Origin of the sequence: Acinetobacter towneri, from assembly GCF_001758345.1 — a bacterium.
Taxonomy (GTDB): Bacteria; Pseudomonadota; Gammaproteobacteria; order Pseudomonadales; family Moraxellaceae; genus Acinetobacter; species Acinetobacter towneri_A.
Genome location: NZ_MKQS01000009.1, coordinates 57672 through 115016 on the forward strand (window position 1 = coordinate 57672; position 57345 = coordinate 115016).

At 41.4% G+C, this 57345-nt stretch carries 59 protein-coding genes (2 of these 59 running past the window's edge); 27 read left to right on the forward strand and 32 right to left on the reverse strand.

Annotated features, from left to right (window positions below; all coding sequences use genetic code 11):
• The 3 genes from BJN41_RS06495 to BJN41_RS06505 form a co-directional block, all read right to left on the reverse strand.
• Positions 1-17 carry the beginning of a Tim44 domain-containing protein gene (locus BJN41_RS06495; protein ID WP_070154079.1) on the reverse strand. 961 nt of this gene lie to the left of the window's left edge, so the window shows 17 of its 978 coding nt (coding positions 1-17); the start codon lies at positions 15-17; its stop codon lies beyond the left edge, outside the window.
• Positions 18-151: 134 nt separating this feature from the next.
• The gene (gene radA, locus BJN41_RS06500; RefSeq protein ID WP_070154081.1) at positions 152-1540 is read right to left on the reverse strand and encodes a DNA repair protein RadA; all 1389 of its coding nucleotides are present in this window, start codon (positions 1538-1540) and stop codon (positions 152-154) included.
• 152 nt (positions 1541-1692) lie between these two features.
• A complete protein-coding gene (locus tag BJN41_RS06505) occupies positions 1693-3048 on the reverse strand; it encodes an alanine/glycine:cation symporter family protein (protein WP_070154083.1) in 1356 nt (451 codons plus the stop codon).
• Between the two features lie 359 nt (positions 3049-3407).
• Between BJN41_RS06505 and lptM the strand changes: the two genes are divergently transcribed.
• From lptM to serC, 11 genes are all read left to right on the forward strand, one after another.
• On the forward strand, positions 3408-3647 hold the full coding sequence (lptM, locus tag BJN41_RS06515) for an LPS translocon maturation chaperone LptM (protein ID WP_004971884.1): 240 nt from the start codon (positions 3408-3410) through the stop codon (positions 3645-3647).
• A gap of 25 nt (positions 3648-3672) precedes the next feature.
• Complete coding sequence (gene lysA, locus BJN41_RS06520) at positions 3673-4917, forward strand: diaminopimelate decarboxylase (protein ID WP_070154086.1); 1245 nt, start codon at positions 3673-3675, stop codon at positions 4915-4917.
• 12 nt (positions 4918-4929) lie between these two features.
• Positions 4930-5775: a diaminopimelate epimerase gene (dapF, locus tag BJN41_RS06525; RefSeq protein WP_070154088.1), complete on the forward strand. Its 846-nt coding sequence runs from the start codon at positions 4930-4932 to the stop codon at positions 5773-5775.
• 133 nt (positions 5776-5908) lie between these two features.
• On the forward strand, positions 5909-6547 hold the full coding sequence (locus BJN41_RS06530) for an alpha/beta fold hydrolase (protein WP_019837956.1): 639 nt from the start codon (positions 5909-5911) through the stop codon (positions 6545-6547).
• Positions 6547-7461 carry a site-specific tyrosine recombinase/integron integrase gene (xerA, locus tag BJN41_RS06535; RefSeq protein ID WP_019837955.1) on the forward strand — a complete coding sequence of 305 codons (915 nt, stop codon included), beginning with the start codon at positions 6547-6549 and terminating at the stop codon, positions 7459-7461. The genes BJN41_RS06530 and xerA overlap by 1 nt, the downstream gene beginning before the upstream one ends.
• Before the next feature lie 266 nt (positions 7462-7727).
• Positions 7728-8099, forward strand: a complete 372-nt coding sequence (locus BJN41_RS06540; protein ID WP_026438221.1) for a hypothetical protein — start codon at positions 7728-7730, stop codon at positions 8097-8099.
• A gap of 545 nt (positions 8100-8644) precedes the next feature.
• Entirely contained in the window at positions 8645-9394 is a 750-nt protein-coding gene (locus tag BJN41_RS06545; RefSeq protein ID WP_026438220.1) for an electron transfer flavoprotein subunit beta/FixA family protein, read from the forward strand.
• Positions 9395-9412: 18 nt separating this feature from the next.
• The gene (locus BJN41_RS06550) at positions 9413-10345 is read left to right on the forward strand and encodes an electron transfer flavoprotein subunit alpha/FixB family protein (RefSeq protein WP_004971866.1); all 933 of its coding nucleotides are present in this window, start codon (positions 9413-9415) and stop codon (positions 10343-10345) included.
• A gap of 433 nt (positions 10346-10778) precedes the next feature.
• Positions 10779-13781 carry a DNA gyrase subunit A gene (gene gyrA / locus BJN41_RS06555; RefSeq protein ID WP_070154090.1) on the forward strand — a complete coding sequence of 1001 codons (3003 nt, stop codon included), beginning with the start codon at positions 10779-10781 and terminating at the stop codon, positions 13779-13781.
• An 83-nt stretch (positions 13782-13864) separates the two neighbouring features.
• Complete coding sequence (locus BJN41_RS06560; protein WP_227515221.1) at positions 13865-14308, forward strand: DUF3887 domain-containing protein; 444 nt, start codon at positions 13865-13867, stop codon at positions 14306-14308.
• Positions 14309-14479: 171 nt separating this feature from the next.
• Positions 14480-15559 carry a 3-phosphoserine/phosphohydroxythreonine transaminase gene (serC, locus tag BJN41_RS06565; protein WP_070154092.1) on the forward strand — a complete coding sequence of 360 codons (1080 nt, stop codon included), beginning with the start codon at positions 14480-14482 and terminating at the stop codon, positions 15557-15559.
• A 91-nt stretch (positions 15560-15650) separates the two neighbouring features.
• Here the strand turns inward: serC and BJN41_RS15615 are convergent, their stop codons facing one another.
• Together BJN41_RS15615 and BJN41_RS06570 are read right to left on the reverse strand one after the other, a co-directional pair.
• Complete coding sequence (locus BJN41_RS15615; RefSeq protein ID WP_167562399.1) at positions 15651-15791, reverse strand: hypothetical protein; 141 nt, start codon at positions 15789-15791, stop codon at positions 15651-15653.
• Positions 15792-16276: 485 nt separating this feature from the next.
• Entirely contained in the window at positions 16277-17209 is a 933-nt protein-coding gene (locus BJN41_RS06570) for a hypothetical protein (protein ID WP_070154094.1), read from the reverse strand.
• Positions 17210-17446: 237 nt separating this feature from the next.
• Here BJN41_RS06570 and BJN41_RS06575 point away from each other — a divergent pair, with 237 nt between their 5' ends.
• Positions 17447-17914, forward strand: coding sequence for a YaiI/YqxD family protein (locus BJN41_RS06575; protein WP_070154095.1), 468 nt, complete (start codon positions 17447-17449; stop codon positions 17912-17914).
• A gap of 12 nt (positions 17915-17926) precedes the next feature.
• Positions 17927-18838: a DMT family transporter gene (locus BJN41_RS06580; protein WP_070154096.1), complete on the forward strand. Its 912-nt coding sequence runs from the start codon at positions 17927-17929 to the stop codon at positions 18836-18838.
• A gap of 64 nt (positions 18839-18902) precedes the next feature.
• On the opposite strand, the gene BJN41_RS06585 is transcribed toward BJN41_RS06580, so the two are convergent.
• Positions 18903-19475, reverse strand: a complete 573-nt coding sequence (locus BJN41_RS06585) for a PilZ domain-containing protein (RefSeq protein ID WP_070154098.1) — start codon at positions 19473-19475, stop codon at positions 18903-18905.
• Positions 19476-19501: 26 nt separating this feature from the next.
• Here BJN41_RS06585 and BJN41_RS06590 point away from each other — a divergent pair, with 26 nt between their 5' ends.
• The 3 genes from BJN41_RS06590 (at position 19502) to BJN41_RS06600 (ending at position 23982) form a co-directional block, all read left to right on the forward strand.
• Positions 19502-20737: a lipoprotein-releasing ABC transporter permease subunit gene (locus BJN41_RS06590; RefSeq protein ID WP_070154100.1), complete on the forward strand. Its 1236-nt coding sequence runs from the start codon at positions 19502-19504 to the stop codon at positions 20735-20737.
• The gene (gene lolD / locus BJN41_RS06595) at positions 20730-21413 is read left to right on the forward strand and encodes a lipoprotein-releasing ABC transporter ATP-binding protein LolD (protein WP_019837944.1); all 684 of its coding nucleotides are present in this window, start codon (positions 20730-20732) and stop codon (positions 21411-21413) included. The genes BJN41_RS06590 and lolD overlap by 8 nt, the downstream gene beginning before the upstream one ends.
• 133 nt (positions 21414-21546) lie before the next feature.
• Entirely contained in the window at positions 21547-23982 is a 2436-nt protein-coding gene (locus tag BJN41_RS06600; RefSeq protein ID WP_070154102.1) for a DNA internalization-related competence protein ComEC/Rec2, read from the forward strand.
• Here BJN41_RS06600 and BJN41_RS06605 read toward each other — a convergent pair.
• Complete coding sequence (locus BJN41_RS06605) at positions 23939-24928, reverse strand: lysophospholipid acyltransferase family protein (RefSeq protein ID WP_004971822.1); 990 nt, start codon at positions 24926-24928, stop codon at positions 23939-23941. The two genes, BJN41_RS06600 and BJN41_RS06605, sit on opposite strands and share 44 nt — an antisense overlap.
• Before the next feature lie 127 nt (positions 24929-25055).
• Here BJN41_RS06605 and sppA point away from each other — a divergent pair, with 127 nt between their 5' ends.
• Together sppA and BJN41_RS06615 are read left to right on the forward strand one after the other, a co-directional pair.
• Positions 25056-26078 carry a signal peptide peptidase SppA gene (gene sppA, locus BJN41_RS06610; protein ID WP_004971820.1) on the forward strand — a complete coding sequence of 341 codons (1023 nt, stop codon included), beginning with the start codon at positions 25056-25058 and terminating at the stop codon, positions 26076-26078.
• Positions 26075-26893 carry an alpha/beta fold hydrolase gene (locus BJN41_RS06615; protein ID WP_070154104.1) on the forward strand — a complete coding sequence of 273 codons (819 nt, stop codon included), beginning with the start codon at positions 26075-26077 and terminating at the stop codon, positions 26891-26893. The genes sppA and BJN41_RS06615 overlap by 4 nt, the downstream gene beginning before the upstream one ends.
• A gap of 88 nt (positions 26894-26981) precedes the next feature.
• Here the strand turns inward: BJN41_RS06615 and purN are convergent, their stop codons facing one another.
• Positions 26982-27611: a phosphoribosylglycinamide formyltransferase gene (gene purN, locus BJN41_RS06620; protein ID WP_019837938.1), complete on the reverse strand. Its 630-nt coding sequence runs from the start codon at positions 27609-27611 to the stop codon at positions 26982-26984.
• A 10-nt stretch (positions 27612-27621) separates the two neighbouring features.
• Entirely contained in the window at positions 27622-28692 is a 1071-nt protein-coding gene (gene purM / locus BJN41_RS06625; RefSeq protein WP_070154105.1) for a phosphoribosylformylglycinamidine cyclo-ligase, read from the reverse strand.
• Positions 28693-28826: 134 nt separating this feature from the next.
• Between purM and cxpE the strand changes: the two genes are divergently transcribed.
• The 4 genes from cxpE (at position 28827) to BJN41_RS06645 (ending at position 35178) form a co-directional block, all read left to right on the forward strand.
• Positions 28827-30047, forward strand: coding sequence for a chloramphenicol efflux transporter CxpE (gene cxpE, locus BJN41_RS06630; protein ID WP_070154108.1), 1221 nt, complete (start codon positions 28827-28829; stop codon positions 30045-30047).
• Positions 30048-30061: 14 nt separating this feature from the next.
• Entirely contained in the window at positions 30062-30766 is a 705-nt protein-coding gene (gene hda / locus BJN41_RS06635) for a DnaA regulatory inactivator Hda (protein ID WP_019837935.1), read from the forward strand.
• 122 nt (positions 30767-30888) lie between these two features.
• The gene (rbtA, locus tag BJN41_RS06640; protein ID WP_070154109.1) at positions 30889-32706 is read left to right on the forward strand and encodes a rhombotarget A; all 1818 of its coding nucleotides are present in this window, start codon (positions 30889-30891) and stop codon (positions 32704-32706) included.
• Positions 32707-32763: 57 nt separating this feature from the next.
• Entirely contained in the window at positions 32764-35178 is a 2415-nt protein-coding gene (locus BJN41_RS06645) for a CSLREA domain-containing protein (protein WP_227515222.1), read from the forward strand.
• A 108-nt stretch (positions 35179-35286) separates the two neighbouring features.
• Here the strand turns inward: BJN41_RS06645 and BJN41_RS06650 are convergent, their stop codons facing one another.
• From BJN41_RS06650 to BJN41_RS06670, 5 genes are all read right to left on the reverse strand, one after another.
• On the reverse strand, positions 35287-35688 hold the full coding sequence (locus tag BJN41_RS06650) for a DUF3106 domain-containing protein (RefSeq protein WP_070154113.1): 402 nt from the start codon (positions 35686-35688) through the stop codon (positions 35287-35289).
• Positions 35678-35998 carry a hypothetical protein gene (locus BJN41_RS06655; protein ID WP_070154115.1) on the reverse strand — a complete coding sequence of 107 codons (321 nt, stop codon included), beginning with the start codon at positions 35996-35998 and terminating at the stop codon, positions 35678-35680. Before BJN41_RS06655 ends, BJN41_RS06650 begins: the two co-directional genes overlap by 11 nt.
• Positions 35995-36606, reverse strand: coding sequence for an RNA polymerase sigma factor (locus BJN41_RS06660; RefSeq protein WP_070154117.1), 612 nt, complete (start codon positions 36604-36606; stop codon positions 35995-35997). The genes BJN41_RS06655 and BJN41_RS06660 overlap by 4 nt, the downstream gene beginning before the upstream one ends.
• A gap of 156 nt (positions 36607-36762) precedes the next feature.
• Positions 36763-37539 carry a TrmH family RNA methyltransferase gene (locus BJN41_RS06665; protein ID WP_070154119.1) on the reverse strand — a complete coding sequence of 259 codons (777 nt, stop codon included), beginning with the start codon at positions 37537-37539 and terminating at the stop codon, positions 36763-36765.
• Between the two features lie 54 nt (positions 37540-37593).
• Positions 37594-38565, reverse strand: a complete 972-nt coding sequence (locus BJN41_RS06670; RefSeq protein WP_070154121.1) for a class 1 fructose-bisphosphatase — start codon at positions 38563-38565, stop codon at positions 37594-37596.
• Positions 38566-38742: 177 nt separating this feature from the next.
• Between BJN41_RS06670 and BJN41_RS06675 the strand changes: the two genes are divergently transcribed.
• The gene (locus BJN41_RS06675; protein WP_070154122.1) at positions 38743-38928 is read left to right on the forward strand and encodes an NF038105 family protein; all 186 of its coding nucleotides are present in this window, start codon (positions 38743-38745) and stop codon (positions 38926-38928) included.
• Between the two features lie 203 nt (positions 38929-39131).
• On the opposite strand, the gene pal is transcribed toward BJN41_RS06675, so the two are convergent.
• The 6 genes from pal to ybgC all read right to left on the reverse strand — a co-directional run bounded on the left by pal (position 39132) and on the right by ybgC (position 44065).
• Positions 39132-39701 carry a peptidoglycan-associated lipoprotein Pal gene (pal, locus tag BJN41_RS06680; protein ID WP_070154124.1) on the reverse strand — a complete coding sequence of 190 codons (570 nt, stop codon included), beginning with the start codon at positions 39699-39701 and terminating at the stop codon, positions 39132-39134.
• A 71-nt stretch (positions 39702-39772) separates the two neighbouring features.
• Positions 39773-41056: a Tol-Pal system beta propeller repeat protein TolB gene (tolB, locus tag BJN41_RS06685; RefSeq protein ID WP_141730383.1), complete on the reverse strand. Its 1284-nt coding sequence runs from the start codon at positions 41054-41056 to the stop codon at positions 39773-39775.
• Positions 41057-41249: 193 nt separating this feature from the next.
• Positions 41250-42479, reverse strand: coding sequence for a cell envelope integrity protein TolA (gene tolA, locus BJN41_RS06690; protein WP_070154128.1), 1230 nt, complete (start codon positions 42477-42479; stop codon positions 41250-41252).
• Positions 42480-42482: 3 nt separating this feature from the next.
• Positions 42483-42932: a protein TolR gene (gene tolR, locus BJN41_RS06695; RefSeq protein ID WP_070154130.1), complete on the reverse strand. Its 450-nt coding sequence runs from the start codon at positions 42930-42932 to the stop codon at positions 42483-42485.
• Entirely contained in the window at positions 42932-43630 is a 699-nt protein-coding gene (gene tolQ / locus BJN41_RS06700) for a protein TolQ (RefSeq protein ID WP_019837723.1), read from the reverse strand. Before tolQ ends, tolR begins: the two co-directional genes overlap by 1 nt.
• A 27-nt stretch (positions 43631-43657) precedes the next feature.
• Positions 43658-44065, reverse strand: a complete 408-nt coding sequence (ybgC, locus tag BJN41_RS06705; protein ID WP_004971791.1) for a tol-pal system-associated acyl-CoA thioesterase — start codon at positions 44063-44065, stop codon at positions 43658-43660.
• A 228-nt stretch (positions 44066-44293) separates the two neighbouring features.
• Here ybgC and BJN41_RS06710 point away from each other — a divergent pair, with 228 nt between their 5' ends.
• Positions 44294-44872, forward strand: coding sequence for a hypothetical protein (locus BJN41_RS06710; RefSeq protein WP_070154133.1), 579 nt, complete (start codon positions 44294-44296; stop codon positions 44870-44872).
• Positions 44873-44956: 84 nt separating this feature from the next.
• Here the strand turns inward: BJN41_RS06710 and ruvB are convergent, their stop codons facing one another.
• The 3 genes from ruvB to BJN41_RS06725 form a co-directional block, all read right to left on the reverse strand.
• Positions 44957-45958 (reverse strand): Holliday junction branch migration DNA helicase RuvB, encoded by a 1002-nt coding sequence (gene ruvB / locus BJN41_RS06715; RefSeq protein ID WP_070154134.1) that lies wholly within the window; start codon positions 45956-45958, stop codon positions 44957-44959.
• A 147-nt stretch (positions 45959-46105) separates the two neighbouring features.
• Positions 46106-46708, reverse strand: a complete 603-nt coding sequence (gene ruvA, locus BJN41_RS06720) for a Holliday junction branch migration protein RuvA (protein WP_070154135.1) — start codon at positions 46706-46708, stop codon at positions 46106-46108.
• Positions 46709-46837: 129 nt separating this feature from the next.
• The gene (locus tag BJN41_RS06725; RefSeq protein WP_019837718.1) at positions 46838-48178 is read right to left on the reverse strand and encodes a deoxyguanosinetriphosphate triphosphohydrolase; all 1341 of its coding nucleotides are present in this window, start codon (positions 48176-48178) and stop codon (positions 46838-46840) included.
• A gap of 264 nt (positions 48179-48442) precedes the next feature.
• Between BJN41_RS06725 and BJN41_RS06730 the strand changes: the two genes are divergently transcribed.
• Positions 48443-48760 carry an NGG1p interacting factor NIF3 gene (locus tag BJN41_RS06730; protein ID WP_070154137.1) on the forward strand — a complete coding sequence of 106 codons (318 nt, stop codon included), beginning with the start codon at positions 48443-48445 and terminating at the stop codon, positions 48758-48760.
• Here BJN41_RS06730 and BJN41_RS06735 read toward each other — a convergent pair.
• Complete coding sequence (locus BJN41_RS06735) at positions 48757-49533, reverse strand: nitroreductase family protein (RefSeq protein WP_070154139.1); 777 nt, start codon at positions 49531-49533, stop codon at positions 48757-48759. The two genes, BJN41_RS06730 and BJN41_RS06735, sit on opposite strands and share 4 nt — an antisense overlap.
• A 150-nt stretch (positions 49534-49683) precedes the next feature.
• On the reverse strand, positions 49684-50484 hold the full coding sequence (locus BJN41_RS06740) for an enoyl-CoA hydratase-related protein (RefSeq protein WP_070154140.1): 801 nt from the start codon (positions 50482-50484) through the stop codon (positions 49684-49686).
• A 100-nt stretch (positions 50485-50584) separates the two neighbouring features.
• On the opposite strand from BJN41_RS06740, the gene BJN41_RS06745 reads away from it, so the two are divergent.
• Positions 50585-51172 (forward strand): nicotinate-nicotinamide nucleotide adenylyltransferase, encoded by a 588-nt coding sequence (locus BJN41_RS06745; RefSeq protein ID WP_070154142.1) that lies wholly within the window; start codon positions 50585-50587, stop codon positions 51170-51172.
• A gap of 66 nt (positions 51173-51238) precedes the next feature.
• Here the strand turns inward: BJN41_RS06745 and BJN41_RS06750 are convergent, their stop codons facing one another.
• From BJN41_RS06750 to dapD, 5 genes are all read right to left on the reverse strand, one after another.
• Positions 51239-51697: a peroxiredoxin gene (locus BJN41_RS06750; protein WP_070154143.1), complete on the reverse strand. Its 459-nt coding sequence runs from the start codon at positions 51695-51697 to the stop codon at positions 51239-51241.
• A 70-nt stretch (positions 51698-51767) separates the two neighbouring features.
• Positions 51768-52172, reverse strand: a complete 405-nt coding sequence (locus BJN41_RS06755; RefSeq protein WP_019837710.1) for a hypothetical protein — start codon at positions 52170-52172, stop codon at positions 51768-51770.
• Between the two features lie 13 nt (positions 52173-52185).
• Positions 52186-52857: a 7-cyano-7-deazaguanine synthase QueC gene (queC, locus tag BJN41_RS06760; protein WP_070154144.1), complete on the reverse strand. Its 672-nt coding sequence runs from the start codon at positions 52855-52857 to the stop codon at positions 52186-52188.
• Positions 52858-52946: 89 nt separating this feature from the next.
• Positions 52947-53657, reverse strand: a complete 711-nt coding sequence (gene queE / locus BJN41_RS06765; RefSeq protein WP_070154146.1) for a 7-carboxy-7-deazaguanine synthase QueE — start codon at positions 53655-53657, stop codon at positions 52947-52949.
• Positions 53658-53735: 78 nt separating this feature from the next.
• The gene (dapD, locus tag BJN41_RS06770) at positions 53736-54557 is read right to left on the reverse strand and encodes a 2,3,4,5-tetrahydropyridine-2,6-dicarboxylate N-succinyltransferase (RefSeq protein ID WP_070154148.1); all 822 of its coding nucleotides are present in this window, start codon (positions 54555-54557) and stop codon (positions 53736-53738) included.
• A 301-nt stretch (positions 54558-54858) separates the two neighbouring features.
• Here dapD and carO point away from each other — a divergent pair, with 301 nt between their 5' ends.
• Complete coding sequence (gene carO, locus BJN41_RS06775) at positions 54859-55605, forward strand: ornithine uptake porin CarO (RefSeq protein WP_070154150.1); 747 nt, start codon at positions 54859-54861, stop codon at positions 55603-55605.
• Positions 55606-55662: 57 nt separating this feature from the next.
• Here the strand turns inward: carO and BJN41_RS06780 are convergent, their stop codons facing one another.
• Positions 55663-56838, reverse strand: a complete 1176-nt coding sequence (locus tag BJN41_RS06780) for an outer membrane protein transport protein (RefSeq protein WP_070154152.1) — start codon at positions 56836-56838, stop codon at positions 55663-55665.
• Positions 56839-57025: 187 nt separating this feature from the next.
• Positions 57026-57345, reverse strand: partial view of a CysB family HTH-type transcriptional regulator gene (locus BJN41_RS06785; RefSeq protein WP_070154155.1) — the end only. 604 nt of this gene lie beyond the right edge of the window; only the last 320 of its 924 coding nucleotides appear in the window; its start codon lies off the right edge, out of view; the stop codon is at positions 57026-57028.

A 57345-nucleotide genomic window follows, 5' to 3' on the forward strand; every position in this document is an offset into this window, starting at 1 on the left:
CGCTGTCGAACTTCCATCAAATTTTCCTATATTAAAATAAAGTTAATCTGTGTATTTATGCAGGCATTTGCTACGAATTTCAATATAAAATCGGTATTTTTTCTACAAATGTTGAGAAATACATAGTGAAGTGAATACGGCTAAAAAGTCTTTAGAGATTTTCACTTAAACTCATGGCTTCACTTAAAGCTTCATGCAAACGAGCTACCGCAATAATTTGCACACCTGCAATGGCTTTTTGTGGTGCATTGCCACGAGGCACAATAATGTATTTAAAGCCATGCTTAATGGCTTCTTTTAAGCGTTCTTGACCATTAGGCACAGGGCGGATTTCGCCCGACAAACCGACCTCACCAAAAACAGCCAATTGTTGTGGTAGGGCTTTGCCTCGTAAGCTCGAAGCACAGGCCAGTAATACTGCAAGGTCAGAGCCTGTTTCGGTAATTTTTAAACCACCAACCACATTTACATACACGTCTTGCCCTGAGGTTTGCACACCACCATGTCGATGCATGACCGCCAACAACATATTCAGACGGTTTTGCTCCAAACCTAAAGCTACACGTCTAGGTTGACCATGTGCATCATCCACCAAGGCTTGTACTTCAACCAAAAGGGGACGTGTACCTTCGCGGCTAATCATGACAATCGAACCTGGGATTGCTTCATCATAACGACTTAAAAATATCGCTGATGGATTGGCGACTTCACGTAAGCCTTTATCGGTCATGCCAAAAACACCCAGCTCATTCACTGCGCCAAAACGGTTTTTGACGGCCCGAATCATACGGTAACGAGAGTCTGACTGACCTTCAAAATATAGGACACAATCGACCATGTGTTCCAAGACGCGTGGCCCTGCCAAAGCGCCTTCTTTGGTCACGTGACCCACAATAAAGAGTGCTGTGCCACTGTTTTTTGCAAAGCGAGTTAGAAGTGCCGCCGATTCACGAATTTGTGAAACGCCACCTGGTGCAGATTGCAACGTTTCGGTATATAAAGTTTGAATTGAGTCTAAAACAGCCACAGCAGGGCGTTCATGCGCAAGCACTTCGCAAATACGTTCAACACAGGTCTCTGCCATGACTTTGAGCTGATCTGTGGGTAAGTCTAAGCGTTGAGCACGTAATGCCACTTGTGAAAGCGATTCTTCACCCGTGATATATAAGGCGGTGTTGTTGGCCGCAGCCATGTGAGTTGCAGTTTGCAGCAAAATGGTCGATTTACCGATACCTGGGTCACCACCAATGAGCACCACCGAACCTGTAACCAAACCACCACCCAATACACGGTCAAACTCACCAATGCCTGTGGTTAGTCTGGTTTCATGCGAAACAGATACTTTGTTTAATGTAGTAATTGCTGCAGCTTGTCCTGCATAGCCACCGCCCATTTTGGGTTGGGCACGATGCGTGACTGCAGGTGCAATACTCACTTCATTCAGCGAGTTCCACTCGCCACATTCCGAGCATTGTCCTGCCCATTTAGGATGATCTGCGCCACATTGTTCACAGCGATAGACACTTTTTACTTTTGCCATAAGTCCAGTCGTTGTATTTATTTGAAAACTGGCTACAGCATACAGAGTAAAGGCGGGGAATTGAATGTTATCTTGATCTTTCAAGGAAAATCATACAACCACAATGGTGATTGTATGATGGGTAAGGATGAAATTACATTTGTAGCTAAGGCTTAATACAACTCGCCAGATTTGCGTTTGGCAATAAAGTCCTTAGATTCTTTGGCAATCACACCAGACAGTAATAATAAGGCAATCAGGTTCGGAACAGCCATTAAACCGTTAAAGGTATCGGCAAATAACCAAACGAGATCGAGTGTCGCGATGGTACCAATGAACACCGAAGCAATATAAATCAGGCGGTAAATCAATACGTATTTTTCGCCGAATAAATATGTACAGCATTTTTCGCCATAATAGCTCCAACCGAGAATGGTGGAATAGGCGAAGAAAATAATCCCGAATGTAACGACCCAACCACCAAAGCCTGGCAATAACTGGTCAAAAACCTGTGTGGTGAGTACAGCGCCTGTTGCACCACCAAAGCTATTGCCTGCCATAATGAAGCCCATCACCAAAACAATCCCCGTGATGCTACAAACAATAATGGTATCAATGAAGGTACCTGTCATAGACACTAAACCTTGACGCGCAGGGTGGTCGGTTTTTGCAGCCGCAGCAGCAATTGGGGCAGAACCCATCCCTGCTTCGTTGGAGAATACGCCACGTGCAACCCCGTAACGAATTACTGCACCAATTGCACCGCCCGCAACCGCTTCACCAGTAAAAGCATCACGGAAAATTAGCTCGAGTGCAGGCACCACAAGGTGTAAATTATTCAGGATGATAATTAAACCGCCTGTAACATACAGAATGGCCATAATTGGAACAATCACCGAAGAAGCTTTGGAAATTGAGCTAATTCCGCCCAAAATCACCAAGGCAGAAAATACGGTAATCACCACACCTGTAATCCAAGTTTCTACACCTAAGCTATTTTCAACTGCTAAAGCTACGGTGTTGGATTGTACTGAACTACCAATTCCAAACGAGGCGACTGTGCCAAAAAAGGCAAAGATAATCGCCAGCCATTTCCATTTTAGTCCACGCTCAATGTAGTACATTGGGCCGCCTGACATTTGCCCTTTTTCGTTTTTAATACGGTATTTAACCGCCAAAACACCTTCACCATATTTGGTCGCCATACCAAACAGGGCAGTCATCCACATCCAAAACACTGCACCCGGGCCACCGAGGACGCAAGCCGTTGCAACACCTGCAATATTTCCCGTACCAATGGTGGCAGAGAGTGCAGTCATCAGTKATGCGAAATGTGAAATATCGCCCGGTTCTTTTTGCGCTTTGTCGTGTTTGCAAAAGACTTGTTTAAAAGCCAGTGGCAGCATGCGGAATTGCCAGAACAATAAGCGGAAGGTGAGGAAGACACCCGTTCCCACAATGAGAACCAGCATGTATGGACCCCAGACCCAACCGCTTAGGGTTTCCATCATCGATTGTAAATTTTGCATAAATTTCTTCTTATAAACGCAGTGTATAAATGCTTAGTTTGTGACAGTAATTGAACAATTGTAAAAATTAAGCAAGTGATATGCCAGTTTTTAAACTTCATGTTAAAAGAACTTGGTGTTAAGCACGATATATTTTTTGCATAGTTTTTAGATTTTGACAATTGATGCCTTGAAATAAAATTAACTTTATCTGTGTCAGAAGTCGCAATTTTTCAGACCTGATAAGGTCAATCTGTGCCAGCAGAATAGTAAGTAAGCTAGAATTTTTACTAAGCTCAATATAATCTCTCTGCATTACCACTTTGGTCGCGGCAGTGATCGCGTTATACTTCATCGAAAATATTTTTATAGGTGGTCAGATGCGTACCGTCATTTGCTGCATGAGTGTTTTGCTTACAACAGTGGTTTTGGTCGGTTGTGGTCAGTCAGGTACATTACAGTTACCCAATGACCCAAATTACGACAAACGCGCAAAATATTTGTTATATCCAGATGCTGCGCCTAAACGTGCAACGCAATCGGCAACATCTTCAGACACAGCCGTACCTGTGCAACAGCAGTTTGCTGCACCTGCTGCATCTACATCGACTACACCTTAACGCTTTCTAGATAAAGGATACATTCATGAGTTTTACCCGCATTCAAGGGGTATTGCATGCAGAGCAATGTTCATTACAACAACTTGCGCAGCAATACGGCACACCGCTATATGTTTATTCAAAAGCGACTTTTGAAAAGCATTATTTAGATATGGATCGTGCGTTTCACTTTATCGATCATCAAATTTGTTTTGCGGTAAAGTCTAACTCAAATATTGCGGTGTTAAACGTGCTTGCAAAGCAGGGCGCTGGCTTTGATATTGTAACTGGGGGCGAATTAGCGCGTGTTCTCAAAGCAGGTGGTGATGCCTCAAAAATCGTCTTTTCAGGTTTAGGTAAAACTGAAGCCGATATTCAAAAAGCGTTGGACGTTGGGATTGCCTGCTTTAACGTAGAATCACATGCAGAATTAGACCGTATTCAAAAAGTTGCGGCAAGCATGAATGTCAAAGCGCCAATTTCATTAAGGGTTAACCCAGATGTGGATGCCAAAACCCATCCTTATATTTCGACAGGTTTAAAAGAAAATAAATTTGGTATTCCGTCAGATTCGGTGTATAGCACGTATGAATATGCTGCGTCTTTACCGAACTTGGATATCGTCGGCATCGACTGTCACATCGGTTCACAATTGACCGAGACACAACCATTTGTAGATGCTTTAGATCGCGTGATTGTGATGATTGATACCTTAAAAGAAATGGGTATTCAGCTCAAACACATTGATATTGGCGGTGGTTTAGGGGTGACTTATAAAGATGAAACTCCACCAACGGTTGAAGAATATGCCAATGCTTTGCGTCCCGCTTTAGAAAAGTTAGGTCTTAAAGTGTATATGGAACCAGGGCGAAGTATCTCTGCAAATGCGGGCGTGTTGCTAACGAAAGTTGATTTACTTAAACCGACCAATCATCGTAACTTCGCGATTATTGATGCTGCGATGAATGACTTAATCCGTCCTGCGTTATATGAAGCATGGATGGATATTCAGCCAGTCACCCCACGTAATGATGTTGAAACGCTAGAGTGGGATGTAGTCGGTGCAATTTGTGAAACAGGTGATTTCTTAGGTAAAGAACGTCAGCTTGCGATCAAAGAAAATGATGTTTTGGCAGTGATGGGTGCGGGCGCATACGGTTTTGTGATGAGCTCTAACTACAACAGCCGTGGTCGTGCAGCAGAAGTCATGGTCGATGCAGATCAAGCACATTTAATTCGTGAACGTGAAAGCATTGAATCGCTGTGGGAAAGAGAACGTTTATTGCCATAAGGGGAATTCGAGATGTTATTAGAATTTACCAAAATGCATGGTTTGGGCAATGATTTCATGGTGGTTGATCTCATCAGCCAGCGTGCTTATTTGGATGCGCTCACTATTCAGCGCCTTGCGGACCGTCACTTCGGGATTGGATTTGACCAACTGCTGATTGTGGAACCACCCGATTTGCCGAATGTCGATTTTAAATATCGCATTTTCAATGCCGATGGTTCTGAAGTGGAGCAGTGCGGCAATGGTGTGCGTTGTTTTGCGCGTTTTGTGCATGAGCGTCAGCTTACGACTAAAACCAAAATCAAGGTGCAAACTAAGGCAGGCATTGTAGAGCCTGAGCTGGGGCAAAACGGTTGGGTGCGAGTGAATATGGGGTATCCAAAATTCTTGCCGCATGAGATTCCATTCATTGCCGATCAGCCTGATAATTTATATGACATCGTGTTGAAAGATGGTGCTACATTAACCATTGATATCGTGAACATGGGTAATCCACATGCCGTGACCATTGTGCCCGATGTACTGACTGCCGATGTTGCAGGAATTGGCCCACAAGTAGAATCACATGAGCGTTTCCCACAGCGTGTCAATGCAGGTTTTATGCAAATCATTGACGAAAAACATGCGCGTTTGCGTGTATTTGAACGTGGCGTAGGTGAAACCTTGGCCTGTGGTACAGGTGCATGTGCTGCAGCCGTTTCGGGTATGCGCCGTGGCTTATTGTCTAATTCAGTTGAAATTGAACTGGCAGGCGGTAAGTTGCAAATCGAATGGCGTGAAGGTGATGTGGTGTGGATGACAGGGCCAACCGCTAACGTCTATCACGGCCGTTTGGATTTAAACTATTTTCAGGGTTGATGCTTCGTTCTAACATGAACGGATGATTAATCTTACTTAAAAGCACGATTCAAAACGAATGGTGCTTTTTTGTATCTTGCGGCACGGATCAGGTATGCTGTACCGAACGTCATTCTAAAAACTTCTACTCATTATGCCGCAACTGATTTTTTTACCTGGCGCTTCAGGCAATACCGCATTTTTTCATCCTCTAATCGAAAAGATTGAAAAATTGCCGTGGCAGAATGTTGTAAAAATTGTGGCTTATCCTGAGTTTAATCATCAACCTGCACATTCACAGGTACATGATTTTGCAAGTTTGCAGGCTTATGTGTTGGCGAATATCCCAGATGATTGCATTATCATTGCACAGTCGATGGGCGGTATTTTTGCAGTTGCTGCCGCGTTGCAATATCCAGAAAAAGTGAAAGGATTGGTATTGGCTGCAACATCTGGTGGCATGGATTTAAGCAGTTTTCAGGCGCAAGATTGGCGACAAGACTATAAAGTAAGTGATTTAAATTATCCTGACTGGTTTGTTGAGGCAAAAGTCGATTACACAGCAGACTTCGCTAAAATCCACATGCCTATTTTGTTGTTATGGGGCGATCAAGACCCGATAAGTCCACTGGCTGTAGGTGAGTTTTTACAACAACAATTTCCACACACCGTATTAAAAATTGTACATGGTGGTGATCATTTGTTTTTAGAAACACATGCAGATCAGGCGGCTGAACACATAGCTGACTATTTATCACAGTTTGCGACAGTTCAGCAATCGGAGCGTGACTAATGTACGATCCGCAGCAACTATTAAATATGTGGCTGAAAGAGCGTGAAATACAACAACAGTCACCACATACAATAAAAGCCTACGCGCGCGATTTAAATGATTTTTTTAGCTTTTGTGAGCAACAACAACTTGCCTTATATGATGTAGAAGCTGCAGATTTGCGCCATTATTTAGCGCAAAAAGTAGAACAGCAACAATTAAATAGCAGCAGTTTGCAGCGCATGTTGTCAGCGATTCGTCAGTTTATGAAATGGGCAGAGCATGGACAATATTTACAATTTAATCCAATTGATAATTTTCAGCTAAAACGTCAGCCAAGACCTTTGCCAGGTTTGATTGATATTGAAACAATTCATCAAATTTTGGATCAGCCAGAACCTGAAACTGAAGTACAACAACAAATGTGGCGGCGCGATAAAGCGATTTTAGAATTGCTCTATTCGAGTGGTTTACGTTTAGCAGAAGTACAAAGTTTACGTATCCGCGATTTAGATTTTAACCGTCAATTGCTGCGCATAACAGGTAAAGGCAATAAAACCCGCATTGTGCCTTTTGGTCGTAAAGCCAAAGATGCAGTGATGCAATGGTTACAGATTTATCCTCTGTGGCAGGGCGATTTTGTACCCGATGCAGCATTGTTTATTACCCAAAAAGGCGAACCTTTAAAAGCACGCCAAATAGAAAATCGGGTGAAGTTTCAGGCACGGCGTGCAGGTGTCAATGTCGATTTACATCCGCACTTATTACGACATTGTTTTGCCAGTCACATGCTGTCTAATAGTGGTGATATACGCGCCGTTCAAGAAATGCTAGGGCATAGTAATTTAAGTACCACACAAATTTATACCCATGTCGATTTTGACCATTTGGCACAAGTGTATGATCAGGCGCATCCACGTGCCCATAAAAAGTAAATTTTGCGACAATTTAGGTGAATAGGCACTATTTTTGCTTGTGGTAGGTAGGGCTTTACAATTTGCAAATGCGTTTATTTAGGATGTAAGTCGCAATGCAAGAGCGCTTTCACTAAGATGTCATTGCAACTATTGTAGAATAATAAAAACTTGCGTTATGCAGTATAAAGAAGCAGAAAGAGTGGGTCACACGAATAATAGACATGGATGACATTATTTTTTGTTCCACTGCATAACACTTTGGATATCAAATGATAGGCAAAACCATGATTTCAAATCTTCAAGTAAAATATGACCAGCTCAGTCCGAGTCAAAAAGAAATTTTTGCTGGCTATGGATTACGTCAGGTAAAACACTTTGTAGAGATTAGCTTGCCTATGATTGAGCAAGAATTGCCAGCGCATTGCCAAGTTCAGGGCATTAATGCAGAAGGTAAAATGCAAGCGATCAACCCACAGACTCAACAAAGCTATTTATGGATTTCAGATCAACAGTGGCAAGAACGTCCAAACAGTGCCAGTAAAATTGACCTGAAAGAAGACTTTTTGGCGGTTTGGGAAATTTTTAATTTACAGGCCTATGAGCTGATTGATTTAAGCCATATTCACCGTGATTTCCTAGAAACTCAGCAAGTTTAAGCTGAGTTTTTTTATGCCTTAAATCATGAAGGTAATGGGGTTGTAGTGCATTGATACTCATTAAAATACAAAAGATTGCTTCTTTCTTATCCAATAAAAGCTTCAATGTTGTGAAGTGAACTAACAGTCACATTTAAAAAGGGTGTTTTTATCAGGAAAAAATAAGCAAATAAGGGCAGTTTCTATCTTTAATGACAGTTTAGTTAACGGTTTTTATGTAAGGAATTTGCATGTTTTGTAGACATCTCTGTATTTAAACTATTTTTCAATCAATCTTGCTGATGTTATAAATCAATAACAAAAATAATATAAATCAAAGTTTAAAATTAAATATATAATCGTCTTTTGGTTTGTTTATTTTTAGAAATAAAAAAGTATGAACGCATCGTTCAGTTAATTTTGGTCATTTTTAGAGTTGTTTAGACAATTCAGACTTGACCGAAATGCCAATCACATAGCAAGATAGGACACCTAAAAAATTTAAAGCGAAGAGTTATTATTAACTTTTCTCAATATTTACTTTTGCTAAAACAGCCGAGGATTACATGAAGGCTCTTGTTGCTGTAAAACGTGTGGTAGATGCCAACGTTAAAGTTCGCGTTAAGCCGGATAATAGTGGAGTTGACCTGACTAACGTTAAGATGTCAATTAACCCATTCTGTGAAATCGCAGTGGAAGAGGCGGTTCGTTTAAAAGAAAAAGGAACTGTTTCAGAAATCGTAGTGGTATCCATTGGTCCTAAAGAAGCGCAGGAACAAATCCGTTCTGCAATGGCACTTGGTGCAGACCGTGGTATTTTGGTTGAAACAGCCGATGAGATTGGTGCACTTGAAGTGGCTAAAATCTTAAAAGGTGTTGTTGAACAAGAACAGCCACAACTTATTCTCTTGGGCAAACAAGCCATTGATGACGACTCTAACCAAGTTGGTCAAATGCTCGGCGCTTTACTGGGTGCAGGTCAGGGTACTTTTGCTTCAGAAGTTAAGGTAGAGGGCGATAAAGTTCAGGTTACACGTGAAATTGACGGTGGTTTACAAACTGTTGAGCTTACACTTCCTGCAATCATCACCACTGACTTACGTTTGAATGAGCCACGTTATGCGGCACTTCCAAACATCATGAAAGCACGTAAAAAACCACTAGACACTAAATCTCCTGGAGATTATGGCGTTGCAACAGGTTCTAAGCTGAAAACTGTAAAAGTTGAAGCACCTGCTGAGCGTAAAGCGGGTGTACAAGTGAAATCTGTGGACGAACTTGTAGATAAATTGAAAAACGAAGCGAAAGTGATCTAATACAGAAGGATAAAAATCATGAGTATTTTAGTTATCGCTGAGCACGACAATAAAGCACTAAATGGTGCAACATTAAACGTTGTTGCTGCAGCTCAAAAAATCGGTGGCGATATCACTGTATTGGTTGCGGGTTCTGGTGCACAAGCAGTTGCAGACCAAGCAGCTAAAGTTGCAGGCGTAAGCAAAGTATTACTTGCTGACGATGCGGCTTATGCAAACCAATTGGCTGAAAACGTAGCAAAACTTGTTGCAGAATTAGGCAAAGGTTATAGCCATATCCTTGCTGCTTCTACAACAACAGGTAAAAACATTTTACCGCGTGCAGCTGCGCTTCTTGATGTTAGTATGATCACAGACATCGTCGCTGTAGATTCTGCAAAGACATTCAAGCGTCCAATTTATGCAGGTAACGCGATTGCAACTGTAGAATCTTCAGAGGCGATTGTGGTGGGTACTGTACGTGGTACAGCATTTGACCCAGTGGCTGCAGAAGGTGGTTCGGCTGCGGTTGAAGCTGCTACTGTGACAGGTGATGCTGGTATTTCTAAGTTCGTCTCTGAAGAAATTGTGAAATCAGAGCGTCCAGAATTAACTGCAGCACGTATTGTAGTTTCTGGTGGTCGTGGTGTAGGTTCTGGTGAGAACTATCACAAAGTACTTGATCCATTAGCAGACAAACTTGGTGCAGCACAAGGTGCTTCACGTGCAGCAGTAGATGCAGGCTTCGTACCAAACGACATGCAAGTAGGTCAAACAGGTAAAATCGTTGCACCTGATTTGTACATCGCTGTAGGTATCTCTGGTGCGATTCAGCACTTGGCAGGTATGAAAGATTCTAAAGTGATCGTTGCGATCAACAAAGACGAAGAAGCGCCAATCAACGCAGTAGCTGACTACTGGTTAGTGGGTGACTTGAACACTGTTGTTCCAGAATTGGTTTCTAAAATCTAATTACTGAACACAGTCTATAACGCCTCTATGTGAATAACATAGAGGCGTTTTTTATTGTCTTTTTTTTAATATTCTCGATTCATTTCGTTGTATTTTTAATTTAGACGCAGTGATTAGCTATAAGTGCATCATGTGAACTAATCGTATATGTGGGTACATATTGAGCACGCGGATGCTGAAGATATTTTGACGTTACGCTTAAAAATATGACGCACTTTTGTTTCTTGGGTGTGAATATGATTTACCTAAAAAACCACCATTAAATTTAAGTAAATTAACAAGATTAAGATCATCTCTAAAGCACAAAAACACAGGCGTTTATGCTATAATTTTTCGCTAGTTTTTATTTTAGCCTGCATTTCAGGCTAATCATTTGCAAGTTTTACGACATATAAAATGCAAGCAAAATTTGTTTGCAGAATAAGGAGTATGCATGAGCGTATCGGAAATTAGACCGATTGCCATTGAGGATGAACTCAAGCACTCGTATTTAGACTATGCGATGAGTGTGATTGTGTCACGTGCGCTGCCAGATGTACGAGATGGTCTAAAACCTGTGCATCGCCGTGTGCTATTCGCAATGCACGAATTGGGCAATGACTACAACAAAGCTTACAAAAAGTCTGCCCGTGTAGTCGGTGACGTCATCGGTAAATATCACCCACATGGTGATTTTGCAGTTTACGAAACGATTGTTCGCATGGCGCAAGATTTCAGTTTGCGTTATCAATTGGTCGATGGTCAGGGTAACTTCGGTTCGATTGATGGCGATAGTGCTGCAGCTATGCGTTATACCGAAGTCCGTATGCGCAAACTTACCCACGAATTGCTGGCCGATTTAGAAAAGGACACCGTCGATTGGGAAGATAACTACGACGGCTCTGAGCGTATTCCTCAAGTAATGCCAACTCGTATTCCAAACCTATTGGTCAATGGTGCTGCAGGTATTGCGGTGGGTATGGCGACCAATATGGCACCGCATAACCTTACCGAAGTGATTAATGCCTGCCTGGCCTATGCCGATAATCCGAATATCAGCATTGAAGGCCTGATGGAACACATCAGTGGTCCAGACTTCCCAACAGGCGGCATCATTTACGGTAAATCGGGCATTGTCGATGCTTACCGTACCGGTAAAGGCCGTTTGCATATCCGTGGTAAATATCATTTTGAAGAAGACCAGAAATCTGGTCGTACCACCATTGTCTTTACTGAAATTCCTTATCAGGTCAATAAAGCCAAAACCATTGAGCGTATTGCTGAACTGGTTAAAGAGAAAAAACTGGAAGGAATCTCGGAGTTACGTGACGAGTCCGATAAAGACGGTATGCGCATTGCGATTGACTTGAAACGTGGTGAGAACGCCGAAGTCATCGTCAATAACCTGTTCCTGAACACGCAGCTGGAAAACTCGTTCAGTATCAACATGGTCTGCCTCGACAACGGCCAGCCAAAACTGATGAACCTGAAAGACATCATTGCTGCGTTTATCCGTCACCGCCAGGAAGTGGTGACTCGCCGTACCATGTATGAACTGCGCAAAGCACGTGAACGCGGTCATATCTTGGAAGGTCTGACCGTTGCTTTGGCGAATATTGATGCCATCATCGAAACCATTAAAACTTCTGCCAACCCGGCCGAAGCGCGTGAGCGTTTACAGGCTGGCGAATGGGCCGCTGGTGGTGTGGTGGCATTGCTGGAAAAAGCTGGTTCCGTGTCTATTCGCCCAGATGAAATTGAAGGTGAAGATTTAAGCCGTCCATTTGGTTTAGGTGGAGATGTTTACCGTCTTTCTCCAGCGCAGGTCGGTGCGATTCTGGAACTGCGTTTACACCGCTTAACCGGTCTGGAACAAGACAAGTTACATGCAGAATATTCTGAAATTCTGGCGCAAATCGCTGAATACACCGCTATTTTAAATGACTTTAATTTATTGATGGCGGTGATTCGTGAAGAGCTGGCGCAAGTTTTACAACAATATGGCGATGCACGTCGCACTGAAATTGTTGAATCCCGCATCGACTTCTCGCGTGAAGATTTAATTCCTGAAGAGCAGGTGGTGTTAACCGTTTCACAATCCGGTTATGCCAAGACTCAGCCATTGTCCGATTATCAGGCTCAGCGCCGTGGTGGTCGTGGTAAGTCTGCCACAAGCATGAAAGAAGATGATTATATCCAGCATCTGATTGTCACCTCGAACCACGCGACCGTACTGTGCTTTACCGATGTCGGTAAGGTCTATCGCCTGAAAGTATTTGAAGTGCCACAAGCTTCACGTGGTTCGAAAGGCCGTCCAATGGTCAACCTGTTGCCATTAGATGCCAATGAAACCATTACCGCGATTCTGCCAGTAATTGATGCACCGAAGAAATTCAAAGAGCGTCTGGCCGATTTCCGTAGTTTTGTGAAAGCCAATGCGGCACATCTACAAACCAACGCAATCATTGCTGCACATTATGCAGAATTAGAAGCAGCATTTGCTGAATTAGCAGATGGAGATGATTTATCTGACGCATTACGTGTGCAATTGAAACAATTGGGTGTAGAGCTTTCTGCAACCGATTTAGATGATGAAATCATTGCAGAATTTGCATCACAAGCAGAAGCCTTGCGTAAAAACTTCTATGTCTTTATGGCAACGGCATCGGGTACAGTGAAACGTGTTGAATTGGAACAATTCAGTAACGTGCGTTCGAATGGTTTACGTGCCATTGAATTAAATGAAGACGATACCTTAATTGGTGTTGCAATTACCGATGGCGAACAGCAAATTATGTTGTTCTCTAATGAGGGTAAAGCCATTCGTTTTGCTGAAACCGATGTACGTTCAATGGGCCGTGCGGCAAAAGGTGTACGTGGTATGCGTGTTAGCTTTGGTTCAGCGCAAGTTGAAGATGTCGAAGATGCAGAAGTAGATAGCGATGATGAAGATAATTCAGATTCAGCACTCATCAGTCGTATTGTATCGCTAGTTGTAGTACCAGAAACAGGCGAAGTTTTGTGTGCTTCGGCGAATGGTTATGGTAAGCGTACACCTGTAGATGACTTCCCAACCAAAAAACGTGGCGGTAAAGGCGTGATTGCCATTAAGACCTCTGAACGTAATGGTGAATTGGTGGGTGCAGTTGCGATTGATGAAAGCAAAGAGCTGATGCTGATTTCTGATGGCGGTACATTAGTGCGTACTCGCGCTTCTGAAGTGGCACAAACAGGTCGTAATGCACAAGGTGTGCGTTTAATCCGCTTAGGTGAAAACGAAACATTGGTGGGCGTAGAGGCGATTGAAGCTGTGGAAGAAGAGGATGATTTACTGGACGAGGCGCTCAATGCAGAATCATCAGAAACTCCTGCAGCTGCTGATGTGCAAGCGGAAGATGCTCCAGTAGAAAACAATCTAACTGAAGCTGCTTTAGATGATCAAAACTCAACTGACTAAAGTGTGAGCGCAAGATGCTCGCATTGCATGAATTAAGGACGCTTCGGCGTCCTTCTTCTTATGCCGCATAAATGGAAATAAACATGACGATGAAAATACGATGTGTAATATGCGCTACAATTTTAAGTTTAGCAGGCTGTGGTCAGGTACAAGACAATGTGCCTGAACCGACAGAAGCACAACAACAGGTTGCATTCTCAGCATATACCGACCTACAAAAGGGGCAATACGAGCAATTTTTGTCACATTTAGAACCTGAGTTACAACAGTATTTTCAGGAGAATCAACGGGTCATGAAAAAATTCACTAGTGCCATTCCTAAAGATACAGAGCGTTCCCGCACCTTAATGATCAAGAAAATTGAGCAGCAAGCCAATCACAGTCAGCAATACAAAGTCAGCTATGAAATTGCCTATCCTAAAAACTTGGTGCAATACGATGTCAGTTTTGATGAGGGAATAAATGCGCTAACCGCAAAGAATCAACCTAAAATTCGGAATTTAAATATTCAGGTCTTTGGTGAGTAAATAAATTTATTGTGCATAGCTGATGTCAAAATGTACATTGTGCGAAAATTGATTAAGATTGATTTTATGACTGCATCTGCCACTTGGCATTGAAATAATTTTATGCAAGTCAGGGCAAGATGTGGTTAAATGCCATCATTTTATTGTGTTTCACATAGATAAGGAAAAATCATGCGCGCGTACAATTTCTGTGCTGGTCCTGCTGCATTACCTACAGCCGTTTTAGAAAAAGCCCAAGCTGAAATGCTAGATTGGCATGGCAAGGGACTTTCCATTATGGAAATGAGCCATCGTAGCAAAGACTATGTGGCAGTTGCAGAAAAGGCAGAAGCAGATTTACGCACTTTAATGAATATTCCTGAGAACTACAAAGTATTGTTCTTGCAAGGTGGTGCATCGCTACAATTTTCTGCAATTCCATTGAATTTGTTGGGTAAAAATAATAAGGCAGATTATATCCATACGGGTATTTGGTCTGAAAAAGCTTTAAAAGAAGCGCAGCGCTATGGCGATATTCATGTCGTTGAAGCAGGCATTCAGATTGAAGGTAAGCATGCCATTAGCGAACAAAGCCAATGGAACTTATCGAGCGATGCTGCCTATGTGCATTATGCAGATAATGAAACCATTGGTGGTTTACAGTTTGCCAATATTCCTGAAACGGACAAGCCGTTAGTATGTGATTTCTCATCAAGCATTTTATCTGCACCTTTAGATATCTCTAAATTTGGTCTAATTTATGCAGGTGCGCAAAAAAATATTGGCCCAGCAGGCTTAACCATCGTGATTGTACGCGAAGATTTACTTGATCAAGCCAAGCCTGAAACTCCGAGCATTTTGGAATATTCAGCACAGGCGAAAAACGGATCAATGGTGAATACACCTGCAACTTATGCATGGTATTTATCTGGTTTAGTATTTGAGTGGCTATTGCAAAACGGTGGAGTAGATGCGATTCATCAAGCTAACCTAGAAAAAGCGAAACTGTTATACGGTTATATCGATTCAAGCGATTTCTACGCGAATCCAATTTATAGCGCAAACCGTTCAATTATGAACGTTCCGTTTACTTTGGCTGATGCCGCACTAGAAAAACAATTCTTGCAAGAAGCTGAAGACAACCGTTTGTTGAACCTGGCAGGTCACCGTTCTGTAGGTGGTATGCGCGCAAGTATTTATAATGCAGTGCCATTAGAAGGCGTACAAGCTTTGGTTAACTTTATGGATGACTTTGCAAAACGTCATGGTTAATAGAAAGTGGTGAAAGCAAAAACCCAGCTGTATTAGCTGGGTTTTTTTAGAAATAGGTAAGATATTATAGTGGCTTGTGAGTGAGTAAAGGTTAGAACACAAAAAAGTGTAAGCCGTAGGCGGAGAGCAGCATGCCTAATGCAAAAAATAGACAAGACATCGGGTCGAGCTGAAAGCGTTGCTCAAGTTGATGTTCAACATGCTGTAAGTTTTCTTCTTGCACGATTTTCATAGATATTATTTTCCGATCTATTTATCGTTAAATATTTAAATACGGCTATATTTTTAGCATAAAAAATTGATTAAATAAAGTACTAATTTTATTTTAAATATAATATCTACCAATAATAAATTACATCTATGCTGATTTTCAAAATCTGCACCATTCAAAGCTTTCAGATTATCTACGGTGTTTGGCTGATATGTTTTGGTTTTTAAAAAACTTACCCACATATTCGATTTAAAATATGGCTGATTTTGAATTTATAATAAATTTAAAACTGTGGATAACTGTATTTTTTTGAATTTAAAATGCTTAAATAAGCATCAATATATTCACACTATCAATAGCACTTTTTCATAAATCAAAAAATAATCATAAGCCATCAGTGAAATAAGTATTGACAGTTCCTTCTCCCGAGGGAGAAGGCTAGGATGAGAGGAAGTAAATATAAGGTTATTCTTTAGAAAGCATTTTTAAGATTTATTTTTAATAACCTACTGTTTTATATTATGAATGTTGGCTTGAACCCAAATATTGCCACGAATGTATTGTCCAATTTCGAAGTTTTGATGCGCAGGATTTTTAGTTGCAAGACGAATTAAAATTGCAGGCTGATTTTCATCATGAATTAGAGTGACATCATAAACAGTATAGGTTTGATTCATGAATTCAAAACTGCTTTTACCAACAACATTGCCTTGAAACCATGCTTCATCTTCTTGACCGATATTTTCGCCATATAAATATGCGACCATTTTAGAAAAATCCACCGTTACAGGTGCTTTATCATCTTCAGACTTAGGTTGCCATGCATCAATTTGTTCTTGCAGATTGGCAGGAGCGATCCCATCATTTGCCGCTAAAATATCATTCAGCGCACGGTGATGTTTAATCGAAGCAGGATCATCAACTACTAATTGTTCACCTTCAGCAACAGCCTCTAGTTCATATGCCCAGGCGTTTAAGTGCACCCAATAGCTTTGATCTTTTAGGTATTGTTGATGGTTAACACTGTATAAACTATCAAAAGCATAGACAATGCTATTGTTACCTAAATTGAGTCGAAGTACCGCTTGAGTATTAGATTTGCAACTAATGATACGTTCAATTTTAGCTTCAACTTTGTAAGGGCTTTCAAAGCAAGGGAAGGCAGTTTTTACAGCTTGTGGTTTGTTATTTTCAACCGCAATGACTTGCATCAATTGAATCGATTGTTGGCTTGGGCCTTGAATTAGCCACGTGCTTTGATCCATTTCTGCTTCATGACGGCATAAACCCATTGGCATAATTGGTGCATCTAGAGCCAGCCCTAACCATTTTGGAACTTCGGTGCAGGGTTCATCCGTGAGTAAATTCCAATGTTCAACATGGCTGCCGAAGTTCTGATCTTCAATGCGGATGATTTCTGGTCTATTTTGATTGTTCATAAGCACTTTGAGATGTTAGGTTCTTTTGTTTACTCTTAGATCGAGGGTTATTTCGATTTTTCAAGTCTTTGGCTAAAATTTCATGTTTTGCAACTGCATTTGCAAAGGTTGTGCATAGCTATACAGCACAACAAAATCCATTTATCTACACTTTAACATGCAATTCTGAGCATTTTAAACATACTGCAATTAAATGAGTTTGATACACTAGTCGCAGATTATTATCAGGGTTGTACAGTGCTGCCATTTAAACTTTGGGTTGATGCAGATGCATTGCCTAAAATTCTAAGAGAAGTCATTTTACGTGCTTCAGATCGTTACCAGCTTGAAGTTACTTTTGTTGCTAATCAATCGGTGGGGATTACGCCTTCGGTACGGATTAACTCTATTCAAGTGATGCATGGTGCTGATGCTGCCGATCAGGAAATTATAGATCGCATGAAGGAACACGACATTGTGATCACGCAGGATATTCCATTGGCAGCACAAGTGATTGAAAAAGGTGGAATTGCGATTCATCCACGGGGTGAAATTTATACCGTTGCCAATGTGAAAGCGCGTCTGCATTTACGTGATTTTATGGATACGTTGCGTGGTGCAGGCGTACAAACAGGCGGGCCAGCACCTATTTCAGAACGTGATAAACGCGAATTTTCAAGTAGTTTAGACCAAACCATTCAAAAGCAAAAACGTAAAACTGCTTAATACGAGTCCTGTATGCCTTCTAAAACCAATATTATGATGACTTATGCCTTATTGGTTTTCATTTGGGCAACGACGCCTTTAGCAATTGTTTGGAGCGTGTCAGATTTACACATGCTTTGGGCTTTGGTGCTGCGTTTTTTCATTGCTTTGCCTTTAGCGGTTATTTTACTGCTGCTGTTAAAAGTGAAATTTCCACATCATCTACAAGCGTGGCATAGTTATCTGGCAGGCTCATTTAGTCTGATCGGTTCTCAAATTTTTACCTACCTTGCCACCGCTTATTTAAGTTCAGGTATTATTGCTCTGATGTTTGGTCTAACACCTATTATGGCGGGGTTGATTGGTCGGTTTGTGTTTCAGTTGCATTTGGCACGTATTCAATGGATTGGGATGACAGTGTCCATTTTAGGGCTTGGTATTATCTGCTTTGGTGGCGAAACACAGCATGTGCACCCTCTGGGTATTGTTTTAATGTTGTTTAGTGTACTGACCTACACTGTATCAATTTTTTGGGTGAAAAAAATTAATGCGCAGGTTGAACCTGTAGCACAGGCAACAGGTTCCATCTTGGTATCGACCATTGCGGCTTTATGTATTGTGCCCTTTATTTGGCCATTTATACCGACTAGCTTGCCAAGTCTTAAATCTATTGTAGCTTTGCTTTATACCGTGATCATGGCTTCTTTGATTGCGATGTTTTGTTATTTTAAATTGGTACAGAATATTCAGGCGACCACTTTATCTTTAACCACCGTTATGACGCCAATGATTGCCTTGTTAATTGGTGCGCTACTCAATCAAGAAGCTTTGTCGGTTATGGTTTTTTTGGGCGCTTTGATTTTATTGTCAGGCTTGGTGCTGTATTTTTATCGTGATCTTAAAGCGAGTCGGGCATTAGCACGGAAAATTAAAACACCATCTTAAAGATTGGCAAAGATGGTGTCATCCACCTAATTTTGTATACGCGAAGATGCAGAAATGATGAATTTTATTTAGATTGCGTTTGTTGTAAAGCAACAACTTCAGCAAGCTTGACGCGGTCCTGAGGGTATAAAGTAATAAAATACGCCCCGGTACGATACTGACCATTTTCTTCTTCACGGCTGTAAACCACTTGCGCCGTTGCGGCTATGTGGAAAAAGTTTTCAGGATGGCTGAGCGTGACATGAATATAACTTCCAGTGTTTAATTCACGTTCACTATAAAAACTTAAACCGCTTTCTGAAAAATTGATCTGTTCAGGTACAGGTAACATGCTTTGTACAATTGTATCGTATAAAGACCCTGTAATAAGGTTTAATTTTTGGTTGAATAAGGATAAGATTCGTGCAATTTGTTGATCTTTTTCAGTTAATTGTTCTAATTCGTAGTTTAATGCATGATCAAATTGATCTAATTCTGCGAGTAGTAGAAAATAACGCGGTAAAACAAAATTAGCATCGTAAGGGTCATTTAACGCAACATCTTCAGAAATGATCTGGTAATTGATTCTCAGGGCAGCATCAATTCGTGACAGGACTCGACGATCAGACGCGACGCTTTGATGCTGTAAATTTTCCATAATGTATTACCTCGGACTTTGATGGTATGTTTAAACCAATCTCGCTATATATAGGGTTGAGATATACGCGCGCTCGGCGCAGTAACCACTTTATTTCTTTTATTGCCTTAGTTTCGATGATCGGTCTAACTTTAGGTGTTGCCGTCCTCATTACCGTACTTTCGGTGATGAATGGTTTTGATCGTGAGTTAAAAAATCGTGTCTTAGGTATGATACCTCAAGCCACTGTTTCATCAACGCAAATTTTAACAAATTGGCCAGAACTTGCAACGAAAGTTGAGCAGCATAAGCATGTTGTTGGTGCTGCGCCATTCACGCAATTGCAAGGCATGTTGACCGCACAAGGGCAAGTGTCGGGCATTATGGTCACGGGAATTGAACCCGAATACGAAAAGAAAGTATCCATCATTCAAAACCATATGGTTGCAGGCAGTATCGATAACCTGAAAAAGGGTGAATTTGGTATTGTTTTGGGTAAACAAATGACCGATGCCCTAGGCTTGGGCTTAAATGACAGCATCACCTTGGTTTTACCTGAAGCGACGCCGTCACCTGCAGGAGTTGTACCACGTTTTAAACGCTTTAAAGTAGTTGGTATTTTTAGTATTGGTGCAGAAGTTGATTCAATGATGGGTTATATCGCCCTGAATGATGCTTCGACTTTGCTGCGTTTACCCGATGGTGCGCAAGGTGTACGTCTAAAACTGGATGATATTTTTGCTGCACCACAAGTATCTCGAGATATTGTGCAAGAGTTACCTGCTAACTTTTATGCTTCAGACTGGACGTATACTCACGGCAACTTGTTTAGCGCCATTCAAATGGAAAAGGCCATGGTAAGCCTATTGTTATTCCTGATTGTTTTGGTGGCTGCATTTAATATTGTGTCGTCTTTAGTGATGGTCGTGACTGATAAAAAATCGGATATTGCGATTTTAAGAACCTTGGGCGCATCACCAAGTACGATAACCAAAATTTTTATGGTGCAAGGTACGGTCATTGGGGTTATTGGCACAGTTTCAGGTGCGATCTTGGGGATTATTTTTGCGTCTAGTATTAGTAGTTTTATTGCATGGCTGAACAATGCATTAGGGCTAAATTTATTTGATGCCTACTTTATCAACTACTTACCTTCCTATTTAAGATGGCAGGATGTGGTGGTGATTGTAAGTTTGTCGTTAATTTTAAGTTTCTTGGCGACGATTTATCCTGCGTTACGTGCCGCGAAAATTCAACCAGCAGAGGCATTGCGTTATGAGTAATATTGTTCTGGAAGCCAAGCAAGTTTCTAAACACTTTACCGATGGCAAAACCACTGTTGAAGTGATTCGTGGTTTAGATTTAAAAGTTCAGCAAGGACAGTTTGTGTCGATTGTTGGAGCAAGTGGTTCGGGTAAAAGTACCTTGTTGCATGTTTTGGGTGGCCTAGACCGCCCAAGTACAGGTGAAGTATTTTTAAATGGGCAGCGTTTTGACAATTTAGGCGAAGCTGAGCGTGGTTATTTGCGTAATCAATACCTCGGTTTTGTTTATCAGTTTCACCATTTATTACCTGAGTTTAGTGCGCTTGAAAATGTCGCGATGCCGTTAATGTTACGTGCGGGTACAAATTATAAAGAGGTGAAGGCACAAGCAGAGTATCTGCTTGAGCGTGTCGGTTTATCGCATCGTTTAACCCATAAACCCGGTGAGCTTTCTGGGGGGGAACGTCAGCGTGTCGCATTGGCACGTGCATTGGTGGCGAAACCCGCACTTATGCTTGCCGATGAACCCACTGGAAACTTGGACCGTAAAACTGCAGTTAAAATTTTTGAATTGCTGCGTGAATTACGCAGTGAATTTAACATGGCAATGCTGATTGTGACCCATGATGAGGAGCTGGCAAAATCTGCCGATACAATTTTGCACATGCAAGATGGTATTTGGGTAGATACTTAAGAGCAGCATAGCTGGTAAACGCATTCAAAAGTGATAGCGTTTACAATAAATTGCTTGAATAAGATTGTTTTGTTGAAGCCCACTTCGGTGGGCTTTATGATGCATGTTAATAAAAATAATAAGTCTAATATTCATGCTGCAATTGATGGGATTGACTTGGGTGATTGGAATCGCCTGTGTCGGAATACGTTCTTCTTCTTTTCCAATACATCTTCTGACTGCCATGCCCAGTGCAATGGTTTTACTGATTCTATGCTGTGTCATCGCGCAGTATTTGTTGCAAGTTCGCTTATCTTCAATTTATTGGAAATGTTTGAATGTTGGTGTAGCAGGGGTTTTGAGTTATGCTCTCGGCTTGATCTATGCCGATACTCAGATGCAGCAGCGTTTACAATGGCGCGAGCTAAATCCTGAATTTACCGAAGTTGTAGTTTATGTCAGAGAGTTAAATCAACTGAATGACAACGGCATTTCACAAAAGATCGAGGTGTTAAGCCGACATCCTCAAACAGTGACCTGGTTAGCGACTTTAGCTCAGACCCAAGTAGATCATGGGCAAAATTTAGAACTTGGATACTATTACAAATTAAGTGGAAAAATTCGCCCAGCACATAGTTATGCCACCGCAGGGGCATTTGATGTAGAGCGATGGTATTTACAACAAAATATCATGAGTGGTTTTCGGGTGGAGCAGGTTCAGCTCATTCCGCCAGAACAAATCTATGCCATGGGCTTTACACAACATTGGCGTGCACAACAAACGTTATGGGCAAAATTTCGTTTATGGATTGAACAGCAGCGTTATCAAATTCGTTTGTTTATTCATCAGCAACCTTTGCAGCACCCAGGTCTCATTCTTGCACTTCTTACAGGAGATAAAAGCTTATTAGATGCAGAAATCGAAGCGCAATTTCAGCGTTTTGGAATTAGTCACTTATTGGCAATTTCAGGACCGCATGTGCTGATTTTTGCAGGCATGCTCTGTTGGGCGTTGCATCAGCTTATTCGGTGTTATCGTCCGCATTGGTATTTGTGGATGCCTAAACAATATTTGCTCATGTTGCCATTTTTAAGTTGTGTATTGCTGTATACCGCCTTTGTTGGTTTTGAAATTCCTGCCTTAAGAACCTTGCTCATGTGCAGTCTCGTTACAGCGATGCTGGTGATGAAGCAGAAGCTTCAAGGTTTTGCCTTACTTATTTATAGTGCTGCATTATTGCTATGGTTTGATCCTTTAAGTGTGCTGTCTGCTGCTTTTTGGTTGTCATACGGTGCATGTTTTATTCTGCTGCGTATTTATCAAAGCCTGAGTGAGCAACCTCGCATAGACCTGAATCTTTGGCAGCAACTAAAACATGCCAGCAAAATTTTAATTGAATCACAATGGAAAATTTTTATTGCCTTATTTCCTTTGGTGATTGTGTTTTTTAAAGAAGTGGCGTGGATTGCACCGCTTATTAATATTATCGCAATTCCATTGATTGGTATGCTGATTGTGCCTTTAGATATTTTGGCAGGAATTTTCTTTTTTATTTTTGAACCTTTGGCATCGGTGCTGTTCCAGTTAAATGATCTGCTCGTGGCTTTATTAAGCTTGATTTTTCAGGGAATGGAAACGATTTTTGCGCCAAGGCTACACACTTTGTCGATGTCTATAGCGGTATATGTCTGTCTCTGTCTAGGCTTATTTATGCTGTTTTTACCACAAGCGGTATTGCCTAAAGCTTGGGCAATCTTGTGTTTTATTCCACTGATTATAGTCGATAGCCAACGGCAACCATTTGAATTGACCGTACTAGATGTAGGGCAGGGGCAAGCGCTGTTTTTACGTTCAGGTCATTACAACATGATGATTGATGTGGGTGGATCTTATGATGAAAGTAAGTTTAGTATTGGACAGCAAATTTTACGTCCATTTTTAGCGGTGCATGGTGTCAAGCAACTGGATCAGGTGGTTTTAAGCCATTTAGACCAAGACCATAGCGGTGCTCTTCCTTATCTTCAAAATGAAATCAAGATTCAGCATGTCTTTGCCAATCAGGTTGTAGATGTGACTGCAAATACAAAATTTAATTTGTGTCAGCAAGGGCAGCGGTGGTCTTTACCGCATCAGGTAAAGATACAGGTTTTGTCTCCCAAATTTAGTCAATTACCCTATGCCGCACAGCAACAAAATGAGTTGTCATGTGTGCTGTATATTTCAGTGCCATCCGCACAGCCTTATCGGCATTTTTTAGTGATGGGCGATGCAGGCTGGGCAACTGAATATCAGTTATTGCAGGAATACCCTGATTTAAAAGTGGATGTGTTAATTTTGGGGCATCATGGGAGTAAGCACAGCTCTGCCTACGATTTTTTAGCACATTTTAAACCCAAATTGGCCGTGGCATCTGCAGGTTTTGATAATCGTTATGGACATCCTAGTTCTTTAGTTCAGCAACGCTTGGCTGCGCTCAATATTCCGTTCATGAACACCATACAACAGGGCAGCGTACGTTTTTCTGTAGATGCACAACAGCGTATGCTTATACAGCCGTATCGGCAGCAGAAATTGTGGTTGCAGCGTTAGTTTGGTTCTGTGTCTGGGCACGTACAGCCTGCACATCTGCCAAGGCTTCTTGCACAGGTTTATGATAGACCCCGCGTAAATCTGGATGGGCTTTATAGCGTTTATAACTCCAGTGATAATGTGTAGGATAACGACGGATCAAATCTTCAATTGCACGGTGAATAATAGCTGTCCCTGCATTGGCATCACACTGATAAATGTGCTCATCTATCGCTTCGATATACATATCAAAGCCTTGATCTGCATTTCTTAACGCATATAAGAACAAAGCTTTTGCTTTAGTTTTCTGAATCAATTTGGCGCTTAAATTACTCGATTCCAACGGAATACCAAAAAAAGGAATCATCTCACCACCTATATTTGGGGTATGGTCTGGCAAAATGACAGTGGTTCCGCCTTGTTTGAGTGCTTTAAAAATTTGACGTACCCCAGATTCATCTGTTGGGACTAAATGTGCCTGTTCACGGCTACGTGCTTGGCGCACAAAATCATCTGCCGCAGGGTTTTTGACAGGTTTATACATGATGGTCATTTGCGTATATTGAGCGATCCACGCATTCATAATTTCCCAAGTGCCAAAATGCGGCACAATTAAGACCAAACCCTTTTGTGCAGCCAGTGCATCTTGTAATAGTTCTAAACCATGTACCTGATGGATTCTTTGAATATTTTTTTGATTGCTTGATCCCCAAATATGAAAAAACTCAAAATAAGAGGTCAGTTCGTTACGAATTGCTTGCTGGGTAATCTGTTCGCGTTGTTGTGAGTTCAGCTCAGGAAGCGCAATTTGTAGATTGAGTTGAATGGTTTGAGAGGTTTTACTCAAACGCAGTGTATTGACCAAAAAAGCCAAGGATTTTGCAAAAAAACGCGCAACTGTTAAAGGTTGTCGACTGACAAAATCAAGCAGGCGCGATAAAGCCGTTGTCGGTGCAGGTTCGGTCATAACGACAGCATCAATTGATAGAAAGGATAAAGATGTAAAATATTATAGGAGAAAATACAGGCTTTAGACAGTTTTTGCCAATTCCGTGTATATAATGGAGCAAATTTACTATTTTTTGGATTGTTTCATGTCCGATTGGCCACCAAAACCACAAAATGAATCACAACAAATATCTCCACAAGCACAGCAGCCCACAGGCAATGAGTGGAAACTATTAGAAAAAGCTGTTTTGGCTTCAGTTGAAGAACAACGTCGTGCACGTCGTTGGGGAATTTTCTTTAAGTTTTTAACTTTTGCTTATATATTTTTACTGTTGGTGATAATGGGCAAAGGGTGCAGTACCACGACCACGAATCCATCGGCAGCGAGTCCACATATCGCGGTGGTGGATATTGTTGGCACAATTGCATCTGATAAGCAAAGTGTGAATAGTAATGACACCATCAAGTCACTGAAAAAAGCCTATGAAAACAGCAACAGTCAGGCGGTGGTGCTAAATATTAATTCTCCAGGTGGTTCACCTGTACAGTCCGATGAAATCTGGCAAGAAATTCAATATCTGAAAAAACAGCATCAAGGTAAAAAACTTTATGCCGTGATTGGCGATACTGGCGCTTCTGGTGCGTATTACATTGCTTCAGCTGCAGATGAAATTATTGTCAATCCATCAAGTTTGGTGGGTTCGATTGGCGTAATTATGCCAAATTACGGTCTGAGCGGTTTAATGCAGAAGATGGGTGTAGAAGATCGCACCATGACCTCTGGAGAAAATAAAGCTTTATTGTCGATGACGCAACCTGTTGATCCTGAACAGAAAAAACATGTACAAGCTGTATTGGATAATGTGCATGGTCACTTTATTCAAGCGGTGAAAGATGGACGTGGTGCGAAACTGAAATCACAAGATCCTGCGATTTTCTCAGGTCTGTTCTGGACAGGTGAGCAAGCCGTGACTTTAGGCATTGCCGATAAGATTGGCAGTTTAAATAGCCTGAAGCGTGATTTAAACCTAGATAAAACAGTGAACTATACCATTGAACACAGTCCTTTAGACTCTGTGTTGGGTCGTATGGGTGCAGCAGTGGGAGAGGGCTTTGCCACTTCTTTATCTCAACATATTCAGACTGAGCAAAACGCGAAATTACAATGAAACCACTGATTCATTTTGCGCATGCCAATGGCGTGCCATCGAAGGTTTATCAAAAACTGTTTGATTTACTTAAAGATGACTACGATGTGATTTATGTCCCTTTGTTGGGGCCAGATAAGCGTTATCCGATTGATAATCATTGGCAAAGCTTAACCCAACAAGTGATTGACAGTGTTGTACGTCAAGCTCAGGGACGTAAAGTGATTGCGTTGGGGCATTCTTTAGGTGCAGTGTTGTCGTTTCAAGCCTCTTTACAACGCCCTGAATTATTTGAACAAGTGATCATGCTTGATCCACCTTTAATTATGGGCAAAGCATCGGTGTTTTTACATTTTGCTAAAATGTTTAAGCTTAAAGCAGTAGATCAACTGTCGCCTGCGTCTTTGTCTTTGCGTCGTCGTGATCATTGGGAAAGTCGTGAGCAAGCTGCTGATTTATTGCGTCCGAAAGGTTTTTATCAAGATTTCGATGCCGATTGTTTTCAGGCTTATATTGAGCATGCTTTGACAGATGACTATGTTCGAGGCGGAGTACAATTGACGATTCCAAAAATGGACGAAGTAAATATTTTTAGAACCAATCCCTCGCTTTGGTGGTTGCCGCAAGCAAAACTGCAAGTGCCGACAGAATTGATAATTGCAAAACAAGGGCCGTTTCTAAAAGCAGGTTTCCCACAAATAACCGCCAAGAAATTTAATATAGCTTATCAAGTGGTTGAAGGTGGGCATATGTTCCCTTTAGAAAAACCTGAAGCTACGGTGCAGTTAATTAAAGACTTAATTAAAGCACAGCAGAGCAAAACTACTTCCTTTTGATTCAGTCTGAACCAATGGACAGACCATAAAAACGCCTGATTAACAGGCGTTTTTTCGTATATATCAAAAGCGACATACTAAACAGTATTTAAAAATGGCAAAACTGCACAGGTTGTTGCATCAGTTGCTGGCGGTACTTCACGCCTTGTGCAGTGTGCTGAATCGTTCCGTTACAAATCCATTCAACCACTTGCGGGTAAATTAAATGCTCTAACACATGCACACGATTAGCCAAGCTTTCGGCATCATCATGGATATTTACTTGCAACACACCTTGTGCAAGTGCCTGACCTGCGTCTAATTCAGCACTAACATAATGCACCGTACAGCCATGTAAGATATCGCCAGTATTGAGTACACGTTGATGAGTACGCATGCCTTTATAATGCGGCAAGAGTGAAGGATGAATGTTGAGCATTTTACCTTCCCAAGCTTGCACAAATTGGGCACTTAAAATACGCATAAAGCCCGCAAGCACGACCAAATCAACATCCCAATCAAGTAATTGTTGATGCATGACATCATCAAATAATTCACGACTCGGATAGTGTTTGTGCTCAATCACGGCAGTTTGAATCCCTGCTTGTTGAGCGCGTAGTAAAGCATAGGCATCAGGCTTATTGGAAATAACTCCAACAATTTGCCCTGTAAGATTGGCATCTATCAGGGCTTGTAAGTTACTTCCGCTGCCGGAAACAAGGACAGCTATTTTGATCATGTGAGTCAAATCACGCAAAAATTACGCGAATTTTTTCATCTGCGCCTTCAACAGATTCGGCGTGATCTTGAATATGACCCATCACCCACGCTTTTTCGCCAAGGCTGTTGAGAAGTTCAACTGTTTTGTCTGCATCGGTGGCATCGACAGCGACAACCATACCAACACCACAGTTAAAGGTACGATACATTTCAAACTGTTCTACACCGCCTTCACGTTGTAATAATTTGAACAGTTCTGGCCATTCCCAAGATGATTCGTCAATCACTGCTTGCGCACCATTTGGCAATACACGTGGTAAGTTACCTGGTAAACCGCCACCTGTAATGTGCGCCATAGCATGTACATCAACTTGTTTGCACAGTTCAAGCATCGATTTGACATAAATGCGAGTTGGTTCCATGGCAACGTCAGCCAGTGGACGACCATCAACCAGTTGAGTTAAATCAACATTTTTTACGTCTAAAATTTTACGAAGTAAAGAGTAACCATTTGAGTGTGCACCTGAAGATGCTACACCAATTAGAACGTCGCCAGCTTTTACTTTAGAACCATCAATTATTTTGCTTTGCTCAACCACGCCCACACAGAAGCCTGCAAGATCGTAATCTTCACCTTCATACATGCCTGGCATTTCTGCAGTTTCACCACCAACAAGTGCACAGCCTGCAAGCTCACAGCCTTTACCAATTCCTGAAACAACATTGGCTGCAACGTCTACATTTAAGTGACCTGTTGCATAGTAGTCTAAGAAGAATAGAGGTTCAGCACCGCACACCAGCAAGTCATTGACACACATTGCCACCAAATCTTGACCAATCGTGTCATGGCGGTTTWAGTTTAATGCTAAACGTAATTTAGTTCCTACACCGTCTGTGCCAGATACGAGCACAGGTTCTTCATAACCTTTCGGAATTTTACAAAGTGCGCCAAAGCCGCCTAATCCCCCCATCACTTCAGGACGAGTGGTGCGCTTAGCGACAGATTTGATACGATCGACTAACGCGTCGCCCGCTTCAATATCGACACCAGCATCTTTATAGCTTAAACCAGTGGTTGGGTTAGAAGTTGAGTTGCTCATAATGAAGTCTCCGCATTCGCGGGGCGATTATACCTGAATATACGAAACTCTTATGTTATTTATGCGCTAAAATGCTATCTTTATTCAAATATTTTAACCTCTATAACGAATAAACTGAAAAAAGGCGAATTTCTATGGTCGATCGTACCTTGCGTCGCATTTTTATCCTGTCTGGGATAGTGCTGCTCCTTTGGGTGCTGTACTTATTAAAACCAGTGGTCATTCCTTTTGTTGTTGCATTTTTCATGGCTTATTTATTTAGCCCATTGGTTGAACAATTTTGCAAAGTCGGTTTGCCACGTTGGCTATCTATCAGTTTGGTTTTTATTGGGATTGGCATCGCGCTGACTTTGGCAGTTTGGTACATCATTCCTTTGGTTTGGAAGCAGTTGATTATTGCACGTGACAGCATTCCTGTTGGTATTAATTGGATAAATTCGACCTTTTTGCCATGGGCATCGGCTACTTTCAATATTGAGGAAATGGAAATTGATACTACGCACATGAGCAGTATTGTCATGGATTATGTACAAACCAATTATAGCGCCGATAGTATTCAAGCCATGATATTGCGTGTCGCACAGTCTGGTTTGAATTTTATTCAAATTGGTGGCACTGTGGTGCTCATTCCAATTATTGCTTTCTATTTCCTACTCGACTGGCAGCGTATGCTCGACAGTCTACGTCGCTTAATTCCACGTCCTTATGAGCAAAGTACTTTGGCTGTGGTACAAGAATGTCACAGTGTTCTAGGTGCTTTTGTTAAAGGTCAGTTTTTGGTGATGATCTTGTTGGGCGTGGTTTATGCGACTGGATTGCAACTGATTGGTTTAGAAGTCGGCTTGATTATTGGTATGATTGCTGGACTTGCCAGTATTATTCCGTACTTAGGTTTCGCTGTAGGGATTGTTGCAGCCATCATCGCCACTTTCCTGCAATTTGGGATTGACTGGATGCAATTGGTCTTGGTGCTGGTGGTGTTCATGATTGGGCAGGCCGTGGAAGGCTACATTCTGCAACCATTTTTATTGGGTGATAAAATTGGACTTTCACCTGTTGCCGTGGTTTTCGCAGTTTTGGCAGGCGCGCAGCTCGCAGGCTTTATGGGAATGTTAATTGCCTTGCCAGTTGCTGCGGTGATTGTGGTCCTGCTTCGTCATTTGCGTGATTATTACGAAAAAAGTTACTTATATGGACAACCTGTGGTGGTGTCTGAAGATGCAGTATCGGGTGATATTAGTATTGAAACCTCACAAGTGCATATTGATATCGAACTTGACCCTCATGCTGCAAACTCACTGCAACAGACTGAAAAATCAAGTAAGATAAAACCCTCAGATCAGCCAGACTCCTAGGTGATTACAGTTATATGCGTCAACTGCAGTTAGACATCGAGCCTCAATTAGATGCACGGATCAGTGATTTTTCTGGTCCGGGTTGGGGGCACGTCATTGATGCAGTACGACAGCTTCATGCAGGACTGGTCAATCGTTTTTATGTCTATGGTGGTGCAGGTACAGGTAAAAGTCATTTGCTGTCTGCAATTTGTGATTCATATTTAGAAATTGGCAAATCTGCCATTAAAGTGTCTTTACTTGAGTTGCTCGATGCCCCAACTGAAGCAATTACATCTTTAGATCGTTATGATTTGGTCGCCTTAGATGATATTGAGGCGATTAGCGGTGTGCCACATTGGCAACGTGCAGTTTTTCATTTAATCAACTACAGTAATGAAGTGGGTGGTCAGTTGGTATTTTCCTCCCGTTTTGCACCGATTGAATTGAAGTTGGAATTACCCGATTTACAATCACGTTTGACGCAAGCGGTGAGTGTTAAAGTACCTTCGGGTAGTTTATATGCAGACCGACAAGCACTGGTGAGTTCGGTGTTAGAGCGTCGTGGTATTATTATCGATCCGCAAATTATTGATTATTTATTGATACATGGTCCCCAACAGACCTCGATTTTGCTGCAAAGTCTTGAGCAGTTGGTGCAATTACTCAAAGGAGAGAAAACAAAATTAAGTGGCGCAAACCTGCGTCAGATTTATGCTTTAATTGACGAATATCGGTAAAAATTAAAATTACTTGAGAATTTGCGCAAGCTATGCCAAATTACTCGGAAAATAATTCGAAGTTGCAGGGAATTTGCAACTAAAGAAGAAAAAAAACAAAGAAAATTACAAGGAGTACGCTTATGCTCAAGCAGAGCATCGGCATTGGTATGCTGTTTATCGCAGGTCATGCATATAGTAGTAATATCATTGTCACCACCACTGCTGACACCAAAGCAGATGATCAACAATGTTCTTTGCGTGAAGCTATCGAGTATATAAATTTAGGCATGCCCGAAGAAGGTTATTTGGGCTGTGGTGGCAAAAATGCCTCAAGTGTGATTTTATTAGAAAAGAAAGCCGTCTATCAAATTGATACTCAACTTAAAATTACAGAAAACCTTGAAATTAAAACTACCTATGACAGTAGTCTGAATGATAAAACTGCACCAGGTTTGAATAACGCCACGATTCAGATGCGCGGTAATGAGCGCATTTTCCACATTGAAGACAGCAAAGATCGTTTCTTAAAAGTTTCTTTAAAAGAATTGACTTTACAGGGCTGCGGTGAAGAACGTTGTCGTCAGCAACAGGGTGGTCTGATTTATAATAATGAACATTTAATTTTAGATTATGTAAAATTGAGTAAGGGGCTAGCCAATCAAGGTGGGGCAATTTATAACTTTGCACAAGTGACTGGCGAAAAGATTCCAGCAGGTTTTATTGAGATCAAAAATAGCTTGCTTGAAGCTAACCAAGCGCAGGAAGGAGGTGTCATTTATACGCAATTTCCGCGCTTTGTCATTACAACATCAGTATTTAAAGCGAACAAGACCGCATCTACCACTTCAGCCAATCTCTATTCTGCAGCAAGTTTGGCAGATGAAGAAATCAAAGCTTTTCCTAGCATGGGGAATATGATCGTGAGCAGTACTTTTACTGCAAATGAAGGCTATGTCATGAATGTGCTAGACGATATTGGTGTCAATAATATTAGCTTGATTGGTAATAGTCGTGGTGTGTATCTCGATGCACCTCTAGGAAAAGCCTATATTGCCAATAGTGTGATTTTAGGCAATCCGCATCCTGTCAGTGTGAGTACTGCAGCGAACTGTGTGCAAGCAGGTTCAGATGCAACAAGATTACAAAATAATTTAGTCGGTGCTGGCTGTGGAGCAGGCGATAGCAACTATCCAAATACTGTATGGACTGCGAATTCGGTACTTGCTGGCAATCTGCTTGAAGGTGCATGCAAAACTCTCAGTCAAGATAAAACAGCACTGTTTTGTCCATATCAAGTACCTGAAAATGCATTCTTGGGCTTTATGCGTCCGCGTGTATTGCTCAGTTATAACAGCCTGAAAGATTCTGTGGTGTTAAACCGTGGGCAATTACAACTGGCGGATCACAAAGTGGTCGGTTGTACTGCTTCAGATCAACGCGGTAAAAACCGTCAGTCAGATATTACCTTGTGTGATCGTGGGGCAATTGAGGTGGTGGTTCCTGAAACTATGAGCCTCATTGGTCAAAATATTTTGGCAGGTCAAATTGCTAAGATGTCGGTGAGTGATTTGTTGGGTGATAGTGATTTGGTGCCTAAAGAGTTTTGTGATCAAGTTTATCCAAATAATCCGACAGGCCAAGCATGGCAAGCAGGTTGTGTGCAAATTGAGCAACTTGATACTCGCTCTAAAGGAAAATTGACTGTAGATGAGTTGGGGAATTTGGTATATAGCCCAGATTCTGCTTGGCATGGTGCAGATGTCTTTAAAATTAAATTAGTCACCAGCACCACACGTTTTAATAGCACGACACCTTATATGGAAGTGAAAGTCCAAGTTATTCAAGAACATGAAAATCGTATGGAAAGCGATAAAATAAATGTTTCAGGCGGTGCATGGAGCGCTTATGGATTAATGGCGTTATTGGGTTTGTTGGGTATACGCCGTAGAAAAGCATAAAGGATGAATATGAAAAATAATAAAAAAACACTATCAGGGATAATGGTGCTGTCTGCTATGTCCCTTATGGCAGCAGATAATCCGATAATTCAGGTGACGACCTTTGAAGATCAAAATGGTGAAGACTTAAGCAAATGTTCATTACGTGAAGCTTTGGTTGCAGCTAAGCAGAATATGGCGTTTGGTGGTTGTAGTGCAGGCAACACCAACCGTGGTGTAACAGATATGATTCAGTTGCAGGCTGGGGAATATATCTTAAACTCAGAATTACGTCCGCAATCGATGGTGCGTATTTATGGTGCGACAGCGGTTGACTATAACCAGGTAGATCCAATTACGCATCGTTATCCTTCAATTGCACCCTTAAAAACCAGTATTAATGCACAGGGTAATAGCCGCATTATCAATACTTCAGATACCCAAGCCAGCATAGCACTATACGATGTCATCCTAAAAAATGGGAATGCCAATGGCGGTGGTAATGCCAACCCTGCAGATGCAGGCAAAGGTGGTGCTCTATTTGTGGCAGGCCCATTAGCTGCGAACAATGTCGAGATTCAAAACTCCCATGCAGAGCAAGGTGGCGCAATTTATGTTGTTGCCCATCAAGCGGAGCGTCAAGTCAATTTGGAAAATGCTTATATCCATGAGAACCAAGCCAAAGTAGGCAGTGTGTTGGCAATGGATTGTAGTGCCAACTTGGTCAATACACGTACTATGGTGAAAATTGACCGCAGTAGTATTGTGAAAAATGGTGCTGCAAATAGTCTTAGTACTTTCGATCTTTGTGGTCAACCTGATCTTGAGTTGACCGCTAGTACGATTGCACAAAACCAAGCTGATGCAAGCAAAGGTCATATCTTTAACTTGAGCAATGCGGCAAATCATCCGCTTAGCACTTTGTCACAAGTGTATTTGCAAAGTAATACCATTGTTGAAAATAAAGCATGGAGTACTTTGTTTTATGACAATTATCCACGCATTAATCTCGCTTTTAATATGTTGGCCTTTAACCAAGGTAAATCTTGTCGTTATGCGTTACCCGCAAGCTTAGAGCAGGCACACAATATCAACACGATTCGTAATGCCTTAGTGACAATGGGCTCAGCGACAGAGCAAGGAGAATGTGATTTACCTGAAACAGCAAATAATTCTTATGACGGTACGAAAAATTTGGATTTAACAGGGCTAAGCTTTGATCAAGTTTTACAGCCGCTGCAAGCCCCATCTGCTTATAATTTATTCTTACCGTTGTATTATCCAAAAGCAGGTCCAGACCCTGCGAAAGATTTGATTGATGTAAACAGCATGGGTTGTAGCGATTATGAACAACGTGGTTTGGCGCGGGTGAGTAATGCAACTTTGACTTTAAATCCTGATGCAAAAAATACCTGTGAAATTGGCTCGGTAGAAGTAATGCGCTTAAACGCTGCCGATATTCAAAGCTTGAGTAATGTCTCTTATGAAAGTTTATTTGCCAATTATCAGCAACAAATTGACCGTATTCAGTCAGCGATAGATCAAAGTAAAGATGCTGCATCTTCGGTCGTTTCTCAATCACATGCTGATTTGAAAACGATGCAGGATTTGTTGGCCAATACCAAAGCCAAGCAGCAATATCGTGCCATATATGTTGATCCATTTGCGATGGCATTAAAGCAAGATGAACCAACTGCAGATGGGAAATTTGTTCAGTTAAGACAGCTTAATTCTGACAACTTTAGCATTAGCACTGAAGTATTGGGGATTGGTGCAATTTCGGGCTCAGGTACCACATTTAGCACAGATAAATTGACCCAAGACCCACTATTCAAGTGTGAATGGGATGCACAGTTGCAACGGATTGTGATGTATCGATTGAATGATAAAGTCACAGAAGCAACCGATTCAGCGTATTGTAAATACACCATTACCTCAAAATTAGACAGCAATTTGCATTCTTCGGGCTTGCTTGAAGGCAAATTTAGCAATATTGCCCCAATTGCAAAAGATGATCGTGTACGACTTGAATATGGTACAGATCTCAAAGTGAGTTTTAATCCATTGCTGAATGATAGCGATGCAGGCGATGGTTCTATCAGCACTCTGAAAGAAAATACCAATAAGCCTGCATTCTATAAAGATAGTACAGGACAAGAACTGGCAATTCGTTTTATGCAAGTGCCTTCAGGTGTGGTACTTACGGCAGATCGTCAAGCACCTTGTCCTGGGGATTATGCCCGTGAAATTTGTTATGGTGGCAATATTCAGGTTCAAGTACGAAATAGCTTTAGCCCATTTGATTATGAGCTGAAGTACACAATTTTCGATCAAGAACTGGAATTATCGCCAGAAGCGACCATTACTTTAGAAAATACAGCGAAAAATACCAATTATGAAACCAGTGGTGGTGGCGGAGGAAGCTTAGGTTTTTGGGGTGTGTTTGGTTTAATCGGATTGGCGTTCTATCGTCAACGTCCAAGAAAATCGTAATTTTTTACCAAGTCTTTATTGCAAAAGCCTCATCTGTTTTACACGATGAGGCTTTTATTATTGGTGAGTTTAGGCACTTTCTAGATTATTTATAACAACAGATTAAAATTAGTGACTCATGGCAGGCTGTTGATATTTAAGAATGTATTCTTGACGAATCAAGGGTCGTTGTTCAGGTGTTGCTCGTTGCAAGCGTTGTCCTAATTCACGACGTTCTTGCGTACTCATTTTTTGCCAAGTTTCACGCATTTTTTGCTTTTCACTATCAGGCAGTTGAGTAAACCAATCCATTCGCTGCTGCAAAGCCAAGCTTTTCTCAGCAGGAATTTCTTTTAAGTTTTGATAGCGCTTAATTAACGCCAATTGTTCTTCTTCAGAAAGGGTTTCCCAAGTTTCTGTAATTTGCGTATCTGCATCTTTGGAAAAAATCCAAAAACGTTCAAACCCTGCAAAACTGGTTTGTAAAAAACTGAGCGCACAACACGCAATCACAATTCGTTTAGCTGCCATGTGGAACTTTGTCCTCACCCAACACCATTAACATTTCTAAATCTTCCACCATTTGTGGCGAAAGTTTAGGAACAGACACTGCCTGATTCTGCGGTTGTGTGGTCATTTCCATTGAATTTGGTAAGACCACAAAACCTGCAATTGCTGCAGCCAATGCAAAACCTGACATTTTCCAAAGCCCATAGCGCGATGTTTTCTTGTCTTGAATATTATCCAAGACATGATTCATGACCGCAGCTTTGTGTTGATGGTGGCGAGCCAATCCATCAAGTTTGGATGTCATTTGTTTTAAGAAATCATCTTGTTTCATTCTGATGATCCTCCCAGATACGGATTCATATGTGCCAAACTGTTGCGTAAAGCTTGAATGGCACGGTAATAATGCGTTTTTACACTGCCTTCAGTGCAGTTCATAATTTGTGCGGTGGTTTGCGTATCAAAACCTTCCCAAGCACGTAACATAAAAGCTTGTTGTTGCCGCACAGGAAGCCCCGCAATTGCTGCCTGAATTTCTTCTACAGTCACAGCTTGATCTAAAAACTCTGCAGGATTGAGTGCTTGCTCATCGACAATATCGAGTTGTTCAACATCATCATCTAAACTGACTTTTTTAAACAATGAAAACGGTTGTGCGCGGCGAGCTTCTTTACGACGCCAATCTTGTAATTTGTTATTTAAAATGGTGTAAAACAGGGGATACCATTCATCTGTGGCTTTGTCGGCATAAGATTTATGCAAGGAAATAAAGGCCTCTTGCACCAAATCCATCGCTATGCCGTGCTGGCCTTGCGTTGCACTTTCCATCATCACTAAGGCACGCCCCGTTACGTCTTGCATGAAATTCTTCAGACGATGCTCAGCCGTACTCTTAAGAGCACTCAAATTTTGCGAGTGTGACGACTTCGGGTTTAAATCCATAGAGATGGAAAATCCTGTCATTGGATACCCACCATTATTTTTAACATCATATTTCTATAACGCTAAAAACAATGGTTTGGTTGACATTGAAAATTATTATTTTCAGTCTAATCTATTTTTTTTGCAGGGCTAGTCTTTTTAAAATAAATTAACCATTTACAGACGCTGGCGTACCATTTCAAAGAAACAGATTGAGCCTGCAATTGCCACATTCAAAGATTCCTGTCCACCCGGTTGCGGAATGCTTACCGCTTCTGCATGTTGTAGGGCATAGTCGGACACACCTTGTCCTTCATTGCCTAGAATCCAGACGCAAGCTTTGCGCAGATTTTTGGAATAGAGGCTTTCTGCATGGTGTGAGCTGGTTACATATACTGGAATCTGAAATTGGGGTAAAACCTCTTCCAGTGTGACATTTTCAAAAGTCTGTAAGCTAAAATGTGCACCCATGCCTGCACGTAACACACGTGGTGACCAGAGTGATGCAGAACCCTTGGTGCAAATAATTTGTTCAATCCCAGCAGCGGCTGCAGAACGTAATAAGGTCCCTACATTGCCTGGGTCTTGCACATTTTCTAAAATCAGCGTGTCTGCTTTAAAGTCAAGCGTTTGACTTGAGCTTGGTAAATCGACAATGGCTAAACAAGCCAATGAAGTACCTAAAGTGCTTAAATCTTTGTATAACGATTCACTAATAACAAAGACTGCGCCAGTATATTTTGCCAAAATACGTTCATAGTCAGGGTGGCTGAGTGCATGTTCTGTGGTGAAAATCGAATTGATCTTTTTATTTTCATGTAACCACGCAAGACACAAGTGCGTGCCTTCAAGCACAGTTTGTCCTTGTTTTTTACGATAGCTATTTTGCTCAATTAAACCACGTAAGTGTTTAATTTTTGGGTTATCTTTTGATTCTAAAAAAATCGTAGGCATGCGATAAAATCCACAGCAATTGGCGCAATACCAATTGCTGTTATTGAAAAATGATTAATGATAGCTGCTGACTAAATCGACTTCATTTTTTGAACCAATAATGACAGGTACACGTTGATGCAGGTCGGTTGGTTCAATATCTAAAATACGCACACGGCCTGTAGTTGCAGCACCACCAGCTTGTTCCATGAGCATGCTCATCGGGTTGGCTTCATACATTAAGCGTAAACGGCCTGCTTTTTTTGGGTCTTTTAAGTCGTATGGATACATGAAAATACCGCTACGACAAAGGATACGGTGAATATCACCCACCATACATGCTACCCAGCGCATGTTGAAATCTTTTTCACGTGGGCCAGTCTTGCCTGCCAAAAGTTCATCGATATAGCGTTTTACAGGCGCTTCCCAGTGACGTTGGTTAGATGCGTTAATGGCGTATTCTTTGGTGTCTGCTGCAACTTGAATATTGTCTGCAGTCACTAAAAATTCTTGGCTTTCCGGATCAAAGGTAAAGAACACCACGCCTGCACCAACAGTGAGCGCCATCATAGTGGATGGGCCATAAAGAACATAACCTGCTGCCACTTGTTGTGTGCCTGCTTGCATAAAGTCTGCAGCCTGAGTCACCGCATTTTTTGCAGGTAAAATGGAGAAAATTGTACCCAGACACATATTGATGTCGATGTTGCTTGAGCCATCTAGTGGGTCAAACAAGACTAAATATTGACCATTTTCTTGAGCAGGGGTGAATTCATCTAATTCTTCAGAAGCCAAACCACCAACATTTGGGTGTTTTTGTAATGCTTCAATTAAATAATCATTTGAAATGACATCTAATTTCTTTTGTTCTTCGCCTTGTACGTTTTCATTTTGTGCACTGCCTAATACACCTGCCAAAGCACCTTTTTGTAATGTTTGATCAATTGTTTTACAGGTATTGGCAATGGTTTCAATTACTTGAGCAAGTTCGGGTGTTAAATTTCCAGTTTGTTGTTGTAGAAATTGGGAAAGGGTACGGTATGACATGACTGGAAAACTCCGAATAACTGCAAAAATGAGGATAACAATATGCTGCAATAGTTTAGATGAGAACGCGTTAAAAGAAAAATTAAACTCGACTATTTGCTGTGATTTTACCCTTGCAAGTCTTGTAGAAAGTGCTATGTTGATGTGAAGGATTTAATTTGAGATAGGAGCACAGATATGACAACGTTAAAGTTTGATGCGACTCCAACGCCGAGCGAAGGGATTAGTTTAGACGATATTTCTGAAGACAAGATGAAAGCAGCTTGGAAAGATTACGAGTCTAAACCTGAATATAAAAAGTTCAATAAGCATGATTTGATTGAATCTATACAAACGGCTAAATCAGATGCAGAGTCGGAATAAATTGTTTTAAACGATTTTCAGATTTCAAACGCTTAGGATTCAACATATTCAGTTTGCTAAGTTTTTAAATTGCGATTGCATTAGTGATATAGCTGGGTTAAATAAAAAGCGCTCTTCAACAGATTGTTTCAGAGCGCTTTTTATTGGATTTAAGAAAACACTTCTTAAAAAATCTAGAAATGCTTTCTCACACATACTGACCATTATTTTAATAATGGCGGTACAGCTTCATAGTTAATTTCTACACGGCGGTTTTCTTTCCAGGCATTTTCATCGTGCCCTGGATTGACTGGCATTTCTTTACCATAGCTCACTGCTTCAAGTTGACCTGCATTGACACCGTTGGTGATTAAGAAGCTTTCAACTGCTTTAGCACGACGCTCACCCAAAGCCATGTTGTATTCACGGGTACCGCGTTCATCGGTATGACCTGTAAGTGCAACTTTAGAGTTGGCATTGGCCATTAAAAATTGTGCATGTGCTTGCAAGGTTTGGTAATCGTCATTTGATAATTCGCTGCTGTCGTAGTCAAAATGCACCACACGTTTTGCTAAGAAAGCTTTGTTGGCTTCAGTAACACCTTTGGCAGATGCACCTGCAAGGTTTTGTGCACTTAAAGCGGCATCTTCACTCAAGCCTTGGGTATTGACTGTTGTTGCACCACTTGGTGTTTGACCTGCTTGTAAGTCAGTCGTTGGTTTGCGGTTTGCACAACCTGTCATCACTAAAGCCGATGCCAAAACAGGGAGTACCAATAATTTAACTGCGTTCATCCTCATCTCCATGAAGCTTGATTTTTGGTTTTAAAACAGAACTGAAAACGTATTTACTTTGCGGGTACTCATTATTTTGGTGCCCACGCAGGTTCACGCACTTCACCTTGTTCACTTGGTAAGTTCATGCGGAAACGACCATCTAAAGACATAATCGACAATAAACCGCGTGCACCTTCACGTGTTGCATACACCACCATTTGCCCGTTTGGCGAGAAGCTTGGCGACTCATCTAAACTAGTTGGGGTTAAAATATTGGTGATGCTGGTGTTGATGTCTTGAATCGCAACTTTATAGTTACTACCACTTGGACGATGCACCAAAGCCAGTTTACGGCCATCGGCACTGAGTGTACCGCGTGCATTAAATGCACCACGGAAGGTCAAGCGCTTGCTGCTGCCTGTAGCAAAGTCATAACGATAAATTTGCGCTGAGCCACCACGGTCTGAAGTATAAATAAAGGATTTACCATCTGGGGCATAACGTGCTTCGGTATCAATCGCACTGTCATTGGTCATGCGTTGCAGTGCACGGGTGTTCAAATTCATTTGATAAATTTCTGGATTGCCATGCATAGATGCCGTGAACAACATGCTTTGACCATCTGGTGAGAAACTTGGAGCACCATTTAAACCACGGAAACTGGCTATTTTTTCACGCTGACCTGTGGCTAAGTCCTGCACATAAATTGCAGGGCGTTTAGTCTCAAACGACACATAGGCAATTTTTTTAGCATCAGGTGTCCAAGCAGGCGATAAAATCGGATCACGCGAAGTCAAAATGGTTTTGGGTTGTTCACCATCAGTATCGGCAATTTGTAGAGTATAGCGTTGCTCAGGTGTTGCAGGATTACGCAGCACATAGGCAATACGTCCGCTAAAATCTCCCTTAATACCCGTGAGTGCTTCATAAATGGCATCACTGWTCATGTGTGCAGCAGAACGTACGCGTGACGCAGGCACGCTTAATAATTCATTCAATAAGTATTGCTGTTTTTGCACATCATAAAGTTGGTAATGAACTTCATAACCGCCTTCTGCAGTGGCTTTGACATTTCCCGTCACCACATAAGGTACACCTGCGGCTTGCCATGCAGCTGCATTTGGATTGTTCATGCTTGCAGTTGCAGCAAGGTTTTTAGATGAACTGGTGAATTTGCCTGAACGGTTTAAATCGTTTTCTACAATAGGATAAATACTTTGATCATTGCCAAACGGCACAATCGCAATTTTAGGTGCTTCTTCTGGTGCTTTGGCAATTTCTAAATGCAGTTGTGCAAAAGATTGTGTGCTTAAAACTGGGCTAAGCGCAGTTAAAATAGCAAGACAAAGTAGGTGTTTACGCGTTGTTTCCATCATTCGCTATTTTCTCAAATCAACATAACTTTTTTGGATGTAATTGTGGTACATAATGGCATGCTTTGGTAGGAATGAAAGCATGAATTTATAATAAAACTGTTATAACACTGTGAAAATTTAAATTTATTTATACTCGTAAATATTTTGAGAAGGAGTTAGCCAAATAGATGTTATTCGGCTAACTGGTAACTTATTGCGCTGTAAAGGTAGAGGTGAAGCTACGTGCTTCGCGTCGTGCATCTGGGTCTGATGGCATCGGATAAGGTGCGGCAGCACGAACAGCAGCTTCTACACTGGCTTTCATGTCAGGGTCGCTAGAATTAACCACGACAGACTGAACTGCGCCACTGTCACTTAAAGTCACGCGGGCAGTTGCACGTTGACCCGAAGAACCAGCTGGGGTATCCCACGCTCGTCTGATTTTATTTTCGAAATCGCGTTTAGCAGTGGATGCAATGCGTCGTACTTCAGCCTTTTTCTGAGCAGCTTCTTCTGCAGCTTGTTTGGCAGCTGAGGCTTTGGCTTCAGTATCGGCACGTGCCTTCGCTTCGGCATCAGCTTTGGCTTTTGCATCTGCGTCAGCCTTACGTTTTGCTTCGGCATCAGCTTTGGCTTTTGCATCTGCAGCAGCTTTACGTTTTGCGTCGGCATCAGCTTTGGCTTTTGCATCTGCTGCAGCTTTACGTTTTGCATCGGCATCTGCTTTGGTTTTTGCATCTGCGTCAGCTTTACGTTTTGCATCAGCTTTGGCTTTTGCATCTGCGTCAGCTTTACGTTTTGCCTCAGCATCTGCCTTGGCTTTTGCATCTGCTTCAGCTTTGCGTTTTGCTGCTGCATTGGCTTCGAGTTGACGTCTTTCTGCCGCTTCTGCTTTTTTCAGGGCTTCGGCTTCTTTACGACGTACAGCATCTGCTTCAGCACGAGCTTTGACATCGGCTTGGGCTTTTGCTTTAGCATAGGCTTCTTGTTGAGCACGTGCTTCAGCGCGTGCTTGTTGTGCTTTTAAGCGTTCAGCTTCTAATTTTTGTCGCTCGGCAATTTGTTTGGCTTCAGCAGCTTGTCGTTCAGCACGTGCTTGAGCCTCTGCTGCTTGTGCTGCTTTTTGTGTATCCACTTGGGGTGCGGGCGGTGTAGGGACTGCTGCAGGTGTCGGAATGACAGGGGTAGGTTCAAGCGCAGGTTCAGCAGTTTGAGTAATTTGCTCTGCTACATTTTCATGTGTGGTTTCAGCAGATTCAGTTTCTAATAAGGGTTTTAAATCTTCTGGTTTAATCAGTACGGTTTTAATGGGTTTAGGCGGCTCAGGTGCTTTACTCATGCCCAAATAAAGCAAGCCAACCACTGCGATAAGGTGGACCCCTACGGTGAATCCAATCGCAATGGCTTTTTGTTGAAAAGGTGGCTTTTTAAAATCTTTCATAAATTACTTTAAAGGCTCGGTCAGCAATCCAACTTGGGTTAAACCCGCATCTTGTAAGTCAGACATTAACGCAATCACATCACCATAAGGGCGTGTATTATGACCACGAATAACAACCTGAAACTCTTTGTTTTCAGCTTTGGCTTGGATTTGAGCATCGGTCAAAATTTGTTTCAGTTGGGCTAATTCCAAAGGTTCGGCTTTGTGTTCTTTATATTCTAAAAAATATTGCCCATCTTTATTTAAAGTCACCAAAGCAGGAGCATCTTTCGATTCAATTGGGTTGCCATTAGCTTGTGGTAAATCGACTTGAATTCCACTGGTAATCATCGGTGCTGTGACCATAAAAATCACCAATAACACCAACATGACATCAATATAAGGCACTACATTCATGTCACTTTTGAGTGGTTTCTTAATGCGCTCGAAGCGTCCTGAGCGTTGAATGGCCATTAGTCGTGATCCTGAGTATTGCCTAAAGATTGACGTTGTAATAAAGCCACCATTTCTTCGGCAAATAAAGCACGATCAGAATAAACCGCTTCACCTTTGGCGGTGTAATGGTTAAAAGCAAGTACTGCAGGAATAGCGGCAAATAAACCAATGGCTGTGGCAATCAGGGCTTCGGCAATCCCAGGTGCGACTGTTGCTAATGTGACTTGATCGACATCTGCCAGTCCAATAAAGGCATTCATAATGCCCCAGACGGTACCAAATAAACCCACGTATGGCGCAACCGAACCAATGCTGGCCAATGCACCTAAGCCTTGTTCAAGTTGAGCTTGGTCGCGGCTTAAACCGACACGTAAAATACGTTCTGTGCCTTCGATGGTTTGTGTAGCAGGCGCTTGGCGTTTTTTGAGCTTTAAAAACTCACCTAAGCCTTGATAGAAAATATCTTCCAAACCGACACGTTTTGAATTGAGCTGTGCGTTGTTGTAAAGTGTATTCAGTTCTGCACCAGACCAGAAGATTTTTTGGAAATGCTGATCATCTGCTTGTGCTTTTTTATAGCTCATGTGTAACTTGGCAATCAGATACCAACTGTATAATGATGCTAAAAGCAGCGAGAGCATTACCAGCTGAACAACAGGACTTGCTTGTAATATAAGATCTGATACTTGAAGAGATGATTCGAGTTGTGTTGCCATAGTTACTACATGTACCAATTCATTTTTTTAATCTTGTCCTAATTCTTTCAGAATAAGGCTACGAATTTCATCTGGCAGACGACGTGGTTTCATATCTGAACCCAGACATGCCAATTCAACCTCGCCAGATGCAAGCATGATTTCACCACGATAAATATTTTGTTGCAATACAAATGATGACGCTTTACACGAAACTACACTTGCTGTAACAGTAATTAGATCATCCATTAAGATTGGACGTGAATATTTCACGTTAATTTTATGCACGACAAAGTTGTAATCTTGTTGATGCCAATAATGATCAACACCCGACGCACGAAGCCATTCGGTACGGGTACGTTCCATAAAGCGAATATGGTTGGCGTGGTAAACAATGCCGCCTGCATCAGTATCTTCCATATAGATACGAATTTTAAATTCAAATTTATTCGCCATAATGATGTTCCGCTTCGATGTTACAAAGTTTTTTGATAAGCAATACTTATAGTTTAAGCCATGTCGATGAAATTGACGTGAATCAGGGCTATAAGTCAAGCTGTGTATAGCGTGGCAGTTTATCATTCTCAACGCTTCGTCCAATGGCACAAGATTTCAAACATGCTTTTAAGTTAAAATTAGCTGCCTGCCTGATACATGCAGATGATCCACCCCAATGAGCAGCACATGAGCCGTTTAGTTAAATTTTTTGTGGTAATTGCCATATTGTATTTGTTGTGGATGACGCTGTTCCAGCCAGATGGAGGAATTGCGGATAGCACAACCTATCAGTCATCGCAGCAAGTGCATCAATTTAAAGACTATACCATTCAAGCTTTGGAAACCTATGAAGGTGAGTTTCGGGTATTGTCACGTGAAAATTATAATTTTGGACGTGAAGCCGAACTTAGCCCTGTCGATTTTGCTTTGGGATGGGGCGAAATGGCCAAGCCTGAAGTGTATAAACAGTTGTCTATTCGTCAAAGCAACCGTTGGTATCATTGGCGTTATGAACAAGCACCACCGATTCCTGTGCAAGAGATTGCAAGTTTGAGCGCCAATACGCATTTAATTCCTGCAACGCCCGCGATTGCGACACAGTTAAAGCAGATTGATGAAGATGATTTGATTTATTTGAAAGGCAAATTGGTTGAAGTCACTGCCGCAGATGGTTGGTTGTGGCGTAGTTCTTTAAGCCGTCATGACACAGGGGCGGGCGCGTGTGAATTAATGCTCGTTGAAGATGTGCGTGTCATCGAAAATTAAGGTCTATCTTCAGACTTAATTAACCTAATTATTTAAGAGTTTAAAGGGAGATACCTCCCTTTGATCTATTTTTTTGACCTACTTTTATTTCGGCTCAGGTGGTGTCATCCCAAATTGTAAATACGCCATATTGGTCGCGATACGCCCGCGAGCGCTTCGCATCACATAACCTTGCTGAATTAAGTATGGTTCAATTACATCTTCCAAAGTGCCAGAATCTTCCGCCATAGCAGCAGCCAAGGCTTCCACACCTGCGGGACCACCATCAAAACGCTGTAATAACATACTTAAATATCGACGGTCCAAAGTATCTAAACCATCTTTATCGACATTCAGCATATCCAATGCACGTTGTGCCATCTCTTGTGTGACTTCACCTGTGCCTTTGACCTGTGCATAATCACGAACGCGACGTAACAAACGGTTGGCAATACGCGGTGTACCACGCGAACGACGAGCAACTTCATTGGCTCCTGCATCAGTCATTGGCACATCCATTAAACTTGCCGAGCGTTTGACAATATGGGTCAAATCTTCAACCGAGTAAAATTCTAGGCGCTGCACAATGCCAAAACGGTCACGTAACGGTGAGGTGAGTAAACCTGCGCGAGTGGTGGCGGCGACAAGGGTAAATTGAGGTAAATCCAGTTTAATGGAGCGTGCTGCAGGTCCTTCACCAATCATGATATCCAGTTGATAATCTTCCATTGCTGGATACAAAATTTCTTCGATCACAGGTGACAGACGGTGTATTTCATCAATAAATAACACATCACCTTCTTCAAGGTTGGTCAGCATGGCGGCTAAATCGCCTGCGCGTTCCAAGACAGGTCCTGAAGTAGATTTAAGATTGCCGCCCATTTCACTGGCAATAATATTGGCGAGTGTGGTTTTACCTAAACCTGGTGGCCCGAAAATCAGTGTGTGGTCGAGTGCTTCTGCGCGTCCACGGGCTGCACCAATAAAAATTTCCATTTGTTCACGCACCACAGGTTGCCCAATATAGTCATCGAGTGAGGTGGGGCGAATGGCACGATCAATTTGATCTTCGGGTTTTTCAGAACCACTGATTAGACGGTCTTGCATAGGTGATCTAAACTTTAAGTAAACTGATTTTAATAAGAAATTCCGCAAAACATTTTTGGCTGCGTCTTTCCAATAGAACTTTCTGTCTCAACAGTTGCGAATGAATTCATCGCGTATCAGATGAGGTGAATTAGACAATATATGTGCTTACCGATTCATCGACTTTAATGCTGCACGGATAATATCACTGGCTTCAGTAAAATCGCCCTTGACCGCATTAATCAGTTTTTGTGCTTCGGCAGGTTTATAACCTAAAGATTGTAAAGCGGCTTCGGCTTCGGCAACAGCAGAATTGCCTGTAAACTGGATTTGAGTCACAGTTGAATTGCTGCTGCTCACTTCGTTAGACATGGCTTTAAAGCGATCACGTAATTCAATCATCAGGCGTTCAGCAGTTTTTTTGCCTACACCTGGCACTTTAATCAAGGTATTAATATCTTCATGTTCTACGGTGTGAATCAGTAGCTCGACGCTTAAGGTTGATAAAATACCTAGCGCCATTTTTGGGCCGACACCATTGACTTTAAGTAAGGTTCGGAAAATGGTTTTTTCTTGGGCTTCTAAAAAACCATATAACAATTGAGCATCTTCACGCACGGCTAAATGCGTCCATAGGGTAATTTTCTGCCCTTTTTGTAATTGGCAAAATGTGGTGAGCGGCGTGTCAATTTCATAGCCCACACCATTCACATTCAGCAACACGGTTGGTGCTTCTAAAGCCAATACTTCGCCAATAAGACATCCGATCATATTTGTGATTCACTGATTGATTTAAAATAAGTTGCTGTTCGCATAGTAGAGCGCATTTTCACAAAAGGCAAAATTCGTGCTTAAATTCTACGTCAATCTTATATAAGTTATTGATATACAAGTGATTCGTCACAGCAGACCAACCTTATTGCCTTGTAATTCTTGAGATAAGTTATAGGCTTGGTGATCTGAAAACTTAGAGATAATATCCAAGACTTGCATGATATTGTCATAATGATTATGAGCAAAATCTGCCCCTGAGCGTTGCAAGATGGACATTAAACGCTGCTCTTTAAAACTTAGGGTTTTATGGGGTGTGGTGAGCGGAATAAACGCATCCAAAATATTTTGTAAACTTTGATGCGCAATAATTTCCAATCCAGCTTTTTGCGGATGCTCGAAAATTTTCTCACGTGCTAAGTCTTTGGCGCGATTAATACCAATTTCAATATCTGCTGAGCAATATTGTAAAAGGCTGCCTTTGAGCTGTCCCATTAGAATTTCAAAATGGTGTTTGGCAAACGCCGTGGTGACTTCATCGACCAAACGTTTCATGACCCGACCACGCAAAGCGGCAATTTTTTGTTGCCATGTGGTACGTGCCATCGCCAGTTCTGCAGGAATACCGTAGTCACCAATCAAGTTTAAAAAGATCGGTTCAACTTCTTCATAGCTGAGCATGTTTAAAATAATGCCATCTTCCAAATCAATTAAGGCATAGCAAATATCATCCGCCGCTTCCAATAAATACGTTAGTGGATGACGACAATAGTGATAATCGCCCAATTGAATCAGTCCAAGCTGTTCTGCAATTTGTTTGAGAATTTCTTTTTCAGCTTGGTAACAACCAAATTTATCACGTTGATTGGCAGGGCGGTTGCCTTGTTCGGCAATGGTTTTGGAGAGCCACGGATATTTTAAATAAGCGCCTAAAGTGGCATAGGTTAAACGCATGCCGCCATCATTTGGATGGTAGTCAATTTTGGTGAGTAGCCGTAAACCTTGCGCATTACCTTCAAACTGGCGTACATCGGCTTCTTCTTCATCACTAAGTTTGGCGAGGAAATTGCCGTGTGAAGCATCGTCAAACCATTCACGAATGGCGTATTCGCCTGCATGTCCGAAAGGTGGATTGCCAATATCATGTGCCAAGCATGCGGCTTGAATAATCGCACCGACATCGGCAGGGGAAATCCACATAGGCAAGTGGTCTTTAATTTTTTCTGCAGCCAACATACCTAATGAACGTCCAATACAAGACACTTCTAAAGAATGGGTCAGGCGAGTGTGAATACCATCGTGTTGAGTCAATGGATGGACTTGGGTTTTACGGTTTAACTGTCTAAAACTTTGCGAAAAAATAATACGGTCATAATCTTTGTGAAAAGGGCTGCGCGCCTGTTCTGTACTTTGTTTTTTACTACCAATTCGAACTGTGGAAAGCAGTTCTAACCAACGCATTTGAGTCATTTATCATTATTCACTATGTGCTTGTTTTGCATCATGCCAAAAAAATGACAAAAGCTCTAGGGGCGGGCGACATGGCTTGTCTTTTTAAATCTAAAATCATACAAAATGGGAGATACGTTCATGGCGAAGCGTACTTTAAATTTTTGGGGGGCAAGCGGTATAAAACGAGGATTTGATAATTCGCACAGCTTGCCAAAACAGCACCGATCATCATTTTTTATGATAATTTCTAGTCAATCGTGAAATGGATAGCGAAGTTTAAATATGCTTAAACTGATTTACTATGTGCCTCAATCTCATCTTGAAGAAACCAAACAGGCTGTTTTTGCAGCAGGTGCAGGGGGGATTGGCAATTATGAACAATGTGCATGGCAGGTTTTAGGCACAGGGCAATTTAAACCTGTAAAAGGAGCAAATCCTTTTATTGGTGAGTTAGATGCTTTGGAGCGTGTTGCTGAGTGGCGAGTGGAAACCATTGTGCCTGAGCAAAATGCTCAGGCAGTCGCAAAAGCGCTCAAGGCAAGCCATCCTTACGAAGAGCCTGCCTTTGAGTTTATGCAACTTTTAGTCTTTGATGATTAAATTTTCTGAATAAACAAGTCACGGTCAAAACGGTATTGTGGGAAAAAGACACCATCTTCGGCACGTTCACCTGCAGCGATCACCATCACTGGAAATTGTTGATCATTCAGTTTTAAGAGTTTGCGTACCATCGGCTCATCAAAGCCTTCCATCATACAGCTATCAAAACCGTGTGCTCGAAGGGCCAAGACCATATTTTCACAGGCGAGTGCTGTGGTTTTACTGGCCCAAAGTTTGGCATCGGCAGGGTTAAATGCCGTTACAGGTAATTGTTTATCTAAAGTACGTGCAATTTTGAAAGCGACTTTCTTAAAGTTACCTACTGCATTTAAGTAACCAGTCTTGTAGTTATAAGGAATAAACTTGTAATATTTTTTCACTGCAGCGGGTGCTTCAGGAAAAGGAAACTCGCTGATATTCTTTTTTGCCATTTCATCAACGCGGTCTGTGCGCGCAATACATACTATTAGCTCTGCTGCAGTACGGGCAGCAAGCTGTCCTAAGCAGGCTTTAACAAGTTGTTTTTTCTTGGCAGGGTTTTGCACCACCACAAAAGTCCAGGGTTGTAAATTAGATGAGTTTGGCGCCAATAAAGCCATATCTAAACAATCATCCAACACTTCAGCAGGAATGGCTTTGTCGGTAAATTTACGCACCGAACGACGGCTTTGAATGACTTTTTTAAAGTTTTCTACATCAATATCTTGTGGTGCAGGTTCAAAATAACGTTCTTTTTTTTCAACTTGAACATCGGCTGGATTTGGATTAGACATTACAATTTTCCTCAATTTTTAATGATTGACAGCACATCGTAGAAAATGGGGGCGAATAAAGAAAAAACCACATTCAGCCAATATGAATGTGGTTTTAAAAACGGCTAGTACACTTAAAATAGGCATAAGTGCATTTCAGTTCAACAGCACTTAATTAAATTGGCTGAAATCAGGTTTACGTTTTTGCATAAAGGCTTGCACTGCTTCCATCATTTCTGCTGAACCGACACGTTGCATAAAAATTTCTGCTTCATGGTCAATCCACGCCACGATTTCATCGACATTATGTTTCATCAGGGCTTTAGATTGTTTGAGTGAGGCCAAAGGCAAAGCCGCCAATTGCGCTGCTTTTTGTTGTGCTGTTGCATAGACATCGGTTTCAATACTATTAACTAGATTTGCCGATAATGCCGTTTCGCTATTGAATTTCTGCGCAGTCAACAACAGTTCAGCCGCTTTGTGATAGCCAGCTTGCTCTACCAAAAGTTTGCTTGATGCGCCTTCTGGCGATAAGCCCAAGCTCACAAATGGAATCTGGAATAGGGCAGTATTGTCGCTATACACTAAATCTGCATGCAATAAAATGGTGACACCAATGCCAATCGCCACCCCACGTACAGCTACAATTAGCGGTTTAGAAAACTTGGCAGCAGATTTTAATAAGATGAACGGAGGACCTTCGGCAGCAGGTAATTGTCCTTTAAGTGCGGCAGACTTCATAAAATCCTGCATGTCATTGCCTGCGCTAAAGTCTGCATCTGCGCCGCGTAAAATTACGCAACGTACTTCATTGGCTTGATCGGCCTCATCTAAGGCTTGTGCAATCCATAAATATAATTCACCATACAGCGCGTTTTTTGCTTCTGGTCGGTTGATGGCTAAAGTCAGTACGCCATTGTCTAAATTCGCATTCAAATGTGGGTGAGGTTGTTGAATACAGCTCAGTGTCATCGTACTATCCTTGCTTTGTTTGGTTTGAATTTATGGCTCATTATGTCGCAAATTCGCAGCGCTGGCACAACTCATGAGTTCATAAAAAGTTAGATTTATTATGCAATATACGTTTGATTATTTGGTTTTCATTGGCCGCTTTCAGCCATTTCATTTGGCACATTTGCAAACCATTCAAATTGCGTTAGCACGTAGCCATTATGTGATTTTGGCATTAGGTTCTGCACAAAATGAGCGCAATTTAAAAAATCCGTTTTTAGCCAAAGAGCGTGAGCAGATGATTTTGTCTAACTTTTCACCTGAAGTGCAGGAACGGATTAAATTTGTGCATGTCGTCGATGTCTACAATGATGAAAAATGGCAAAAAATGGTCAAATCTTTAGTAGGTGAACTGATTCAAGCTCAAGATCGTGTTGGTTTAATTGGGCATTTTAAAGATGACTCATCTTATTATTTAAAGTTTTTCCCTGAATGGGAAATGGTAGAGTTAGACAGCTTGCAAAATGCGATGTCTGCCACGCCTGCACGAGAAGCTTATTATCGTGGTGAAATTCAGCCCAATTTTTTCCCGCAAGGGACAATTGATTTCTTAACCGCATTTCAAAACACGGAAATTTATCGTCAATTACAAGATAAATACCAGCAGCAGGACAGCAGTAATTTGATGGAATCATCCAGTTTGAAATAAAAAGGATGATTGAAAATGCATTCAATCATCCACATTATTGTGTCTTTTTTGCTTAGAGACTAAAAATTAAGCCTGTAAAGCGGTTAAATCCGCAAGCACTTGCTCAGCATGTCCAGCAGCTTTGACTTTACGATATTCTTTTAGCAATTGACCTTGATGGAAAATAAAAGTTGAGCGTTCAATGCCCATGACTTTTTTGCCATACATATTCTTTTCTTTAATCACATCAAACAATTGACACAATACTTCATCTTTATCGCTAATCAGGTTAATGCCTAAAGATTGCTTTTCGGTAAAGTTTTGATGTGCTTTGACCGAGTCGCGTGAAATACCAATGATGGTAGTGTTGAGTGCATCAAATTGTGGCTTTAGCGCAGTAAAATCGACAGCTTGTGTGGTGCAGCCAGGGGTAGAATCTTTCGGGTAAAAATACACCACTAACCAATCTGTACCAAGTTCGGTTAAATTGACTTCGCCTGTGGTTGCAGGGAAAGCTTGATTTGGTAATTGAATTGTCGTGCTCATATTTTTCTCCAAAATCATGCACATAAAAAACTAGCCACATAAAGTGGCTAGTTAAAATTGAGAATAAAAATTATTTTTTCTCACCCGCTTTCATTGCTTCTTCAGTTAAGGTTTTTAATTTACCTGTAAGCTGAGGACCAAAACAAGCTTGCAAATCTTTATTTTGCTTTTGTACAAAAGCTAAAGTCGCAGGGCTCTTTTTCTGGTTAATTGCGCTTTGAATTTCCCATTTTTGAGCGTTGGTTAATTTACCATCTGCTTCTACTGCACATGTACAATATTTGCTTACTTCAGCTGTAGTTAGTTTTTTGCCTTTTGCAGTTTCTTCTTTACAAACATTAATTAAAGCTGCTTTCACATTGGTGCTTTTATAAGCTTGTTGCAACTTGTCATTATTTGCGTGCGTCGTTGTAGCGAATAATGCAGCAACAGACATAATCGCAGAAACCATAATGTTTGATTTTAAATTTTTCATACACTTTACCTTGTTATGACGGTATATAACGTGTTGGGTCAGCAACACCTGCATCGGCAAAACCTTGTTTGCGTAAGCGACAGCTGTCACATGTACCACAAGCACGTCCTTGGTCATCTGCTTGGTAGCAAGAAACCGTTTGACTATAGTCTACGTCATGTTCAATACCTAAGCGAATAATATTTGCTTTGGATAAATGTAACAAAGGTGTCTCAAATTTTAACGGTTTGCCTTCTACGCCAACTTTGGTTGCCAAGCGTGCCATATTGGCAAAAGCATCAATAAATTCAGGACGACAGTCAGGATAGCCCGAATAATCTACCGCATTAATACCAATCACAATTGCTTCTGCATCAAAAACTTCGGCAGCTGCCAAAGCATAAGACAGGAAGATGGTATTACGCGCAGGCACATAAGTCACAGGAATACCTTCTTGCTCATGATCAGGTACTTCAATGCTGTGATCGGTCAGGGCAGAACCGCCCAAGTTGCCTAAATCAATATTAATCACACGATGCTCAATGCCTGCATATTTAGTCAAGGCACGTGCAGCATCTAGCTCTGTGGTCGAGCGTTGACCATACATAAAACTTAGTGCAATACATTCATAACGCGCTTGTGCCCATGCCAAACACGTGGTTGAGTCTAATCCACCAGATAACAATACAATGGCACGATGGCGCATAATTGAACTCCAAATTTTAAAATATTGAGGTAGCACTTGAGCAAAACTGTGATGATTGACCTCAGTACGAATGTGTATTCGTGTAGAAATTAACGACCTGTTTCATCATTCCAAAGCAATTTATGTAGTTGCAATTGGAAACGAACAGGGAGATGGTCGGCTAAAATCCACTGTGCCAAATCACGTGCAAGTTGTGGCAAGGCGACTGCACCTTTTTCGACAGCAAATGCTGGGGAGAACCACACTGTATTGACTTTCTTATGCAACTGATATTGCTCAACTTGCTGCTTCGCCCAAAGATAATCGTCATGATTGCAAATCACAAATTTGATTTGATCATGCGGGTTTAAAAAATCTAAATTTGATAGTAAGTTGCGTGACATTTCACCCGATGCAGGGGTTTTTAAATCCAGCACTTTTGATACACGGTTATCCACTTTAGAGATATCTAAAGCGCCACTGGTTTCCAAAGACACTTCACAACCTAAATCTGCCAAACGTTGCATCAGTGGCAGCGCATTTGGTTGGGCCAGAGGTTCACCGCCTGTTACACATACATACGGGGTTTTAAAATCTAGCGTGGTTTGGATGATGTCATCTAAAGATTGACGTTCGCCACCTTCAAAAGAATAGGTGGTATCGCAGTAATGACAACGCAATGGACAACCCGTTAAACGAATAAATACGGTTGGCAAGCCTGATGTATTGGCTTCGCCCTGCAATGAATAGAAAATCTCCGTAATGCGTAAACCCGCAGACGGATCAGAAACAGGAATAGCGGAAGATCGGAGGGTACTCATAAAATTCATCACAGTATTTAAAAAACAAAAATCCCTACGGTCATTGCTGGCCGTAGAGATGGGAAAAACTAAAAAAGTTTAGTCTTCGCGTAATAAGTCGTTCAAGCTGGTTTTTGCACGGGTTTTCGCATCTACTTTCTTCACAATGATAGCAGCATACAAACTATAAGTGCCACATTTAGAAGGCAGGTTACCAGAAACAACCACTGACCCTGCAGGTACACGACCATAATGGATTTCGCCAGTTTCACGGTCATAAATTTTGGTCGATTGACCAATATAAACGCCCATAGAAATGACAGAACCTTCTTCTACAATCACGCCTTCAACAATTTCAGAACGTGCGCCAATGAAGCAGTTGTCTTCAATAATCGTTGGGTTTGCTTGAAGTGGCTCAAGTACACCACCAATGCCTACACCACCCGATAAATGCACATTTTTACCAATTTGTGCACATGAACCTACAGTTGCCCATGTATCAACCATGGTGCCTTCATCTACATAAGCGCCAATATTGACATAAGATGGCATTAATACGACATTCTTGGCTTGGAATGAACCTTTACGTGCTACGGCAGGCGGTACAACACGGACTCCTGCTGCTTTAAATTGCTCGTCAGTCCAGTCTGTAAATTTAGTATCGACTTTGTCGTAAAAACGAAGGTCACAAGATTCAATTGGCTTGTTGTCATTCAATTTAAACGATAGCAAAACGGCTTTTTTCAACCATTGGTGAACAATCCATTCACCATTAATTTTTTCAGCTACACGTAATGTGCCATTGTCTAAACCAGTAATTGCTTGTTCAACTGCTTGGCGAATTTCAGCAGGGCAATCTGCCGCTGTAAAATTAGCACGGTCTTCAAATGCTTGTTCAATAATTGTTGAAAGCTGCGACATCGATGTAATTACCTGAAAAATTTTCCCAAGATTTTACACTATATTGTGTCAAGAATAGATTGAAAATTAAGCTTTAAATGAAGAAATTATAATGAAAGGTCGAAAGCTAAACAGATTATACGGCTTAATTGTTACTGTTTTGAAATTAAATTGGTTAACAATCAACAAGAAAAAAGAATTTGTATCAAAAAATAACATAAACCTAGCAAATCTTGCATAAAAGATGAGCGCAACATGCCCTATAGTTTTTCCATGACAAAACGAATGAAAAATTCAAAAGTTTTAATTTGAGGAGAATACAATGAAATCTTTACACACAATTTTAGCCGCATCGGTATTGGCAGCAGTTGCAGGTTCTGCAATGGCAGATACAGCTGTTGTGCAAGATGGTTATGCATTTGACCGTAACCAACTCATTCCAACAGGTGTTCGTGCTGAAGTCGGTACAACTGGTTATGGTGGTGCCTTACTTTGGACTGCAAACCCATACGTTGGCTTAGCTTTAGGTTATAACGGTGGTGATATTTCTTGGTCGGATGATGTCAAAATTGATGGTTCTGAATATGACCTAGATATGGATAACAACAACGTTTATTTAAATGCTGAACTTCGTCCATGGGGTGCAAGTGCTAACCGTTGGGCTCAAGGCGTTTATGTAGCTGCGGGTGTAGCTTATTTAGACAATGATTATGGTCTTGAGCGTCGTGTTCAACCTGGTGAGGCTTTTAAAGTAAATAATACTAACTTTATCGCTGATCAAAATGGCAATGGTGTCGATATTAAAGGTCAGATGGAATATAAAAATGACATCGCACCTTACTTAGGTTTAGGTTTTGCTCCAAAGATTAATAATAATTGGGGCGTGTTTGGTGAGGTTGGTGCATATTATACAGGCAATCCAAAAGTAAATTTAACAGGTAGTGGTGATGCTCTGACTGGCGGTCAAGACTTCCAAGATGCCTTACGTGCTGAAGAGCGAAAAATTGCCAATGATGACAAATACGAATGGATGCCAGTAGCGAAACTAGGTGTAAGCTACCACTGGTAATATCCGTTAGTTTCAGCTAAACCAAAAAAAACGAGCTTCGGCTCGTTTTTTTATGGTTTAAAAGCGATGTGCTAATTTCAAGTGATAAACCCAAGCCTCAGGTTGTTCGAGTGAAGAAAAACTTGAAATTTGCGTGATTAAGGACTGCGGCTGTACCGTGTCTGGCTTGGTAAAGTGCAAATAAAGCAGACCTGCAATTATAAACGTTTTGGGGTTGAAGTGATAAAGCGCGCCCGTACCAACACCAATATAGCCGTCTACGGGATTTAAGCTTGAGGCAGGATTACCTGCACCAGAATCCCACAATCCTTCCACCGCAGTGATCCACTTGGGTGACCATTGATGGGCAAAACCCAAACGGGTCGACCATTGATTCTTTTGGTAATCAATCAGGTTGAACTGATTACCTAATCCTTCAGATTGCAGAATTGCAGCAAATTGAGTGGGTTGAATTTTAAAATCTTGCCAATTGACCCATCGCAATGATCCGTACAGAAAATTTTGCCCAGCTAAACCTGTGTGAAAATCTAAATTCACCGATTCTGGTGTTTCTATTTCTGTTGCTTGTTGTGGTGCAATCTCTAAAGGAAATCCCCAAATACTTTCACTTGCATTGGTACTGTGCTTGATTTTAGAGCGATAAGTAATTGCTGTATTAAATGCATATTCAGGAATTTGGTAGCTGACACCTGTCAACCAACCCCATGCATGGTCTTTGGGGAAATTTACGTGATAATCAAAAAAGGTATAGTCAACTTGTTTACCAATTTTCAGATCACCTGAAAATGACTGGTAACTCAGACCTGTAAAGAGGTTCCAGTTTGCATTTGGTTGATAGCCGACCAGTGCAGTCATGTTGTTTGAATCGAATTCAACGTCTGCAATTTCTGATAAGGGTTGATTCGTGTCGAATTGATAATCCACATCCGTAAAAAAAGGTTGGTCAAATAATAATGCGACCGAAACTTGTGGATGTGGTTGTAGTTTTAAGGCGGCTTGAAAGTAGTGTTGCTTATTCACCATATCGCCTGTAGAAAACTCAGGATTCCCTAGAGATGAAACAGGTTGCACTTTTCCTGAAACATTCGGGTTGACTTGCAGCACAGACACTTCTGCATAATTGCCTTTTTCAAATAATGCATGTACCGATTGACCGCTACGCTCTAAAGCTGCAGCAGAGGTATAATTTAGCGGCAGGACATAAAGCAATCCGACAAAAATGTGAAATTTCATGTTACGTCCTTGGTCTAAATTATAGAATCGTGTTTAAAATCAAATTACGTTTTTTATTATTGATTATATTTTATTCACGTTTCTGATAAATTAAAAACATTATTTTGATTATTTCTAGGCATTTAGATCAGCAGGAATTTTGCCAGAGAACTAAAAGAGAGCCTAGGCTCTCTTATGTGTTGCTGTTTTATTCTTCGGGATAGGCGATACGTTTTAAAGCTTTAATATCGGCATTCGGTGCGCATAAAGAAATAAACTCATAGCCATAACCACGCAGTAAATGTCCTTTGCGAACCGCAATCCATGTGGTGTTAAGCCCAAAAATATCGGTCTCGATTTGTTTTAGGCGGTAATCACGTTCTGCATCGTATGCTACATTGTTTACCACACCTACACCCATGCCTAATTCAACATAGGTTTTAATGACATCGGCATCAAGTGCAGACATCACGATATTGACATCAACGCCTGCATCGGTAAATGCTTTGTCAATTTTAGAACGACCCG

What these genes read in the sequence shown, in the direction of transcription:
- BJN41_RS06655 (WP_070154115.1), bottom strand. Translation starts at nt 35,998, where the DNA reads ATGAAACAAGATGATTTCTTAAAACAAATGACATCCAAACTTGATGGA.
- BJN41_RS06745 (WP_070154142.1), top strand. Translation starts at nt 50,585, where the DNA reads ATGCAATATACGTTTGATTATTTGGTTTTCATTGGCCGCTTTCAGCCA.
- radA (WP_070154081.1), bottom strand. Translation starts at nt 1,540, where the DNA reads ATGGCAAAAGTAAAAAGTGTCTATCGCTGTGAACAATGTGGCGCAGAT.
- dapF (WP_070154088.1), top strand. Translation starts at nt 4,930, where the DNA reads ATGTTATTAGAATTTACCAAAATGCATGGTTTGGGCAATGATTTCATG.
- BJN41_RS06570 (WP_070154094.1), bottom strand. Translation starts at nt 17,209, where the DNA reads ATGAACAATCAAAATAGACCAGAAATCATCCGCATTGAAGATCAGAAC.
- BJN41_RS06605 (WP_004971822.1), bottom strand. Translation starts at nt 24,928, where the DNA reads ATGACCGAACCTGCACCGACAACGGCTTTATCGCGCCTGCTTGATTTT.
- queC (WP_070154144.1), bottom strand. Translation starts at nt 52,857, where the DNA reads ATGCGCCATCGTGCCATTGTATTGTTATCTGGTGGATTAGACTCAACC.
- xerA (WP_019837955.1), top strand. Translation starts at nt 6,547, where the DNA reads ATGTACGATCCGCAGCAACTATTAAATATGTGGCTGAAAGAGCGTGAA.
- BJN41_RS06650 (WP_070154113.1), bottom strand. Translation starts at nt 35,688, where the DNA reads ATGGCAGCTAAACGAATTGTGATTGCGTGTTGTGCGCTCAGTTTTTTA.
- BJN41_RS06750 (WP_070154143.1), bottom strand. Translation starts at nt 51,697, where the DNA reads ATGAGCACGACAATTCAATTACCAAATCAAGCTTTCCCTGCAACCACA.
- BJN41_RS06725 (WP_019837718.1), bottom strand. Translation starts at nt 48,178, where the DNA reads ATGACTCAAATGCGTTGGTTAGAACTGCTTTCCACAGTTCGAATTGGT.
- BJN41_RS06675 (WP_070154122.1), top strand. Translation starts at nt 38,743, where the DNA reads ATGACAACGTTAAAGTTTGATGCGACTCCAACGCCGAGCGAAGGGATT.
- serC (WP_070154092.1), top strand. Translation starts at nt 14,480, where the DNA reads ATGCGCGCGTACAATTTCTGTGCTGGTCCTGCTGCATTACCTACAGCC.
- pal (WP_070154124.1), bottom strand. Translation starts at nt 39,701, where the DNA reads ATGAACGCAGTTAAATTATTGGTACTCCCTGTTTTGGCATCGGCTTTA.
- BJN41_RS06665 (WP_070154119.1), bottom strand. Translation starts at nt 37,539, where the DNA reads ATGCCTACGATTTTTTTAGAATCAAAAGATAACCCAAAAATTAAACAC.
- purN (WP_019837938.1), bottom strand. Translation starts at nt 27,611, where the DNA reads ATGATCAAAATAGCTGTCCTTGTTTCCGGCAGCGGAAGTAACTTACAA.
- lptM (WP_004971884.1), top strand. Translation starts at nt 3,408, where the DNA reads ATGCGTACCGTCATTTGCTGCATGAGTGTTTTGCTTACAACAGTGGTT.
- BJN41_RS06735 (WP_070154139.1), bottom strand. Translation starts at nt 49,533, where the DNA reads ATGTCTAATCCAAATCCAGCCGATGTTCAAGTTGAAAAAAAAGAACGT.
- hda (WP_019837935.1), top strand. Translation starts at nt 30,062, where the DNA reads ATGCGTCAACTGCAGTTAGACATCGAGCCTCAATTAGATGCACGGATC.
- rbtA (WP_070154109.1), top strand. Translation starts at nt 30,889, where the DNA reads ATGCTCAAGCAGAGCATCGGCATTGGTATGCTGTTTATCGCAGGTCAT.
- BJN41_RS06740 (WP_070154140.1), bottom strand. Translation starts at nt 50,484, where the DNA reads ATGACACTGAGCTGTATTCAACAACCTCACCCACATTTGAATGCGAAT.
- tolQ (WP_019837723.1), bottom strand. Translation starts at nt 43,630, where the DNA reads ATGGCAACACAACTCGAATCATCTCTTCAAGTATCAGATCTTATATTA.
- BJN41_RS06645 (WP_227515222.1), top strand. Translation starts at nt 32,764, where the DNA reads ATGTCCCTTATGGCAGCAGATAATCCGATAATTCAGGTGACGACCTTT.
- cxpE (WP_070154108.1), top strand. Translation starts at nt 28,827, where the DNA reads ATGGTCGATCGTACCTTGCGTCGCATTTTTATCCTGTCTGGGATAGTG.
- BJN41_RS06710 (WP_070154133.1), top strand. Translation starts at nt 44,294, where the DNA reads ATGAGCCGTTTAGTTAAATTTTTTGTGGTAATTGCCATATTGTATTTG.
- BJN41_RS06530 (WP_019837956.1), top strand. Translation starts at nt 5,909, where the DNA reads ATGCCGCAACTGATTTTTTTACCTGGCGCTTCAGGCAATACCGCATTT.
- BJN41_RS06600 (WP_070154102.1), top strand. Translation starts at nt 21,547, where the DNA reads ATGCTGCAATTGATGGGATTGACTTGGGTGATTGGAATCGCCTGTGTC.
- BJN41_RS06660 (WP_070154117.1), bottom strand. Translation starts at nt 36,606, where the DNA reads ATGGATTTAAACCCGAAGTCGTCACACTCGCAAAATTTGAGTGCTCTT.
- BJN41_RS06780 (WP_070154152.1), bottom strand. Translation starts at nt 56,838, where the DNA reads ATGAAATTTCACATTTTTGTCGGATTGCTTTATGTCCTGCCGCTAAAT.
- tolR (WP_070154130.1), bottom strand. Translation starts at nt 42,932, where the DNA reads ATGGCCATTCAACGCTCAGGACGCTTCGAGCGCATTAAGAAACCACTC.
- BJN41_RS06755 (WP_019837710.1), bottom strand. Translation starts at nt 52,172, where the DNA reads ATGAAAAATTTAAAATCAAACATTATGGTTTCTGCGATTATGTCTGTT.
- ruvA (WP_070154135.1), bottom strand. Translation starts at nt 46,708, where the DNA reads ATGATCGGATGTCTTATTGGCGAAGTATTGGCTTTAGAAGCACCAACC.
- BJN41_RS15615 (WP_167562399.1), bottom strand. Translation starts at nt 15,791, where the DNA reads ATGAAAATCGTGCAAGAAGAAAACTTACAGCATGTTGAACATCAACTT.
- BJN41_RS06730 (WP_070154137.1), top strand. Translation starts at nt 48,443, where the DNA reads ATGCTTAAACTGATTTACTATGTGCCTCAATCTCATCTTGAAGAAACC.
- gyrA (WP_070154090.1), top strand. Translation starts at nt 10,779, where the DNA reads ATGAGCGTATCGGAAATTAGACCGATTGCCATTGAGGATGAACTCAAG.
- ybgC (WP_004971791.1), bottom strand. Translation starts at nt 44,065, where the DNA reads ATGGCGAATAAATTTGAATTTAAAATTCGTATCTATATGGAAGATACT.
- ruvB (WP_070154134.1), bottom strand. Translation starts at nt 45,958, where the DNA reads ATGCAAGACCGTCTAATCAGTGGTTCTGAAAAACCCGAAGATCAAATT.
- BJN41_RS06585 (WP_070154098.1), bottom strand. Translation starts at nt 19,475, where the DNA reads ATGGAAAATTTACAGCATCAAAGCGTCGCGTCTGATCGTCGAGTCCTG.
- BJN41_RS06580 (WP_070154096.1), top strand. Translation starts at nt 17,927, where the DNA reads ATGCCTTCTAAAACCAATATTATGATGACTTATGCCTTATTGGTTTTC.
- BJN41_RS06615 (WP_070154104.1), top strand. Translation starts at nt 26,075, where the DNA reads ATGAAACCACTGATTCATTTTGCGCATGCCAATGGCGTGCCATCGAAG.
- BJN41_RS06540 (WP_026438221.1), top strand. Translation starts at nt 7,728, where the DNA reads ATGATTTCAAATCTTCAAGTAAAATATGACCAGCTCAGTCCGAGTCAA.
- tolA (WP_070154128.1), bottom strand. Translation starts at nt 42,479, where the DNA reads ATGAAAGATTTTAAAAAGCCACCTTTTCAACAAAAAGCCATTGCGATT.
- BJN41_RS06550 (WP_004971866.1), top strand. Translation starts at nt 9,413, where the DNA reads ATGAGTATTTTAGTTATCGCTGAGCACGACAATAAAGCACTAAATGGT.
- queE (WP_070154146.1), bottom strand. Translation starts at nt 53,657, where the DNA reads ATGAGTACCCTCCGATCTTCCGCTATTCCTGTTTCTGATCCGTCTGCG.
- BJN41_RS06670 (WP_070154121.1), bottom strand. Translation starts at nt 38,565, where the DNA reads ATGTCATACCGTACCCTTTCCCAATTTCTACAACAACAAACTGGAAAT.
- BJN41_RS06545 (WP_026438220.1), top strand. Translation starts at nt 8,645, where the DNA reads ATGAAGGCTCTTGTTGCTGTAAAACGTGTGGTAGATGCCAACGTTAAA.
- BJN41_RS06590 (WP_070154100.1), top strand. Translation starts at nt 19,502, where the DNA reads ATGTTTAAACCAATCTCGCTATATATAGGGTTGAGATATACGCGCGCT.
- lolD (WP_019837944.1), top strand. Translation starts at nt 20,730, where the DNA reads ATGAGTAATATTGTTCTGGAAGCCAAGCAAGTTTCTAAACACTTTACC.
- carO (WP_070154150.1), top strand. Translation starts at nt 54,859, where the DNA reads ATGAAATCTTTACACACAATTTTAGCCGCATCGGTATTGGCAGCAGTT.
- BJN41_RS06560 (WP_227515221.1), top strand. Translation starts at nt 13,865, where the DNA reads ATGACGATGAAAATACGATGTGTAATATGCGCTACAATTTTAAGTTTA.
- lysA (WP_070154086.1), top strand. Translation starts at nt 3,673, where the DNA reads ATGAGTTTTACCCGCATTCAAGGGGTATTGCATGCAGAGCAATGTTCA.
- sppA (WP_004971820.1), top strand. Translation starts at nt 25,056, where the DNA reads ATGTCCGATTGGCCACCAAAACCACAAAATGAATCACAACAAATATCT.
- dapD (WP_070154148.1), bottom strand. Translation starts at nt 54,557, where the DNA reads ATGTCGCAGCTTTCAACAATTATTGAACAAGCATTTGAAGACCGTGCT.